53 protein-coding genes and 6 pseudogenes are annotated in these 54,093 nt (G+C 70.3%); 26 read left to right on the top strand and 33 right to left on the bottom strand.

Annotated elements, in window-relative coordinates; translation table 11 throughout:
* Positions 1 to 196 precede the first annotated feature (196 nt).
* The 4 genes from JL475_RS27525 to JL475_RS27540 all read right to left on the bottom strand — a co-directional run bounded on the left by JL475_RS27525 (position 197) and on the right by JL475_RS27540 (position 3,047).
* Positions 197 to 1,408, bottom strand: a complete 1,212-nt coding sequence (locus JL475_RS27525) for a globin domain-containing protein (protein WP_202280660.1) — start codon at positions 1,406 to 1,408, stop codon at positions 197 to 199.
* 342 nt (positions 1,409 to 1,750) lie between these two features.
* Positions 1,751 to 1,936 (bottom strand): GNAT family N-acetyltransferase, encoded by a 186-nt coding sequence (locus JL475_RS27530; RefSeq protein WP_202280661.1) that lies wholly within the window; start codon positions 1,934 to 1,936, stop codon positions 1,751 to 1,753.
* Between the two features lie 62 nt (positions 1,937 to 1,998).
* The gene (locus tag JL475_RS27535) at positions 1,999 to 2,151 is read right to left on the bottom strand and encodes a hypothetical protein (protein ID WP_202280662.1); all 153 of its coding nucleotides are present in this window, start codon (positions 2,149 to 2,151) and stop codon (positions 1,999 to 2,001) included.
* Positions 2,133 to 3,047: a LysR family transcriptional regulator gene (locus tag JL475_RS27540; protein ID WP_202280663.1), complete on the bottom strand. Its 915-nt coding sequence runs from the start codon at positions 3,045 to 3,047 to the stop codon at positions 2,133 to 2,135. Before JL475_RS27540 ends, JL475_RS27535 begins: the two co-directional genes overlap by 19 nt.
* Before the next feature lie 98 nt (positions 3,048 to 3,145).
* Between JL475_RS27540 and JL475_RS27545 the strand changes: the two genes are divergently transcribed.
* From JL475_RS27545 to JL475_RS27555, 4 genes and pseudogenes are all read left to right on the top strand, one after another.
* The gene (locus tag JL475_RS27545; RefSeq protein ID WP_202280664.1) at positions 3,146 to 3,511 is read left to right on the top strand and encodes a nuclear transport factor 2 family protein; all 366 of its coding nucleotides are present in this window, start codon (positions 3,146 to 3,148) and stop codon (positions 3,509 to 3,511) included.
* A 382-nt stretch (positions 3,512 to 3,893) separates the two neighbouring features.
* Positions 3,894 to 4,088, top strand: a pseudogene (locus JL475_RS41520) (transcriptional regulator); the annotation flags it as partial.
* 174 nt (positions 4,089 to 4,262) lie between these two features.
* Complete coding sequence (locus tag JL475_RS27550; protein WP_202280665.1) at positions 4,263 to 6,326, top strand: NPCBM/NEW2 domain-containing protein; 2,064 nt, start codon at positions 4,263 to 4,265, stop codon at positions 6,324 to 6,326.
* Between the two features lie 294 nt (positions 6,327 to 6,620).
* A complete protein-coding gene (locus tag JL475_RS27555) occupies positions 6,621 to 8,279 on the top strand; it encodes an N-6 DNA methylase (RefSeq protein WP_202280666.1) in 1,659 nt (552 codons plus the stop codon).
* Between the two features lie 147 nt (positions 8,280 to 8,426).
* Here JL475_RS27555 and JL475_RS41750 read toward each other — a convergent pair.
* Positions 8,427 to 8,825 (bottom strand): annotated as a pseudogene (locus JL475_RS41750) (DNA helicase UvrD); the annotation flags it as partial.
* 207 nt (positions 8,826 to 9,032) lie between these two features.
* Here JL475_RS41750 and JL475_RS27560 point away from each other — a divergent pair.
* Positions 9,033 to 9,629: a DUF4352 domain-containing protein gene (locus tag JL475_RS27560; RefSeq protein ID WP_202280667.1), complete on the top strand. Its 597-nt coding sequence runs from the start codon at positions 9,033 to 9,035 to the stop codon at positions 9,627 to 9,629.
* A gap of 43 nt (positions 9,630 to 9,672) precedes the next feature.
* Here the strand turns inward: JL475_RS27560 and JL475_RS27565 are convergent, their stop codons facing one another.
* The gene (locus JL475_RS27565; protein ID WP_202280668.1) at positions 9,673 to 10,893 is read right to left on the bottom strand and encodes an McrC family protein; all 1,221 of its coding nucleotides are present in this window, start codon (positions 10,891 to 10,893) and stop codon (positions 9,673 to 9,675) included.
* On the bottom strand, positions 10,890 to 12,725 hold the full coding sequence (locus tag JL475_RS27570) for a DUF4357 domain-containing protein (protein WP_202280704.1): 1,836 nt from the start codon (positions 12,723 to 12,725) through the stop codon (positions 10,890 to 10,892). The genes JL475_RS27565 and JL475_RS27570 overlap by 4 nt, the downstream gene beginning before the upstream one ends.
* A gap of 314 nt (positions 12,726 to 13,039) precedes the next feature.
* Here JL475_RS27570 and JL475_RS27575 point away from each other — a divergent pair, with 314 nt between their 5' ends.
* Together JL475_RS27575 and JL475_RS41285 are read left to right on the top strand one after the other, a co-directional pair.
* The gene (locus tag JL475_RS27575; protein ID WP_202280669.1) at positions 13,040 to 13,438 is read left to right on the top strand and encodes a hypothetical protein; all 399 of its coding nucleotides are present in this window, start codon (positions 13,040 to 13,042) and stop codon (positions 13,436 to 13,438) included.
* A gap of 422 nt (positions 13,439 to 13,860) precedes the next feature.
* A complete protein-coding gene (locus JL475_RS41285; protein WP_272932978.1) occupies positions 13,861 to 13,986 on the top strand; it encodes a hypothetical protein in 126 nt (41 codons plus the stop codon).
* Between the two features lie 43 nt (positions 13,987 to 14,029).
* Here the strand turns inward: JL475_RS41285 and JL475_RS27585 are convergent, their stop codons facing one another.
* From JL475_RS27585 to JL475_RS27605, 5 genes are all read right to left on the bottom strand, one after another.
* A complete protein-coding gene (locus JL475_RS27585) occupies positions 14,030 to 14,983 on the bottom strand; it encodes a hypothetical protein (protein ID WP_202280670.1) in 954 nt (317 codons plus the stop codon).
* Positions 14,980 to 15,780 (bottom strand): protein phosphatase 2C domain-containing protein, encoded by an 801-nt coding sequence (locus JL475_RS41290; RefSeq protein WP_307825176.1) that lies wholly within the window; start codon positions 15,778 to 15,780, stop codon positions 14,980 to 14,982. The genes JL475_RS27585 and JL475_RS41290 overlap by 4 nt, the downstream gene beginning before the upstream one ends.
* 302 nt (positions 15,781 to 16,082) lie before the next feature.
* Entirely contained in the window at positions 16,083 to 16,748 is a 666-nt protein-coding gene (locus tag JL475_RS27595; RefSeq protein WP_202280672.1) for a VWA domain-containing protein, read from the bottom strand.
* A gap of 37 nt (positions 16,749 to 16,785) precedes the next feature.
* On the bottom strand, positions 16,786 to 17,280 hold the full coding sequence (locus tag JL475_RS27600; protein WP_307825177.1) for a hypothetical protein: 495 nt from the start codon (positions 17,278 to 17,280) through the stop codon (positions 16,786 to 16,788).
* The gene (locus tag JL475_RS27605) at positions 17,277 to 18,695 is read right to left on the bottom strand and encodes a hypothetical protein (protein ID WP_307825178.1); all 1,419 of its coding nucleotides are present in this window, start codon (positions 18,693 to 18,695) and stop codon (positions 17,277 to 17,279) included. Before JL475_RS27605 ends, JL475_RS27600 begins: the two co-directional genes overlap by 4 nt.
* A 344-nt stretch (positions 18,696 to 19,039) precedes the next feature.
* Here JL475_RS27605 and JL475_RS27610 point away from each other — a divergent pair, with 344 nt between their 5' ends.
* Entirely contained in the window at positions 19,040 to 19,612 is a 573-nt protein-coding gene (locus JL475_RS27610; protein WP_202280674.1) for a tellurium resistance protein, read from the top strand.
* A 53-nt stretch (positions 19,613 to 19,665) separates the two neighbouring features.
* On the opposite strand, the gene JL475_RS27615 is transcribed toward JL475_RS27610, so the two are convergent.
* Positions 19,666 to 20,172 (bottom strand): hypothetical protein, encoded by a 507-nt coding sequence (locus tag JL475_RS27615; protein ID WP_202280675.1) that lies wholly within the window; start codon positions 20,170 to 20,172, stop codon positions 19,666 to 19,668.
* A gap of 351 nt (positions 20,173 to 20,523) precedes the next feature.
* Between JL475_RS27615 and JL475_RS27620 the strand changes: the two genes are divergently transcribed.
* Both JL475_RS27620 and JL475_RS27625 read left to right on the top strand, forming a co-directional pair.
* Positions 20,524 to 21,636 carry an ADP-ribosylglycohydrolase family protein gene (locus JL475_RS27620; protein WP_202280676.1) on the top strand — a complete coding sequence of 371 codons (1,113 nt, stop codon included), beginning with the start codon at positions 20,524 to 20,526 and terminating at the stop codon, positions 21,634 to 21,636.
* Between the two features lie 12 nt (positions 21,637 to 21,648).
* A complete protein-coding gene (locus tag JL475_RS27625; protein ID WP_202280677.1) occupies positions 21,649 to 21,795 on the top strand; it encodes a hypothetical protein in 147 nt (48 codons plus the stop codon).
* A gap of 91 nt (positions 21,796 to 21,886) precedes the next feature.
* Here the strand turns inward: JL475_RS27625 and JL475_RS27630 are convergent, their stop codons facing one another.
* The 5 genes from JL475_RS27630 to JL475_RS27650 all read right to left on the bottom strand — a co-directional run bounded on the left by JL475_RS27630 (position 21,887) and on the right by JL475_RS27650 (position 26,780).
* Entirely contained in the window at positions 21,887 to 22,285 is a 399-nt protein-coding gene (locus JL475_RS27630) for a PIN domain-containing protein (RefSeq protein ID WP_202280678.1), read from the bottom strand.
* Positions 22,282 to 22,581, bottom strand: a complete 300-nt coding sequence (locus JL475_RS27635; RefSeq protein WP_202280679.1) for a hypothetical protein — start codon at positions 22,579 to 22,581, stop codon at positions 22,282 to 22,284. Before JL475_RS27635 ends, JL475_RS27630 begins: the two co-directional genes overlap by 4 nt.
* Before the next feature lie 89 nt (positions 22,582 to 22,670).
* Positions 22,671 to 23,105 carry an ATP-binding protein gene (locus JL475_RS27640; protein WP_202280680.1) on the bottom strand — a complete coding sequence of 145 codons (435 nt, stop codon included), beginning with the start codon at positions 23,103 to 23,105 and terminating at the stop codon, positions 22,671 to 22,673.
* Between the two features lie 463 nt (positions 23,106 to 23,568).
* Positions 23,569 to 24,123 carry an SUKH-4 family immunity protein gene (locus tag JL475_RS27645; protein ID WP_202280681.1) on the bottom strand — a complete coding sequence of 185 codons (555 nt, stop codon included), beginning with the start codon at positions 24,121 to 24,123 and terminating at the stop codon, positions 23,569 to 23,571.
* Positions 24,124 to 24,431: 308 nt separating this feature from the next.
* Positions 24,432 to 26,780 carry a beta-N-acetylglucosaminidase domain-containing protein gene (locus tag JL475_RS27650; protein WP_237408459.1) on the bottom strand — a complete coding sequence of 783 codons (2,349 nt, stop codon included), beginning with the start codon at positions 26,778 to 26,780 and terminating at the stop codon, positions 24,432 to 24,434.
* A 199-nt stretch (positions 26,781 to 26,979) separates the two neighbouring features.
* Here JL475_RS27650 and JL475_RS27655 point away from each other — a divergent pair, with 199 nt between their 5' ends.
* From JL475_RS27655 to JL475_RS27690, 9 genes and pseudogenes are all read left to right on the top strand, one after another.
* The gene (locus tag JL475_RS27655) at positions 26,980 to 27,276 is read left to right on the top strand and encodes a beta-galactosidase (protein WP_237408477.1); all 297 of its coding nucleotides are present in this window, start codon (positions 26,980 to 26,982) and stop codon (positions 27,274 to 27,276) included.
* Entirely contained in the window at positions 27,273 to 28,133 is an 861-nt protein-coding gene (locus JL475_RS27660) for a helix-turn-helix transcriptional regulator (protein WP_202280683.1), read from the top strand. Before JL475_RS27655 ends, JL475_RS27660 begins: the two co-directional genes overlap by 4 nt.
* Positions 28,130 to 28,315: a DUF397 domain-containing protein gene (locus JL475_RS27665; RefSeq protein ID WP_202280684.1), complete on the top strand. Its 186-nt coding sequence runs from the start codon at positions 28,130 to 28,132 to the stop codon at positions 28,313 to 28,315. Before JL475_RS27660 ends, JL475_RS27665 begins: the two co-directional genes overlap by 4 nt.
* Before the next feature lie 415 nt (positions 28,316 to 28,730).
* Positions 28,731 to 29,495, top strand: a complete 765-nt coding sequence (locus JL475_RS40355) for a hypothetical protein (RefSeq protein ID WP_237408461.1) — start codon at positions 28,731 to 28,733, stop codon at positions 29,493 to 29,495.
* Positions 29,407 to 30,198 carry a hypothetical protein gene (locus tag JL475_RS40360; RefSeq protein WP_237408463.1) on the top strand — a complete coding sequence of 264 codons (792 nt, stop codon included), beginning with the start codon at positions 29,407 to 29,409 and terminating at the stop codon, positions 30,196 to 30,198. Before JL475_RS40355 ends, JL475_RS40360 begins: the two co-directional genes overlap by 89 nt.
* Positions 30,199 to 30,297: 99 nt before the next feature.
* The gene (locus JL475_RS27675) at positions 30,298 to 30,945 is read left to right on the top strand and encodes a hypothetical protein (protein ID WP_202280685.1); all 648 of its coding nucleotides are present in this window, start codon (positions 30,298 to 30,300) and stop codon (positions 30,943 to 30,945) included.
* Between the two features lie 454 nt (positions 30,946 to 31,399).
* A complete protein-coding gene (gene fusA / locus JL475_RS27680; protein WP_202280686.1) occupies positions 31,400 to 33,490 on the top strand; it encodes an elongation factor G in 2,091 nt (696 codons plus the stop codon).
* Between the two features lie 90 nt (positions 33,491 to 33,580).
* Positions 33,581 to 34,114 (top strand): hypothetical protein, encoded by a 534-nt coding sequence (locus JL475_RS27685; protein ID WP_202280687.1) that lies wholly within the window; start codon positions 33,581 to 33,583, stop codon positions 34,112 to 34,114.
* A 185-nt stretch (positions 34,115 to 34,299) separates the two neighbouring features.
* Positions 34,300 to 35,514 (top strand): annotated as a pseudogene (locus JL475_RS27690) (glycoside hydrolase family 10 protein); the annotation flags it as partial.
* 462 nt (positions 35,515 to 35,976) lie between these two features.
* Here the strand turns inward: JL475_RS27690 and JL475_RS27695 are convergent.
* From JL475_RS27695 to JL475_RS27715, 5 genes are all read right to left on the bottom strand, one after another.
* The gene (locus JL475_RS27695; RefSeq protein ID WP_202280688.1) at positions 35,977 to 36,768 is read right to left on the bottom strand and encodes an ABC transporter permease; all 792 of its coding nucleotides are present in this window, start codon (positions 36,766 to 36,768) and stop codon (positions 35,977 to 35,979) included.
* Positions 36,765 to 37,784, bottom strand: coding sequence for an ATP-binding cassette domain-containing protein (locus JL475_RS27700; protein WP_202280689.1), 1,020 nt, complete (start codon positions 37,782 to 37,784; stop codon positions 36,765 to 36,767). The genes JL475_RS27695 and JL475_RS27700 overlap by 4 nt, the downstream gene beginning before the upstream one ends.
* Before the next feature lie 76 nt (positions 37,785 to 37,860).
* Complete coding sequence (locus JL475_RS27705; RefSeq protein WP_202280690.1) at positions 37,861 to 38,703, bottom strand: DUF4097 family beta strand repeat-containing protein; 843 nt, start codon at positions 38,701 to 38,703, stop codon at positions 37,861 to 37,863.
* A gap of 83 nt (positions 38,704 to 38,786) precedes the next feature.
* Positions 38,787 to 39,299, bottom strand: coding sequence for a hypothetical protein (locus tag JL475_RS27710; RefSeq protein WP_202280691.1), 513 nt, complete (start codon positions 39,297 to 39,299; stop codon positions 38,787 to 38,789).
* Positions 39,300 to 39,548: 249 nt separating this feature from the next.
* Entirely contained in the window at positions 39,549 to 40,526 is a 978-nt protein-coding gene (locus JL475_RS27715; protein WP_202280692.1) for a DMT family transporter, read from the bottom strand.
* A gap of 11 nt (positions 40,527 to 40,537) precedes the next feature.
* On the opposite strand from JL475_RS27715, the pseudogene JL475_RS27720 reads away from it, so the two are divergent.
* Positions 40,538 to 41,393: pseudogene (locus tag JL475_RS27720) on the top strand (LysR family transcriptional regulator).
* A 112-nt stretch (positions 41,394 to 41,505) separates the two neighbouring features.
* Here JL475_RS27720 and JL475_RS27725 read toward each other — a convergent pair.
* From JL475_RS27725 to JL475_RS27740, 4 genes and pseudogenes are all read right to left on the bottom strand, one after another.
* Complete coding sequence (locus JL475_RS27725) at positions 41,506 to 42,093, bottom strand: pyridoxamine 5'-phosphate oxidase family protein (RefSeq protein WP_202280693.1); 588 nt, start codon at positions 42,091 to 42,093, stop codon at positions 41,506 to 41,508.
* 166 nt (positions 42,094 to 42,259) lie between these two features.
* Positions 42,260 to 42,448 (bottom strand): annotated as a pseudogene (locus JL475_RS27730) (coagulation factor 5/8 type domain-containing protein); the annotation flags it as partial.
* 59 nt (positions 42,449 to 42,507) lie between these two features.
* Positions 42,508 to 43,728, bottom strand: a complete 1,221-nt coding sequence (locus JL475_RS27735; protein WP_202280694.1) for an RNA-guided endonuclease TnpB family protein — start codon at positions 43,726 to 43,728, stop codon at positions 42,508 to 42,510.
* A 128-nt stretch (positions 43,729 to 43,856) separates the two neighbouring features.
* Positions 43,857 to 44,177, bottom strand: a pseudogene (locus tag JL475_RS27740) (coagulation factor 5/8 type domain-containing protein); the annotation flags it as partial.
* Positions 44,178 to 44,421: 244 nt separating this feature from the next.
* On the opposite strand from JL475_RS27740, the gene JL475_RS27745 reads away from it, so the two are divergent.
* Genes JL475_RS27745 through JL475_RS27760 form a run of 4 tightly spaced genes read left to right on the top strand, consistent with a single transcriptional unit; the run spans position 44,422 to position 48,987 of the window.
* Positions 44,422 to 45,738, top strand: coding sequence for a sugar ABC transporter substrate-binding protein (locus tag JL475_RS27745; protein ID WP_202280695.1), 1,317 nt, complete (start codon positions 44,422 to 44,424; stop codon positions 45,736 to 45,738).
* A gap of 14 nt (positions 45,739 to 45,752) precedes the next feature.
* Positions 45,753 to 46,742 carry a carbohydrate ABC transporter permease gene (locus JL475_RS27750; protein ID WP_202280696.1) on the top strand — a complete coding sequence of 330 codons (990 nt, stop codon included), beginning with the start codon at positions 45,753 to 45,755 and terminating at the stop codon, positions 46,740 to 46,742.
* Positions 46,743 to 46,759: 17 nt separating this feature from the next.
* A complete protein-coding gene (locus JL475_RS27755) occupies positions 46,760 to 47,599 on the top strand; it encodes a carbohydrate ABC transporter permease (RefSeq protein WP_202280708.1) in 840 nt (279 codons plus the stop codon).
* Positions 47,600 to 47,628: 29 nt separating this feature from the next.
* Complete coding sequence (locus tag JL475_RS27760) at positions 47,629 to 48,987, top strand: GH1 family beta-glucosidase (protein WP_202280697.1); 1,359 nt, start codon at positions 47,629 to 47,631, stop codon at positions 48,985 to 48,987.
* Positions 48,988 to 49,216: 229 nt separating this feature from the next.
* Here the strand turns inward: JL475_RS27760 and JL475_RS27765 are convergent, their stop codons facing one another.
* The gene (locus tag JL475_RS27765) at positions 49,217 to 49,810 is read right to left on the bottom strand and encodes a hypothetical protein (RefSeq protein WP_202280698.1); all 594 of its coding nucleotides are present in this window, start codon (positions 49,808 to 49,810) and stop codon (positions 49,217 to 49,219) included.
* Positions 49,811 to 50,268: 458 nt separating this feature from the next.
* Between JL475_RS27765 and JL475_RS27770 the strand changes: the two genes are divergently transcribed.
* Both JL475_RS27770 and JL475_RS27775 read left to right on the top strand, forming a co-directional pair.
* Entirely contained in the window at positions 50,269 to 50,667 is a 399-nt protein-coding gene (locus tag JL475_RS27770) for a hypothetical protein (protein ID WP_202280709.1), read from the top strand.
* A gap of 48 nt (positions 50,668 to 50,715) precedes the next feature.
* Complete coding sequence (locus JL475_RS27775; protein WP_202280699.1) at positions 50,716 to 51,216, top strand: hypothetical protein; 501 nt, start codon at positions 50,716 to 50,718, stop codon at positions 51,214 to 51,216.
* 34 nt (positions 51,217 to 51,250) lie between these two features.
* Here the strand turns inward: JL475_RS27775 and JL475_RS27780 are convergent, their stop codons facing one another.
* The 5 genes from JL475_RS27780 to JL475_RS41295 all read right to left on the bottom strand — a co-directional run bounded on the left by JL475_RS27780 (position 51,251) and on the right by JL475_RS41295 (position 53,980).
* Positions 51,251 to 51,709 (bottom strand): SMI1/KNR4 family protein, encoded by a 459-nt coding sequence (locus JL475_RS27780; RefSeq protein WP_237408467.1) that lies wholly within the window; start codon positions 51,707 to 51,709, stop codon positions 51,251 to 51,253.
* A 194-nt stretch (positions 51,710 to 51,903) separates the two neighbouring features.
* Positions 51,904 to 52,566 (bottom strand): maleylpyruvate isomerase family mycothiol-dependent enzyme, encoded by a 663-nt coding sequence (locus JL475_RS27785; protein ID WP_202280701.1) that lies wholly within the window; start codon positions 52,564 to 52,566, stop codon positions 51,904 to 51,906.
* Positions 52,567 to 52,922: 356 nt separating this feature from the next.
* Positions 52,923 to 53,357, bottom strand: a complete 435-nt coding sequence (locus JL475_RS27790) for a DUF5959 family protein (protein WP_202280702.1) — start codon at positions 53,355 to 53,357, stop codon at positions 52,923 to 52,925.
* Between the two features lie 7 nt (positions 53,358 to 53,364).
* A complete protein-coding gene (locus tag JL475_RS27795; protein ID WP_202280703.1) occupies positions 53,365 to 53,592 on the bottom strand; it encodes a hypothetical protein in 228 nt (75 codons plus the stop codon).
* Positions 53,593 to 53,848: 256 nt separating this feature from the next.
* Entirely contained in the window at positions 53,849 to 53,980 is a 132-nt protein-coding gene (locus tag JL475_RS41295; protein ID WP_272932979.1) for a hypothetical protein, read from the bottom strand.
* Positions 53,981 to 54,093 lie beyond the last annotated feature (113 nt).

A 54,093-nucleotide genomic window follows, 5' to 3' on the forward strand; every position in this document is an offset into this window, starting at 1 on the left:
CCGGCATCGAGTCACCATCCCGCCGCCCGGCATCATCACGCACCGCAACCGTCACGTTGCCGAGAAGACCTCAGTGCCGTACCCCTTACTCAGCCCCCTTGCTCACCGGCCTCCCAACATTCTTCCGGGCATTCCCCACCACCACACCGTGTTTGCTGTCATCGGCGGGCATACGGTCGTGCCGCCGCCCCGACGGTCAGTCCAGGTCGGCCTGCCACAGGTCGGGGCCGAAGACCTCGTACTGGATGTCGCGCGCAGCGACCCCGCGCTCGATCAGCCGGCTCCGTACGGCCTGCATGAAGGGCAGCGGCCCGCACAGGTAGTAGAGGGCGTCACCGGGGAGGTCGACGGCGGAGAGGTCTATCTGTCCCTCGAAGACGCCGGTCACCGGTTCGAGGCTGTGCGCGCCCTTCTCGTACCAGAGGTACATCCGCGCGTCCCGCAGTGCCAGCACGTCGTTGACCACTTGCCGCCGCAGCGGGAAGGACGCCTCGTCGAGGTCGGCGTGCAGCACGGTGATCGGCAGCCCGGAGTCGGCCGCGACCAGGTGCGACAGCATGCCCGCCATGGGGGAGACCCCGATGCCCGCACTGGCGAACACCACCGGCCGTCCCGAGTCGTCGAGCACCACGTCGCCGTACGGCAGCGACAGCGTCAGGTCGTCGCCCACCCCGACGGAGTCGTGCAGCAGCGCCGACATCTCGCCGTCGGGGTCACCACCCTCGCCACGCACCCGCTTCACCGAGAACTGGCGGTGCTCGCCGTCGTCGGCGCGGGTCAGGCTGTACTGGCGAGGCTGGAGCTTCCCGTCGGGCATCCGCATCCGGACGGTGACGTACTGGCCCGGCAGTGAGGTCTTCACCAGGCGGTCGTCGTTCCGCTTGACCACGAAGGTGACCACGTCGTCGGTCTCCTTGATCTTCCGCTCCACCCGCCAGTCCCGCCAGACCGTCTCCGGCCGGACCCCGCGGGCGCTGTAGAGGCCGCGCTCCTGGTTGATCAGGGCATTGGCCATCAGCCAGTACACCTCGTCCCAGGCCGCGGCCACCTCCGCGGTGACCGCACTGCCCAGGACGTCGCCGATCGCCCACATCAGGTGGTCGTGGACGACCTGGTACTGGTCCGGGCGGATGCCGAGCGAGGCGTGCTTGTGGGCGATCCGGCGCAGCAGTTGCTCCGGCACCCGCTCCGGTGTCTCCACCAGGGTCGTTGCGAACGCGGCCACCGAGCCGGCCAGGGCCTGCTGCTGGTGGCCGTGCGCCTGGTTGCCGCGGTTGAAGACGCCGTCGAGGAGCTCGGGATGCGCGGAGAACATGTGCCGGTAGAAGCGCTGGGCGATCTCACCGATGTGGTCGGCGACCGCGGGGAGTGTGGCGGTGATGACGGGGCGGGACGTGTCGGAGAGCATGTGGCTTCCCTCCGGGGTCGGCGGGGACTCCTGGCCCGCTCCAGGTACCCGCCCCCTCCTGAGCGACACGGACTGTCGGCAGCCGGACAGTCCCCACGGTCTGCGTGATCAGCGTCAGCCCCGGCGAGAAAAGAAGCGGCGCCGCATTCGGTCACCGATCTCACCCACGACGATCACCAGCACAGCACTCGCCGCGCATTCCACAAGGCTCGCTGACTGACCGGGCATCTTGCCCAAGAGCCAGAAAACAGCGGTGACAGTCGCCCACCACATGGCCCACAAGCTGATGACAGACCGTCAGCGCCGCCTCTTCACGGCATCACGATACGTCTGCCGATGTCCTCACCCGGATGGCCGGGGTCCGGGAACAGCTACTACCGGTAACCCGGCCCTCGCGAAGTGGGCGGCCATCAGCACGTTGGTCTGGTCCGTCCCGGCCACGATACGGTCCACGCCCTCGTCGGGGAGCTTGTGCGTGGCCTCGACGAGCAGGTCATGGGCGTATCCGTGGCCGCGGTGCTCGGGCACCAGGCACGGTGCCGGGGCAGTCTTCGGCTTCGTGCGGACATGGAAAGAAGAACGGCAGGAGATCACTGTCGGCTCGAACGGGTGCTCCGTTCGGCGGCCGTTCCCGGAAGCCGGCGGGCGGAGTTCACGTAGCGCGCCCCGGCGCTGGTCCAGTGGTTGCCGGCGCGGCCGGTCGTGTTGGCGGTCTGGTTGTTGATCAGCAGGTGGAGGTGCACGGGGAAGTCGCGGGGTCGGGCTCGGTGAATGCTCGCCGGCTGTGCACGAGCAGCTCACGCATCCCTGGGCTGTGCGTGTTCTTCCAGATCAGGGCGAGCAATGCGGGTGTGTCGACGTCATCGATGGTGCGGGCGGTGAGCCGGTCACGGTAGCGCGCGGCCATGGAGTCGCTGAGGACGGCGACGGCGAGCCCGCGGACGGCAAGGCCGGCAATGGCGTCCGCGGCGCCGGCTTGCAGAGTGATCGAGGGATGGAGGCTCTGTGCGGCGCACGCCTGGTCGAATACCGTGCGCAGGCCGGTGCCGGGCGGCATGCACACGATCGGGTGGGCGATCAGGTCGCGCAAGGTGACCCGCTGCTGTTTCGCCAAGGGGTGCCCGGCCGGGACTGCCGCGACGAGCCGCTCGCTGATGATGGTCAGCGCGTCCAGCCCGTCGGGGGTGGCGGTTGCGGTCCCGATGAGTGCCAGGTCGACGGCGCCGGTGCGCACCCCCTCGACGAGCCGGTCGGAGCTGTCCTCCAGCAGTGAGATCTCCACACCGGGATGTGCCTGGTGGAACGCGGCGAGGGCGTCGAACAGCGGGGTGAGGGTGCAGCCGATGACCATCCCGACGGTGAGCCGACCCCGGATCAGGTCGGTCACCTCACCCACCGCCTGGCCGACCGCTTCCGCGGCGGCGAGTGCGGCGCGGGCGTGTTCGAGTGCGGCCTTTCCCGCGACGGTGAGGGTGACGGTGCGGGCCGACCGGTCGAACAGCTCGGCACCGAGTTCCTGCTCCAGCTGACGGATCTGGGCGCTGACGCCGGACTGGCTGATGTGCACCCGCTCGGCCGCCCGGGTGAAATTCTGCTCCTCGGCGACCGCGACGAAGTATTCCAGTTGCCTCAGCTCCATGACTGTGGATTCTAGCTTCCATGAGATCCATCTGTTGGACGTCTGGTCAGTGGGCGGCCACGCTGGAAAGCGCCGAAGTCCGACGTCAGGAGGAATCCATGCCGGAGTACGAGAAGGCCATGCGGCCCGAGGACATCACCCGCTTGTTCGTCGAACGATCCAACGCCGGTGACGCGGCCGGGGTCGCCGCACTCTACGAAGAGGGCGCGGTGATGGCCTATCCGCCCGGCGACCGGACGGTGGGCCGGGAGGCGATTCGTGCGCTGTGGGAGAAGGTGCTGGCCGACCGTCCTCGTTTCGAGCCGGAACAACCGCTGCCGACGCTGATCAGCGATGGCATCGCCCTCACCTCGACTCCTCCGAAGGACGGGGCCGGTGCCCGGGCACAGGTCGTCCGGCGCCAGCCAGACGGAAGCTGGCTGCGTCTGCTCGACCAGCCCGAGTTCGTCCCGCCCGCCCGCTGACCCCCTCGCCTCCGTGAGTTCGTGAAACTGGAGGCTGTCGGGGGTGGACCCGGGGGCCGGTGCCCCCTAGTGTCAAGGAGTTGACCCGTGGGTTCGTGGTGAAGTCGCGGGGTCGGTTTCCGGGACCGTTCCATGAGAGCGCGAGCGGAGTTCGCGTAGCGGATCACGGTCTTGTCGTCGAGGCCGAGGACTTCCGCAAGGTGTGGCGGGTCGGGGTCTTCGACCGTGTCCTCTTCGAGCTGCCCGCTCATGCCCGCGCTGATCAGCAGCAGGAAGAACGCGCCGACCGTGGCGCCGAGCCGGACGTACCAGCGCCACACGGGCAGGACCCGCACCGCCACCATGGAGGGGATCGTCACGAGAAGGCTGAGCCCGGAGCTCAGTGCCCCGACCAGAGTTCCCAGGGTCAGGAGGCCGAGCAAGGCGGGGGTGGTCTTCCGCCGGGGCGGGACGGGAGTGCGAGCGGGAGCCGGATCCGTCGGACGGCCTGCGGACGTTCGGGGCGCTCGTCCAGGCGTTGCGCGAGCACGCGGGGCTGAGCCGGGCGCGGTTCGGGGAACTGGTCCGGTTCTCCAGGTAAACGGTGGAGTCAGTGGAGTTAGGCGGTGGATGCCGGACCTGTCGTTCGTGGAGCGGGTGAACGAACGCTCGTTGCCGAACTTCTTCCAACAAAGTCCAACAGCCCGTAGTCTCTTCACTCGGCAGTCGCACCAGGGAACGCTTCAGGACGCCTGACGAGGGAGACATGCAGATGGCTCACTTTCCCGGGTGGAGAACCCGGTCCGGCACTCCCGTACGCACTGCGCTCGCCACGCTCGCCGCAGGGCTGCTGTGCGCCACCGCGCTCGGCGCACCGGCGTCGGCCACAGGGGCTCCGGAGGAGTCCCGCGCCTCCCCGACGGCCCCGGCGGAGAGCGGCGAGCATCGCGAGCACCTGGCACTGACACCACCGATGGGGTTCAACAACTGGAACTCGACCCACTGCAGAGCGGAGTTCGACGAGGAGTTGGTCAAGGGCATGGCCGACCTCTTCGTGGAGAAGGGGCTCAAGGGCGCCGGGTACGAGTACATCAACCTCGATGACTGCTGGGCTCTGCCCCAGCGTGACGCCGAGGGCAAGCTCGTGCCCGACCCGGAGAGGTTCCCCCACGGCATCAAGGCCGTCGCCGACTACGTGCACGGCAAGGGCCTGAAGTTCGGCATCTACACCAGCGCGGGAACGAAGACGTGCAGCAGCATCGGCTTCCCCGGCGCACTGGGCCACGAGTACAGCGACGCCCAGCAGTTCGCCGACTGGGGTGTCGACTACCTCAAGTACGACAACTGCAACAACGAGGGCGTGGACGCGAAGCAGCGCTACACGACCATGCGCGACGCGCTGGAGGCCACCGGGCGTCCGATCCTCTACAGCCTCTGCGAGTGGGGTGAGAACAAGCCCTGGGAATGGGCCAGGGGCGTCGGGCAGTCATGGCGCACCACGGGGGACATCAGTGACGACTGGGACTCCATGCTGTCGATCATGAAGGAGAACCTGCCCCTCGACGAGTACGCGGGCCCGGGCGGCTGGAACGACCCGGACATGCTGGAGGTGGGCAACGGCGGCATGACCGACACCGAGTACCGCACCCACTTCTCGATGTGGTCGGTCATGGCCGCGCCCCTGCTCATCGGCGCGGACCTCCGGTCGGCGCCGCAGTCGGCCTTCGACATCCTCTCCAACGAGGAGGTCATCGCCGTCGACCAGGACGAGCTGGGCAAGCAGGGCAAGGTGATCAGTTCCGAGGACGGCCGCTGGGTCGTGGTCAAGGAGCTGGCCGACGGCAGTCGCGCGGTGGCCCTGTTCAACGAGAGCGACCGGCCGCAGCGGATTTCCACCACGGCGCGTACGGCCGGCCTGCCGCACGCGGCCGGCTATCGGGTGCGGGACCTGTGGGAGCACCGCTCCACCCACACGGCGGGCGAGATCTCCGCGACCGTGCCCGCACACGGAACCGTGCTGGTGCGGGTGGGCCCGGACCGCGGCTGGGCCCAGCTGCCGCCCGCCGTGGACTCCGGAGCGGGCGGCGTCGCGATCACCGAGGCGGGCGACAGCGCACGGCTCACCGCGGTGACCGCGAACCTCGGACGCCGCCCGGTGCACTCCGTTTCCATCGCGCTGACCGGCCCCGAGGGGTGGCGGACGAAGGCCGACTCCCGTCCCGGGAGCCCGCTGCTCCGTGGTGGCGCGGAGTTCCGGACCACGTGGCGGGCGACGGTTCCGGAGGGCACCGACCCCGGTACCTACGAGCTGAAGCTCACCACGACGTACCGCACGCCGTCCGGGCGGGAGGTCCGTTCCGTCTCCCCGGTCCAGGTGAAGGTGTCCGTCGCGCCGGAGGACGGCACCACCTACCTCAGCGACCTCACACCGCTGACAGCGGTCAGCGGCTGGGGGCCGGTGGAGAAGGACCGGAGCAACGGCGAGAAGGCGGCCGGTGACGGCGGGACGCTCACCATCGGCGGCCGCACCTGGGACAAGGGCCTGGGCGTGCACGCCCACAGCAGCGTCGAGTACTTCACCGCGGGGCGCTGCGAACAGGTCACGGCCCTGGTCGGTCTCGACGACGAGACGGGTGCGCGTGGCACCGTCGCCTTCGAGATCCGTGCCGACGGCGAGCGCGCGGCCGCCACCGGCCTCCTCACCAACTCCCAGGACGCGCAGCAACTCACCGCTGAGGTGAGCGGCGCCCGGACCGTCACGCTGGTCGTCACCGATGGCGGCGACGCCAACGAGTACGACCACGCCGACTGGGCGGACCTGAAGATCACCTGCTGAGAACTCCGGTGGCCGGACCCGCCGTCGGGCCCGGCCACCGTCTGCATGCCGGGATCCTGTGGCCGTGCTCCTGACCCCACGAGGGGCCATCCCGCAGCGCCCGATGTCCCGCCGACCCGAGACGCTCGACTCCGACAGCTCATGTGCGCACTCACGGACAGGCGCCGCACCCAGGTCGGAGCACGAAACCGGGCTGGAGCGCTACCGGAGCGCTGAGAGGGGATATGTCTCGTTAACGTCGTCAACGGTCGCCTTGCATTGATGCAGACAGGCGGGCTGTGTACGGTGGAGGGCATGTCACAGAACCCGGCCACTCCGACGAACCCGCTGGTGACAGGTTCCGAGATCGCCCGTATCGCGGGTGTGACCCGAGCTGCCGTGTCCAACTGGAGGCGGCGGTACGACGACTTCCCCGCTCCGGCCGGAGGCGGGGCCAACAGCCCTCTCTTCGACCTGGCCGAGGTGCAGGCGTGGCTGAACAAGCAGCACAAGGGACAGGACGTCACCGACGAGGTCCAGCTGTGGCAGGTGCTGCGCGGAGCCTACGGCGACGACATCCTCGGCGGGCTCGCGGACGTCGCTCAGGCTCTCGCCGTCCCCGGGGGCGAGGAGCCGTCCGTACTGCCGGCGCAGGCTGTCCGCCTGGCCCGCCGCATGGCGGAGGAGAGTTCCCCGGCCGACGTGGTGAACGGGCTGGCCGAGCGGTTCACGGAGTCCGTGCGGCGGGCCGGATCCGATCAGGTGACCTCGCCCCGCGTCATCCGTGCCGTCCGGCACAGCGCCGGTGACCTCGCGCCCGACGCGGTGCTGTTCGACCCGGCCTGCGGAATCGGCACCCTCCTCCTGACCACCGGGACGAACCGCGGCAGCAGGCGGTACGGCCAGGAAGTGGACACCCACAGCGCACGGTTCGCGCGTTGGAGGGCCGAGCTCGCGAAGCCGGCTCCCGTCGAGGTCAGGCAGGGTGACTCCCTGCGCGCCGACCAGTGGCCGGACCTCAAGGCCGACCTCGTCGTCTGCGACCCGCCGGTGAGCGACACCGACTGGGGGCGGGAGGACCTGCTCCTCGACCCGCGCTGGGAACTCGGCACGCCCTCCCGGGCCGAGGGCGAGCTCGCCTGGCTCCAGCACGCCTACGCGCACACCGCGCCGGGCGGCCGGGTCGTCATGGTGATGCCGGCGTCGGTCGCCTACCGCAAGGCCGGCCGCCGTATCCGCGCCGAGCTCGTCCGTCGCGGCATCCTGACCCAGGTCACCGCTCTGCCCCCGGGCACGGCTGCCGCGCACTCCCTGCCCGTACACCTGTGGCAGCTGCGGCGGCCACGGACACCGGGCGACACCGCCGCCACCGTCCGCATGGTCGACCTCACGGCCAACGACCCGGACGGGCCCCTGGAGCCGCGCCCCGAGCAGGTCACCGACGTCGCTCAGATCGACCTGCTGGACGATCTGGTGGACCTCACCCCGGGCCGCCACGTCGACGGGTCCCACCGTGACTTCGTCACCGAATACGACGCCCTGCACCGCGAGTTGGCCGAGCAGCTGCAACGCCTGGGTGAACTGCTCCCCACCCTGGCCGCCGGTGAGGGACCCGGCCCCCTCAACGGGGCCAGTGTGAGCGTCGCCGACCTCGTCAGGGCCGGACTGGTCGAGTACGTGGACCCGGAACCGGTCTCGGTCAGCGACCAGCTCGACACGGACTTCCTCCAGGGCTTCCTGCACAGCGCCGTCAACAGCCGCCGCTCCACCACCACCAGCGGCACCTTCCGGTTCGACGGCAAGGGCGCCCGCATCCCTCAGATGGACATCGCGGCGCAGCGCCGCTACGGAGCGGTCTTCGGCGCACTCAGGGAGTTCGAGGAGCGGTCGCGAAGGGTGGCCGAACTGAGCAGGCAGATCGCCGCACTGGCGCGGGACGGACTCAGCAACGGCGCCCTGGAGCCCGGCGACTGACGGGACGCGACGGCGTCGACGCCCCGGACTCACCGGGGCAGGAACGGGCTGCCCGACACACTCCACGGGACCGTAAACGCTTCCCGGGAGCTCGCGCACGCCACAGACAGCGGGCACCCCTCGGCAACAGGGGCCGGACGTCTCCGGTTGAGGCTTGTCGACGACGGTGCGCACCGCACGGAGTGCTTGGTCGTCGAGGCGGGGTTCATGCAGCACCGTGTCCGAGTGCCGGGCGAACCACAGGCAACCGGCAGCGGCGGCTGCCTTCTCCGGGTGCGGCGTCACCCGCTCGACCGCCACCACGGTGCGGACCTCGAGCGCCCTGGTCGCCGCGTTCGTTGTGTACAGCCGTTCGGCGGCCCAGGTGCAGGCGTCGTTGTGGCGGACGACAGCCAGCAGTAGGAAGACATCGCTGCCGTTGTCCGGGGTGAGGACCACCCTGTGCCGGAAGCCGATGATGCGGATGGTTCGCATCCGCGTACCGCGTGCCTTTTCGAGAGCGTCGTAGCTCCCCCGGAAGCTGTTGGCGAATGCAGGCTGCAGCACGCGTTCCCGGCCCTGAAGAGGCGGTCGTCCGGGGCCCGGTGGCGCATTGGATGCACGCTGCCCGACCACCGTCTCATCGCGTGAACACCTCTGGTGATTCTGTTGACATCGCCAACGTGTCGCACCTATGGTTCACCTGTGCAGCCCCGCCGTGATTGAGGTGCCGGGGCGTGTACGTGAACATCCGGCACTGCCCTTGGGGGGACCATGCACGCCCGTATCCGAATCGCCGCCGCCGTAGCCGCCGCCGTCGGTGCGCTCACTCTCACTGCCTGCGACACCGGCAGCACCGTCGTCGACAAGCCGAAGGACAACGCCGCAGCCCCGGCGGACAGCGGCAAGGACGCCGCGAAGGAGAAGTCGAAGGAGAAGTCCGAGGCTCCCGAGGTCGCCAAGGTCGGCGACACCCTCACCCTTGAGGGCTTCGAGGAGGGCAGCAAGCTCGACGTCACCGTCGTCAAGGTCGCCGACCCCGCCAAGTCGGCCGACGAGTTCATGGAGCCCGCCTCCGGCAAGCGGTTCGTCGGCGTCCAGTTCCAACTCGTCAACACCGGTGAGGCGGCCTACAGCGACAGCCCGTCCAACGGCGCCCAGGTCGCGGACAGCGAGGGCCAGCAGTTCGACGCCACCTTCGGGGACATCACGGCCGGGCCGTCCATGGCCTCCAGTCTGAAGCTCAAGCCCGGTGCCAAGGGCCTCGGCTGGATCGTCTTCGAGGTTCCCGAGGCGGCGAAGGTCGACACCGTGCAGTTCACCATGGACTCCGGGTTCGCCGACAAGACCGGCGAGTGGAAGCTGCGGTAACCGCAGTTACTTGCAGTTGCAGGAGTCGCCCCGGGAGGTCGCGTCAGCCATTCCGCATGCGCCGCGCGACCTCCGCGACGTCGGCGAGCAGCCCCGCCGACTCCTGGTCCAGGTCGAGGGCGTGCTGGTGGATCAGGATGCCCGCGTGGCGCACCCGGTGGACCGCGTGCGAGGCGTTGCCCTTCGCGTAGACCAGGTGTCCCTCGTCCAGGCCGAGGGCGGTGCAGTACGCCAGCATCTGGTACAGATCGGCGTCCGGGTAACCGCTCCGCTTCTCCGCCTTGTACTTCGCGTCCGCGACGGCGCACGGAGTGCCGTCCGGCCCGTACAGCACGAAGTCCGGCCGCATGCGGACGGCGGCGGCCTCGTCGAGGTGGTGGCCGTCCTGGAAGCGGGCGGTGCGGCCCGACCCGCGCAGGGCGTCGCGCAGGGCTACGGTCACGAAGTCCTCGAAGAGCTTGTTCATGTCGAACAGGAACCCGTCGATGCGCAGCCCGCCGGGCCCGTGCTCCGGTGAGGCGTCCTGCAGCACGGCCCGCGCCAGGTGCAGGGCGTGGTGGTATCGGGCGTTGAGGCGGCTCGGACGCCACTCGGGCAGGGGCCGGCCGCGCACCGGCACCGTGACGTCCGCCAACCGCGCACGCTGGTGCAGCAGCCTCCGGCGCACCTCGCGTGGCACCCCGGGCAGCCGCAACAGCCGCAACAGCCGCAACAGCCGCTCGACGGCCGCCCGCAGGATCCGGTTCTCCGCGATGTCCGTCGTGAACTCGTCGTACGTCACCTCCACCGGCAGCGTCGCCCCGAACCGGCGCCGTATCTGCTCGGCCTCCCGGACCCGCCCCCGCACGACCACCGAGGTCTCCTCCGTCACCCGGTAACCCTGCAACAGCCCCTGCCGCAGGGCCCGGTCCACCTGCCGCTCCACCGCGTGGGCGAGCGCCGGCAACAGGTCCCGGTGCTCGGCCACCTCGACCTCACCGTCCCGCCAGGCGCCGGTGGGGTCGAGGCCGTAGCCGAGCAGGAAGAAGAGACGTGCGATGGGCACCTTGGGGGCGATGCGGACCGTGAGCGGATCGTCGTGGCCCGGCACCGTGAGCGTGACGGCTCCGACCTTGCTGCCCGCCCGCAGCGACCAGCGGCCCGGGGAGTACGGGTCCGGTGCGGCGTCCACGAGGCGCAGCTCCGCGAGCGCCCGCCCCACGCCGTCCGGCAGAGCCACGCTGACCGCCGGGGCATGCTCGACGAGTTCGACGACCGGCGTCACCCCGACGACTCCCGCAGCGCCGCCAGCCCGTACCGCTTCTCGACGTCCACGCCCTCGCCGTAGTGGTGCTCCTCGAGCAACGGAAGGATCTTCGTCCGCCAGGTGCGATCTAGGCCGCCCTCCCGGTACACGCCCTTCTTCATCAGGTACGAGGGCCCGATACGGAAGTCCGGGTCGTCGATCCGCGTGTTGAGCGCGTCGAGCAGGTCCGCCGGCTCGGAGTCCTTCCCCTCCCGCTCCAGCCACCTCCGCAGCAGGCCGCTCGTCGGCTCGACGCGCGGGGACAGCTCGACGAAGGCGAAACGCCGGCGCATCGCGGCGTCCACGAGCGCGATGGACCGGTCGGCGGTGTTCATCGTCCCGATCACGAACAGGTTCGGCGGCAGCGCGAAGTCGTCCCCGGAGTACGTCAGCCGCACCGACTTGTTGCGGTACTCCAGCAGGAAGTACAGCTCGCCGAAGACCTTCGCGAGGTTGGCGCGGTTGATCTCGTCGATGATCAGGAAGTGCGGGATGTGCCGGTTGCCCTCGCGGGACGCGAGATCGGCGAGCTCGCGCAGCGGCCCGGCGGTGAGCCGGAAGGCCACCTCGCGGGTCTCCGGATCCTCCTGCGGCCGGAACCCCTCGAAGAAGTCCTCGTAGGAATAGGAGGGGTGGAACTGAACGAGCTTCACCTGCTCGGGGCCGCCGCCGAGGAACTCGGCGAGCTTGAGGGCGAGGTAGGTCTTGCCGGTGCCGGGTGGTCCGTAGAGCACGAGCTGCCGCTCGTCCCAGAGCAGATCGCGCACTTCCTCCAGCCACGCCGCGTCGTGTACGAGTAGGTCGGCGGCCAGCTCCTCCGTCGGTCGGGGCAGTTCCAGCTCCCGACGGGCCGTGAGGGCGGGGATCTCCACGCTGGGATCGCGGTCGGTGGCCTCGGCCTCGTCGATCAGGTCCTGGTCACTCAGTCCGAGGCCGTCGATGAGGTCCTTGACCACGGTGAGGTCGACCACGTCGTGCTGGGCGGAGAGGCGCTGCTGCAGTTCCTCCGGCAACTCGTCATAGGGATGCCCTTGATCCGCCCAGTCCACCGGCCGGCGCAGATTGGACCGTCCGTCCTCGGAGTCGACCTGCTCGGCGGGGCCCGAGACCTCCCCGACATGGAGTCGCCCACCGGAGATCGTGCACATCGTGTCGCCGGGCCGCATGCGGGAGAGGAACGCGTGGATTTCCTCGACCAGTTGCATCTTCTGGTTGTACGTCGCGGTGGACGCGTAGTCCTCGTCCACGGCCGTGCGCAGCCGGTCCTTGCTGACGCCCTGCTCGACGCCCTTCCTCAAATGACGGGCCGAGAGGGAAACCAGCCCCTCGGGCAGCCACAGCCGCTGCACGAGGTCGAGACCGGAGACGTTGGAACCCCGCACCAGCCAGGCCCTGCTGCGTCCCCACCAGACCTGGTCGAGGTAGTCGGCGAGCGGATGCCCGTCGGCCGACTTCCATTCCTGCCACCCGTTGGAGCTGCGTCCGACCAGGATCTCAGCGGCGGCCGACGGAGAGTTGCACTCGACGTCCCGGGTCGTCTCCAGCCAGCCCGGCCAACGGGTGGACTCGACCAGTGTCCCCGCGGCGATCAATCGCTGACGCAGCCGGTACGACGACTGCATGCGCTGCGGGAACGAGGGCACGACCTCCGTCCGGCCGGGCGACCCGGCCAGGACGACGAACTTCTGACTGCCGTTGGTGCCCTTGTCCGCGAGCAGCCGACCCCGGGCCTCGGGCCCGTCGTTGGGCAGCCGCAGCCGGAACTCCGGGTACTGCGCCGTCCCGGAGGGGGATTCGTGCTCCTCGCTCACACCTGCTCCTCGTCCGTGGAGAGCCTGGACCGTCTTCCAGGGGGACTGGGCGAGAACCTGCTTGCGCTCCGCGTCGGCACGGGCCTCGTCCTCGGCCACCGTGACCCGGTCGAAAACGGTGGCCGCCGCCCACACATCCACCCCACCGTGTATGGGGCCATCATGCCGGACATGAAGTGCGAGTCATCGGGAACAGGAGACTGCGGATACCCGAGTGACTCGGCACCATGTGGCGTGGCGACTGCTGCGGGAGCGGTGCGTGGCGTGCACACAGGGGTTGATGACGGGTTGGGTGTGCTGACCGAGGGAGAGCCGTGACGGACTGGATCTACATCCTCAATCCGAACAAGGACACGCTGGACGGGGAGCCGTCCGACAAGGAGACGATGTATCGGCTGGCGGAGGAGGAGCCGGAACTCGAACTCTGGCTCAGTCGCCGCAACCGCATGAAGCGGGGCGACCGCCTGTGGTTCTTCTTCACCGACCCGGAGTCGGCGGTCGCCGCGGTGGCCGAGGTCAATGGGGAGCCCCGGGAAAACCTGGAGGACCCCGGTGTCCCGTACCTGGTCGGGGCGGCTCTGCTCCCCGAGGCGACGAAGGCGCTGTACCGCGACCCCGTGGGCCGGGACGAACTGGGACTCGGGCAGGTGCGGTCGGTGCAGAAGGTGAAGCCGGAGGCACTGCCGGTGCTGCTGGCGCGGGCGGGTCTCTGACCGGCACGGCAGCGGCCACGCGCCCGGTGCCTCGGTAAGGCGACCGGCATGTCGTCCGCGCACCTGCTGATCATCGGAGACCGGGCCGCTCTGCGCTGGGTGGTGACCGGGCAGCGGATGGCGTTCCCGTCCGGGCGGGCCAAGGCGGCGCGGACGCTGGAGGAGGGCGACGAGATCTTCCTCTACACCACACGCGGCTGCTTCCGGAATCCGACCCGCGACCTGGGCCGGGTGATCGCCCGGGCCTCGGTCGCCACTCCCGTACGGGCCCTGGACGAACCGGTCGTCTTCGGCGACCGGTCCTTCCCGGAGGGCTGCCGCCTCGAGGTGTCCGGCCTGGCCCCCTTCCGCGACGGGCTCGTCCTGCGCGACCTGGTGCCCCGGCTGTCGGTCTTCCCGGACCGGCGACCTGGAGCGTGCGCATGCGGCGGGCGTCACTGGCGCTGCCACCGGGGGACGCGGACCTGGTGCGCACGGAACTGGAGCCGTTGCTGCGTCCGTACGACGAGGTCGCCGACGCCTACCGCTGGGAGTCGGCGCCATCCTGAGCCGGAGTACGGCTCCCACGACGTCCGGGGAGCCGGTACCCCTCTACTGCACCGGGCCCCGCAGCCTGATCGGTGTCCGGTTGCGCGCTCCGTCCAGGACCGTGTGGTCGATGGCAGGCCGGACCCGGGGCGTGGCCGCGGTGAGCGTGATGACGCCACGGTCGCTCAGCGCGGTCTGCCACTCGCCCGGCCGGGGCCGGGTACCGCGCTCGCCGGCGGCCTGCGCGAAGAGCCTCCGCACTCCGTCGCTCTGCCGGTCGTTGAGGCAGCCGGGGACGAGTTCCAGGTCCTGGCCCGGTATGACATACGGCTCCTGGGCGACGATGCGCCCCGCCACCAGAGCGGTCTTGTAGGCGTCCGTGTCCACCGTCGCGTCGGTGGAGGACGCCAGCGGGTCGTTCCAGTCCGGAGTGGCGGCCTGGTCCTGGACCGCCGCGCGTCCCACCCGGCGGAAGCCGTCGCAGTCCAGGAAGTGGACGGCGGGCTCGGGGGAGAGGGACCACAGAACGTTGGCCTGCGAGATGTCACCGATCACGAGTCCGGCGTCGTGGAACCAACCGATGGCCTCGACGCAGGCCAGCGCGAGAGCCCTGCGCTGCTCCGGGCCCGGCTGGGCAACGTCCTGCCAGGCCGCTTTGGACGGCCGGATCAGGTACTGCAGCTCGAGGAGCTTCGTTGCCCCCGTCGCGGTGCGCCACGACATGGGGGCGGGGGCCCGCCTCATGAGGAAGCCGAGCGTCCGGCCGCCCTCGACCACACGGCACAGGGGCCATGCGGCAAGGGCGTCGAGGCGGCTCCGGTCCGTCTGACCGAGGCCCTGTCGCAGCCCGACCAGGTCGGTGAGGGCGGTGCCGTTGACCTTGGACGGGTCCTTGTACTCCTTGAACAGGAGGGGGCCACCCGTGACCGCGTATACGTCACCCTGGCCGCCGCTGCCGATCCGTTCACCCAAGGCGAGCGACGACCGTGCGATGTCGGCTCCGTCTTCCGCGCTCATTTCGGCGCCTCCCACACACAGATGACGGTCCGGTCGTCGTCGTAGGACTTGGCCCTCGTCTGCGCCTGCCACAGGAAGTCGGACAGCGAAGGCACTTCAGGCCCGCCCCACGCGTTCGCGAGGCGCTGGGCGAACTCGGGGTCCTTCTGGGTGAGCGGGTTGGTGATGCCGTCGGTGCCCAGGAGGAGGACTTCGCCCGGTTCGGTGCGCAGCAGCTTGGCCTTGACGCTGCGATAGGCGTGCGGAAGAGCTTCGGTACGAGTGTCCAGGAGACTTCCGTCGTCCATCGGATTGCCCTGTTCCCACCGGCCGTCCCGCAGCACGAACAGACCGCCGTCCCCCACGCTGAACACGACACGCTCGCGGATGCGGGCGTCGGTCGGAACCAGCAGGACATGCAGGGTGGTGGCGTGCTCCTGACCTATACGCAGCTCGTTGACCGCGCCGGCGATCGCCTTGTTGGCGATCGCGCGGAGTTCACCCTCGTCCTGGGCGATCAGCGCCGCATGGATGTTCTCCGCCTCCCGGTCCAGGTGGAGAGCCGTCTGGCGAGTGACGCGGTACGAGCCGATGTGTGAGTACTTCGCGGAGCCCACTCCGTCGGCGACCGCCAGCAGCAGGAAGCCGGCCTCCGGTGGACCGACGCGCGTCACCGTCATGGCGTCCTGGCGGCAACTGCCCTCCCAGTTGTGGGAGTCACCGCGCACGGAGGCGGCCCGCACCGTCAGCCGTCCGACCTGGGCCCCGTCCAGTAGCACTGCCGGAGTGAAGGCCGCGAACTCGTCGCCGTCCCGCACGGAAGGGCACTGCAGAGGGTGGGGCGGATAGCTGGGGGGCCGTTGACCGACGTGCGCAGGCACCCCGCGCAACAGAGCGTCCCCGGATTCCGCAGGGGACGCAGGCGGCACGAGACGGTCCGTTGCCGGAGGCGCAGACTGCTCTGCGGAAGCGGCAAGCCCGAGCGTGCGCGTGTCGTGGACGACGATGTCGGTGGGCAGGCTCGCGAAGTGTTCGTCAAGACCGTCACCATGGGCGGGCCTGCCGAAACCCCTCACATCCCCATGCGCCCCGGGAGTTTCTCCGTGATGCATCGGGCCGCTCACAGCTTGTCCAGGGAAAGGCTGGTGAAGCCGGGCACCTGCTCGTCCACCTGGAGCTGGAAGCCCTCCCCGCCCTGGGCGGCCATGCTGGTCGCCGAGCTGACGATGGACCGGGTGAGGCTGGAGGCGAACTCACGCAGTGCGACGGCCGGGGTGATGGAGTCGTCCTGCTGGATGAACGCCTTGAAGTTGGCCACCTCGGTGATGGTCGCGGCGTCGGCGTCGCTGATCCCGAACGCGATGATCTTCGGCGCGTAACGGAACGCGTTCAAGTCGTCGAGCGCGCTGCGCCAGCCCTCGTCCGTGGGGATGCCGTCAGAGAGGAAGAACACCACGGGCCGGTAGACGTCGTGCCCCTCCGCCTTCAGCGCCGCGACGTCTTTCTCGATGGTGTCCTTGAGCAGCCGGAAGGCGGCACCGAAGGAGGTGACGCCGCCCGCCGACAGGGACGGCAGCTGCGTCAGCTCGCTCAGGTCGGTGAGCTGTTGCAGCACGGAGGCCTGGGTGGAGAAACCGATGAGCGCGAAGCGGGTCTTGTCCGCGACACTCGGATTGGTGCTGATCTCGTGGTGCAGGTCGGGCAACGCCGAGTTGATGGTGTCCACGCCGTCGCCGGCCATAGAGCCGGACTCGTCGCACACCAAGTAGAAGGGGAGGAGCTGCATGGGTTGGTTCTCCTGAGCTGATGAGACGGCGTGGCCGTCAACGGGTGTAGAAGTAGATCTCCAGGTCGGCCGAGCCCGAGGGGCCCCTGCTCCAGAAGTCCCGCGTCGTCGCGTCGGTGAACATGTCCGGCTGCGCCTTCCGCAGGGCCTCGTTCACCTCCTGCGCGTATGCCTGGCCGTCACCGGGCTCAGGCGCCTGGCCGAAGGTCAGTACGAAGGCGGCTTCGCGTCCTTCGTAGCGGGTGGTGGCGGCACGGAGTTGTTTCACCATCCGCGTGGTGTCGCCGACCGCTGCGGCCAGATGGATCTTCACTGGCTTGCGCGCCACCGACCGCGGTCCCGTCGGCGTCGAACTCGGTTCTGGGGACGGCGTGGCGTCGGCCGACTTCGAGGCACTGGCGCTGGCCTGCGCGGCGAGGGGATCACCGCGGTCTCCCATGGACACCAGGGCGAGCACGAGCAGCATGTCGGCGAAGAGCCACCCGGCCAGGTGGAGCGGTGTGAACCGGAAACGCCTCTTCAGTGGGCTCACCGGCCCGGTCCGATCCCGGCCCGCAGCTTCTCGGCCTGATGCAGTTCGCTCTCCGCGCGCCGTTGGGCTGCCTCGGCACCCGCGCGTGCCGTCTCCGCTTCGCTGCGTGCCGTCTCTGCTTGGCCCCGTGCAGCCTCCGTCTCGCGGAGCGCCCATTCCAGGGCGTCGGTGACCGCGACGAAGCGGTCCGTCGCATCCTGGACGGCCCGGCTACGGGCCTCGATGCCGAGCAGGGCCTCCCGCGACGCCTCGGCGGCCTCACCGGTTCGGTCGGCCACCGTGCCGAGGTCGTCGAGCAGGCGGCCGTTGACGTCCGCCACGACTTCGACGCCGGTGGTGAACCCGCGCTGGGAAGCGGCCAGCACGGTCAGCGACTCCTCGACCTGCTGCGCCGCGTCCGACAGCGCGCCGCGAACGCGGTCACCGTTGTCGCCGACCGCCGTCTCCAGCCGGTCCGCCGCACGGGCCAGAACGTCACGCATGTCGTCGCCGGCCGTCCTCAGATCTTCCAACGCCTTGTCCAGGACACCGGTCTGCCCACTGACGGCATCGGCCAGTCGGCGGCCCGCCTGTGTCAACGGGTCGTCCAAGCCCTGGACGGCGGCCTGAATGGCGGTGCCACTGTCCCGGACGGTCTCCTCGATCCGCAGTACCACCTGCTCGATCGGCCGTACGTATGCCTCCGCTTGGGCGAGGCGCTGCTCCGCCTTCTCCGCGGCCTCGCCCACCAGTTCGGCGGCTCGACTGAGCGCCTCCTGAGTGGTGATGGCCTTGGTGTGCATCCGCTGCAGCCGACCGGCCGCCGAGTTGAGCTCCGCCGCGAAGCGCTGGGGCGAGGCGAACCGGTGCTCGTTGAGCGAGAGCTGAGCACGCGTGAGGACCGGGACCAGTCGGGCCAGAGCCGCACGGGCTCGCCCGCGCGCCTGCTCCTCGCGGCGTTCCGCGCCGGTACGACGGTAGCCGTGCACGGCCGTGAGGACGAACAGCATCACCAGGGCCAGGCACCCGCCCACGGCGACGTGGCCGAAGCGGAACGTCTCGTTCAGGTGCCCGTCGAACCCGGACTGCCACAGCTGCAGGAACGGTCGGCCGGCGGCCTTGGGGTCGTCCCCGGTGAGTGCCCCGTAGGCACTCGACGCCTGCCACAGGCCGAACCACGTGAAGAGCAGAGGCAGGAAGACCAGGGCGCCCAGCACCCAGTCCAGCACCGAGTCGAGTCGTTCACCCCGACCGGTGCCCACCGGTTCGGCGATGCTCTCGGGCCGGGCGAAGTGGGTCATCAGGTCAAGATCGGCCCATGCGTCGAGGGCGTCCACATCGGGGGAGTCGAGCGCCTGTGCCAGTGCGCGCAGTTCTTCCGCGCGAGGGGCAAGCGCAGGGGCCTGCGCTGCGTTCTCGAGGTGACGTGCGGTCACCCCTTTGTCTAGTTGTGTCCCGGTTAACATTCCCCACCCTTGCCCGGCGATGCCGGGACTTTGTACAGGTCCGAGCGCGACGGGGCAGGGCGATGGCCTGCCGCGTACATCCCTGCCGCGCATGCAAAGCGACGGAGGCCTTCACATCTCCTTCACCAGTCAAGCAATAATAAACGACAAACGCATGGTGCTGACGGCGTGGCGCGGGGCAGTTGTGCGGGCCGTTGATGTATAGGGGGTGCTCATTGAGCGGCGACGGTAGGCGGCGGACGGTCATCGACCTGATCGGAGGGTCAGTCACCGGCATGGGAACGCGGTCGCGGTGGGGGTCGTCGGCACGTCCCTTGGACCTCACCAAGCAGGCACCTCGCGCCGAGATCACGGGCCGAGGCGTTCTTCAGCTGAACCTCAACTGGTCGGTCACGGCCGAGGCCGACCTCGACCTCGGCTGCCTGGTGCTCACCCGCGACGGAGCGGGCGCAGCGGTACAACCGCTCGGCGCGCAGTTCGGCGACCTCGACGCCTGGCCCTACGTCAGCCTCGACCAGGACGACCGGACCGGCGAGACCTCGGACGGCGAGACCCTCCGCATCAGCCTCGAGCACCGGCACCGGTTCGCCAAACTGCTCGCCTACGTGTACCTCTACGAAGGCGCGGCCGACTTCCGCAGCCTCGGAGGCGTCGTCACCGTCAGCGCGTCGAACGGCACCTGGCGCATCCACCTGGACGATTCCCCGGCCGGAGCCACCTCCTGTGCCATCGCCCTGCTCACCCCGGGGCAGGGCACCGCCACCCTCGACCTGCGGCGCGAGGTCCGCTGGTTCACCGCCGAGCCGTTCCTGTCGAACCAGCAACTCATCGACCGTGCCTACGGCTTCGGCTTCGACTGGGTGCCGGGCACCAAGCCGCCCCTGTAGACCTGTAGGCGGGCGCAGTCGGGAGCCGGCTCGCGGCCTTGCCGTGCCGCCCGTCAGGAGTAGGACCAGCGCCATGCGTTCGAGCTGTACCTGCACGTGATCCGGGTGCCGCCCGCGGTCGTCGTCGTGGCCCCGTGGTCACTGTTCCGGCAGTACTGCCCCGCCTGGTAGCAGTTGCCCGCGTTGGAGGTGATGGAGCAGGTCCCGGAGCCGCTGTCGCTGCTGTTGCCGGTGCTGCCGCTGGTGCCGGATCCGGCGGCGGCCCGGGCGGTCTTGGTGACGGTGACGGTCGGGCCGGGTGTGGTGACCTTCTTGGTCTTGGTGACCGTGGGGGCGGGTTCCGGCTCGGCGGTGACGGTCGCCGTCGCCGTCGCCGTGGTCGTCACGGTCGGCACGGGCTTGGCGGCCAGGGCCTGGGCGGCGTCCACCTCGCCCTGTGCGGACTGGGTGCCGCCGATCGCCCCCAGAGCGAACAGGGCGGCGCCGACGGCCCACAGTCTCTTGCGCTTGCGCAGCGGCCGTATGTCGGACGGACTCTGCGGGTGGTTCTGAGGATTCACGGTTTCTCCCGGGGACGGTGAGCGGAGGTGGGTGTACGGCAGTTGAAGGCACATGGGTGCGGCCGGGCTGGTCACGCCGTTGCGAACTGGAGCATGAAGCATGCCCGTTGATAATGTCAACAAGCTATTCTTTGCAGGCGCGTGTACGATCGTCGGTGTGGACCGTCAGGAGTGAACAGTGGTCACGGGGAGCAGGACACCGGGGAGCACATGACTCATCAGCGCGGTCTGCGGGAAAGGACGTTGTCCGCCGGACAGCCGTCCGCAGCGTCGGGAGGTGCGCCGTGCCGGTGACCCCGTCCACCGGGCCCGCTTCCGGCGGAGACCGTTTCGAGAAGAAAGCAGGCTGCCTTGGCCGACGAGAAGGGCCAGCGAAGGAAGCTCCGGAGGCTTGAGTCCCGGCTGCGGGGGATGATGCTCGGCCTTGCGCTCGGGGACACGGTGGGAACGGCTCGGGGCAAGCCGCCGACCAACGGTCCGTTGCGGGCCGGTGTCAGCACACAACTCGCCTGTTTCACCGCCGAGGGCATCATCCGCGCGATGGTGCGCATGAAGCACAAAGGAATCTGCCATCCGCCGTCGGTGGTCCTGCACGCCTACTGCCGGTGGGCGGCGCTGCAAGGCGTCGAAGCGGAGAGGATGCGGCGCCGCTGGGCCTCCGGGACCAAAGCGGAGTGGCCGGACGGCTGGCTCGCGGGTGTGCCCGTACTGGCCGAGCGACGGGGCAGCACACCGGCGACCGTGGCCGCCCTGTCCCGGATCGACGAACGCGGCGAGTGGACGGCCACTCGAAGCCGAGGCTGTCACGCCCTGACACGGGCCCTCCCGATCTCGGCGATCGGGAAGGAAGGAGCCGCACTGGCCGGCGAGACCGCGGCTCTCACACACGGTGACGCAGCAGCGCAGTCCGCCACCGTCCGGGCGACCGCGCTGCTCCATCACTGCCTGACCGACTCCCCTGAGGAAGCCCATCGTCCCGTCACCACCGACCAGCCGGTACGGGAGACCCTGCGAACAGGTATCGCCGCGCTCCCGCCACCGGGCCGCGGCGACGTCGGAGACGAGCACGACCACCTCGTGACGGTGTTCCGGCACGCCGTCGACCAGCCCGCGGACGCGGGGCTGCTCGCGCGGCTCGCACCGGACGCCACCGCCCCTTCGGCGTTGTACGGCGGCCTCTACGCCGCAGCGTCCTTCCCCGACCGAGCCGGCTTCGGAGCCGCACTGCAGTTCGCGGCGGGAGCGCCGGACGGCGACTCGGTCGCCTGTGTGACGGGTGCGCTGCTCGGTGCCGTGCACGGGATCGAGGCACTGCCCGTGGATCTGGTGAGCCGTCACGAACTGTCATGGGTGCTCGACACCTTGGCGCGTGACCTGCTGATCCAGATTCTCGACTCGCCCAGCGGAAGCGAGTACGTCAAGGGCTGGGACTTGCACTGGTGGAGCCGTTATCCCGGCTGGTGACTTCTGCTGGTCGTGGACGACGCCGCCTGCCGGATCGAGGGCGAGGAGGAGGCCCGCTGGGTCTTCGCGTATCCGGACGTCTTCCAGGTGTTCGACCGTGAGGACACGCAGCTGCGCCTGGAACCGCTGCTCCGGCAGTGCGTGGCGCTCGACGTGTGACGTCGCGCCGGATACGGAGCCCGGGGCCCCGTCCGTGCCCTGTCCGCCGTTTTCCGCCCCCGCGAGAGGGGGGAAGCAGCGGACAGGCCGGTCACAGGCTCATGACGACCACACGGTCCCCGCACAGCTTGCGCAGGTCGTCCTCGTCGGAGGTGAAGACGGTGACCGGCCCCGGCTGTCGCAGGGCGACGGCGGCCAGGGCCGCGTCGATGGCGTACTTGTGGCCGTGGAGGCCGGTTTCCTTGAGCAACTCGACGGCATCCTTGGCGATGTCCTCGGTCACCGGCTCGACGTGGATCCGGGAGAGCGCCCAGTGCCAGGCCGGAAGGGAGGTCCGCACGTCGTACGCTTCGATCAAGGTCATGGACGTGGTCATCACGCGGATGCCGGAGAGGTGGGCCGCTTTGAGGCGCCCCTTCATCGCGGTGGCCCCCCGCACGGTCTGGGACAGACCCTCGGAGTCGAGCAAGTAGGCGATGCTGTTCTTCACGCGACGTGCCGCTCCTGCCCGGCCTGCTGCTGCTCGGTGACACGCTTCGCACGAGCCCTCTCCGCATGAGCGTGCTCGATCTCCTTGCGTTCGGCTTCGGCTGCGGCCAGCTCCTCCTCGGTGACAGGGCCGTATTCCGTCTCCAGCCAGTCGACGAGTTCGCCGAGCCGGTCCTGCTCCCGCCGACGCTCTATGGCCTGCGTGACATAGCGGCTGAACCCGCCGGGGCCCACCTCTGCCCGGATGGCCTCGGCAAGCTCCTCGGGGAGCGTGACGGTGTACTTCTTGGTTGCCATACCATCGACCATACCGCTCGCGTTCCTGAGGGGAGACCCGAACGACGGCGGCCTCACCCCATCGAGTACATCGGTGAACATGACGGTGCTCAGCACGCGCACTCGGCCCACACGGTCTTGCCGCCGGGCGGATACGACTCAGTGCCCCAGCGGTCGGCCAGGGCGGTGACGATGAGCAGGCCCCGGCCCGACTCGTCGTCCGGCGGCGTGACGACGTCCGTCACGGGGGAGGGGAGCCGGTCCCCGCGAGCGTCCGTGACCGCGATGCGGAGGAGGCCGGCAGTCGGGTCGTGGGTGAGGGTGAGACGGAAGTCGCGGCCCTGAACCCGGCTGTGCAGCGCCGCGTTGGCGGCGAGCTCCGCGACGATCTGCTCCGCGCGGTCGGTGACGCCGGGTGACGTCTGCCAGGTGCGCAACTGCTCGTAGGCGAGCAGTCGGGCGAGGCGAGCCCCGCGGCGGGTGGACGACAACTGCTGCGTGAACGTCCGCACGGCGGCGGGGAGCTGGGGGGTGGTTGTGCTCATGGGACCACGGTGGCGGGTGCGCGGGGGTGCGTTCCAGCGGCGCGGTCCGTACGCTGCGTCACCGTACAGACGCGCGCTGTGGACGGTGCGAGGGATGGACGATCACGCTGGGTGCGGATCGGAGGTGGCTGGAAGCGGTGCGCGTGCCCGGCCGGACGCGCTCGTGACGAGCGTCGTCCTGCCGGGCAACACGCGACCCGTGGCGGTCGGTTGCCGGGCTCGACAGGAGAGTGCGCCGCATGCCCAGGACCGCGCAGTTGCGTACGTACAGCGTTCGTGAAGGGCTGCTCGACGAGCGGGTCGAGCGGTGGCGCAGCAGAGCTGCCGAGTACGAGCGCGTGGGCGAGGCTGCGGACGTACGGCTCGCCGCAATGGGGGCCCGGCTGTTCGTCGTGCGAAGTCGGGATCCTGGCTTTCCTTGGTCACTGTCCTTGGCGCCACCAGCGAGGCCTGGGCGGTTCGCTCACCAGACGCCTTCGATGACCTCGTCGAGGACGAGATTCCACTGGGACTGGTCGTCCTCGAAGGGGGTCGCGTCAAAGGCGTGAATGCGTGCGCGCAGGTCCTCCACTTGCTCGTCGATGTCGGCCTGGTCGTCGCGTTGGCGTTCCTCGAATTCCTTGAAGAGGTTCAGGGCGTGGACGAGGGATTCGACGTCTCGATGGAGCTGGGTGTAGGTGTTCAGAGGCTCCCCCTCGCCGAAGGCGTACACCTTTCCGGTGAGGGGGGCGAGGGCGATGACGGAGGCCGTGAAGTAGCCGAGGACGAGCCATGGGTGACATTCTTCGGGCAGGGTTCCGTCGTCAGGGGTGAACCACTCGGTCAGGAGGATCGACTCTTCCTGACCGACGCTCGCCTTGGACTTGAACGTCTCGTCGTGCGGGAGGCCGACCTGGCTGAGGAAGTCCGCGGTTCGGGTGTCGAGTTGGTTGTCGGGGGATTCGTAGCGGGGGAAGTACACGACGCCGGTCAGGCCGAAGATGTTGAGGAGTTCGGCCGGCGTGACAGCGAAGCTCATGCGGGGACCTTTGGGTGTTGCGCGGATGGAGTGAACCGCCCCGGACCTCCGGACCGGCGGGCGCCGACCTGCCGGTCGGCGGGGCGCTCCGCCGGCCCTGGAAGACCATGGTCTTCCAGGGCCGGCGTGGCGGGCCGGCGTCCGGTCGCCGAGTCATCGGTCACCTGGGCCGGACGGGCCCTTCGCTGCGGGGCGGCACGTGGCTGCGCCCCGACCGCGTGACGGTCACCGACGCGCGGCGGACCATGAGGGTGGAGCGGCCGAAGCATCACCCCGTCTGTGGCCCGAGGCGGCCCGTGCGCCGTCGGTCAGGACGTCGGTGTCCCGTAGACGCCGATCTCGTAGAGGGAGTAGCCCCAGGTCGTCTTCCGCTCGAGGCCCTGCACGCGGACGTAGCGCACGGCCTCGTCGGCGGTGAGCCGGACGACGTCGTTGCCGCAGGCGTCCGGGCGCTGCGTGGACACCGTCCGCCAGTTCACACCGTCCTGGGAGGTCTGGACGGCGTACTCCGTCGCGCAGGCGTTCTCCCAGGCGAGGGTCACCGCCGCGACCTTCGTGGGAGCGGCGAGTTCGACCTGCACCCACTCGTCGTTCGAGTAGCCCGAGGCCCAACGGGTGTCCATCCGGCCGTCGTTGACGTGCCGGGCGGTCAGCCGGTCGAGGTTCTGCTCCACGCTGGACGCGGACGCCTTCCCCTTCGGGGCCAGGTTCTCCCCGCCGCCCGCGGAGTCCCACAACCTCAGGCGCACATCGGCCTGTACGAGGAAGGCGTCGAGCACGCCGTCACCGACCTTGGGCTGGGCCTTGCCCCAGGAGTTGCGCGGCGGATCGACCCGAACGGCGCGGGCCCGCTGCTGCAGGCCGTCGGACTCGGCCAGCAGCCGGTCCGAGGTCTCCTTGTCCTCGGACTGCCGCGCCGCGAGCGCGTCGAGCATCGTCACCATCGCCCCGCCCCACAGCTCGGTGGCGTCCAGCCAGGGTGCCGCGTCGACGGTGAAGCCCTTCTCCACGGCTCCGCCGCGGATGGTGTTCGGGGCCTCCTCGATGGCGGTCGCGTAGCCGCGCAGTGCCTTGACGGCCCCGGCGCGGTCCCCTTCGTCCCACGTCTTCCAGAACTCCGCCACGCGCCCGGCGAGTTCGGGAGCCTGTGGCTGCCAGGGCGTGGCGCCGAAGGTCGGGGCCATGTGCTGGAGGTCGCCGAAAACGAGCAGGGCGTCGGTGGCCTCGCGGTCGCCGTCGGCGAGGTAGGACATGGCGCGCGGCCAGCTCTTCCGCGCGTCGTACGCCCGGTCGTTCCAGGTGAAGTCCGCGGTGCCGAAGACGGCGACCTTGCTGGCGTAGGGCTGGTTCATGGGGTTGGCGACGATGCCGGAGAGGTGGTCGGACAGGCCGGCCTCACGCTTGTCGTACGGCGCGAGCAGCAGCCGTCCGCTGGTGTTGCCGAAGTCGTTGACCGGGTAGTTGTCCCAGACGAAGACCTTGCGGCCGAAGAGCTTCGACACCTGGTCGGCCTCGTCGTTGGTGATCTTCGGCGGGACGACGTCCGTGCCGGTCCACATCACCACGACCGCCGGGTCCAGGGTGTCCCGCATGGCCTGCTTGTACGCGGTGTCGGTGAGGTCGCCGTACTCGGTGGGCACCGTCTGCAGCGGCCGGGCGCCCTCGTGGGTGGCGATGAAGTCGCGCTGTACGTCGTTGAGCAGGTCGACCTGTGCCCTGGCGGCCGCTCCGCGACCGGGTTCGCCGTAGGCCGCCCGATCGCTTTCGCAGTTCCAGCGGGTGTAACTGATGTCGTCGAGCGGAATGGAGAAGGCGCGGGTTCCCAGGTCGTACAGCGCCTGGAGCTTGGCCTCGAGGGCCTTGCGGTCGGCGGGATCGGAGTAGCAGATCGACTCCCCGGGGGACACGGCGAAGGTGAAGCGCACGTGGTTCTCCGTGGCCCGGTTCACCAGTTCGCCCAACTCGGCCAGCTTGTCCGCCGGGTAGGGCTCGCGCCACTTGCCCCGGTGGTACGGGTCGTCCTTGGGGGCGTAGACGTAGGTGTTGGCCTTGACGTCCCCGTAGAAGTCCATCTGGTCGAGGCGCTCGGCGTGTGTCCAGGGCTGGCCGTAGAAGCCCTCGATGGTGCCCCGCAGCGGCATCGACGGGAAGTCACTGACCCGCACGCCCGCCACCTTCCAGCCGTCGTCGTCGGCGCGGACGAACAGCTGGCGCAGGGTCTGCACGGCGTAGAACTGGCCCGCGGCGTCCTTGCCGCCGAGGGCGATCCCGGCCCCGCCGGACGGGGTCTTCGAGACGCGCAGGGCGTAGCCCTCGGCACGGTCCGGGACCGCCGTGTCCCCGAGCGCCGCCGCGATGTCGGGCCGGGTCGCCGGACCGAGCCGTACGGTGAGCAGGCCGGCGGCGGCCCCGGGGACCTTGCCGGGGGCGACGACGTCCACCCGGTCGGCGCCGTGCGCCTTCAACTCCCGGACGAGACGGTCCCGGGCGGCGGGGTCCGTGTCCTCACCGGCCACGACGAGCACCCTGCCGGTCACGACGGCGTCGCCACCGGCGCGGGTGAGGGACTGCGGGGTCGGCGAGACCGGCGGTACGGCACCGGCCGCGCGGGGGGCGGCATTCGGTACTGCGGCGGCCGGTAGTGCCTGGAAAGCCATAGTGCTTGCGAGTGCGAAGCACATGCTGGTCGCCGTCATCACGTTTGTGCGTCTTCCCACTGCAACTCCCCTTCGTGGTCTGGACCAACAAGTGGCCTCGTTCTGCTCAGGATGAGTGAGTGAAGGGGGAGAGGTAAGGCGTATGGGGTCTAGACCTCTCTGTGCTCCGCCTTTACTCTGGCCAACGTTCAACTCCTGCATGGGGTGCGGCGGCGCCAACTGGGGTTGGGCCGGCGCCCCCGGATCCGGCTTCACCTCATACGACTACAGCGCGGCGATAGCAGAGAACCAGTGGATCGCCCCCAAACTCGCCGCCCACGAGGAGTTCGGCTGCCTCCAGAAGGAACGCGTGACGTGCTTCTTGAACCAACCCGCCCCGTACGCTGCGTCAGCGTACGGGCACGTTCGGTGGGCTTTGCGAATTCGTTTTGGCCACTCTGGCGTTCTCGGGGAGAGGGACCTGGCGTGTGAGCACTTGGAGGTGGGCCGCGAATGACGACCGATCACGTGGAACCGGCGGCGCCGGGCGGTGAGTGCGAGCGGGAACCGGATCCGTCGGACAGTCTGCGGACGTTCGGGGCCGTCGTGCAGGCGTTGCGCGAGCATGCGGGGCTGAGCAGGGTGCAGTTCGGGGAGCTGGTCCGGTTCTCCAAGCACACGGTGGAGTCAGTGGAGTTGGGGCGGCGGATGCCGGATGCGTCGTTCGTGGAGCGGGCGGAGGAGGCGCTGGGCAACACGGGGGCGCTGCGGCACTCGGCGCGGTTTCTGACAAGGGGGGAGGCGGGGCTGGCGGCGTGGTTCCGGCAGTGGGCTCGGCTGGAGCGTACGGCGGTGAGCCTGTGTACGTATGAATGTCGGCTGATTCCAGGGCTGTTGCAGTCGGAAGGGTACGTACGGGCTCTCTGTGAGAACGAGATTCCACCCCTCTCGGACGACGTTTTGGAGACCACCGTGCAGGTGCGCATGGAGCGTCAGCAACTGCTCCGCGAACGGCCCGACACGACGTTCGACTTCGTCATCGAAGAAGCTGTGTTCATGCGCCGCTTGGGAGGAGCGCAAGTCACAGCAAAGCAGCTCGACCTCATCCTTGAGCTCGGCCTTCTGCGCAACGTCACCGTTCAGGTCATGCCTGCGAACAGCGAGCAGCATGCGTGCCTTTCGGGGCCTGTACGACTGCTGGAGATGCCGGACGGTCGCTGGCGGGCGTACTCCGAGGGCCAGGAGAACGGCCGCCTGATCGCTGGCCCGAAAGAGGTGAGCCGCATCCACATGCGCTATGCAAGACTGCGCTCGCAGGCACTTTCCCCGAAGGACTCCATGAGCCTGCTGGTGCGGATCAGAGGAGCGTTATGAACACGTCCGAACTCGGTTGGTTCAAGTCCAGCTACAGCAGCGCACAGGGCGACGACTGCGTGGAGGTCGCCGTCACTGAACAGGCCATCCATGTACGGGACTCCAAGGATGTGACGCGCCCTCACTTCACGGTCGTGCGTGAGGAATGGACGCGGTTCGTGGGGTTCGTGGCGGAGGTCTGACCGGTGCGCGCGGTGGCGTGCTCAGAAGATCTTGCAGAGCGTCAACGCGCGCATGCCGACAACGCCCAGTGACCCGAGAACGGAGTTGCGCCCACGTAGATGGTGTCCCACTGCGAGGTCCCGACCGGGCAGGTGCCGGAGCTGATGAGCAGGCCGCCGGAGAGATCGGGGCCCGTCGTACTCGCGTCCGGTTTGCCGAGGGCAGTAGGTTCGGCAGAGGGGCCAGGCTCTCCCTGGGCACCCCTGGCGCTGCGCTCGCTTTGCAGACCCTGCTCGCCCTGGGGTCCCCTGCGACCCGCGTGCCCCTTTTGGTCCCGCCGGGCCCCGTGCGCCGGTCGGGCCGGTTGCGACGAAGTAGGCGCCGGCCACCGCTCCTGCCGCGCCGGACAGGGTGACGACGGCCGCGGTGGCGGCTATGCCGATCGCGACGCGACGATGGTTCGTTCTCAAATCGCAGACCGTGGTGCCCTTCGGGGTCGGGGCCGTCTTCGACATCCAGGGCGAGTCGTTCGTGGCCGCCGGCATCGGCGACTGGCCGGCCCGGACCAAGCAGCGGATCGGCTCGCCCCGGCTCGCCGACCGGCTCGGCGTCACCGGCTTCCACGCCGCGCCCGCCACCGCCAACGACCGCTTCGACGTCGCCGACGCGCCCGGAGCACCGTACATCCGCTTCCCCTCCTGGCTGTTCTGCGGTGCCTGCCGGCGCATGAAGCGCTGGCGGATCGCCGACGAGAAGCACGGCCAGGCGCCGCGCTGCCCGTCCTGCCCCCCCCCCGCACGGACCCTGGCACCGATGCGGTTCGTGCAGATCTGCCAGGCCGGGCACCTCGGCGACGTCGACTGGTGGTTCTGGGCGCACTCGCGGTGCGACGGCGGCGAGCGGCGGCACTGTGAGGAACGCGAGAGGCTGCGGTTCCTCGTCTCGGAACGGGCCTCCGGCCTCGAAGCGCTCTCCGTCACCTGCACGGCCAAGGGGTGCGGCGCCACCCGGGACCTGCTCGACGTCCTCGGCACCCACGGCATGCGGCTCGGGACGCAACCCGTGGCAGCGTGCGAGCGAGGCCGTCGCATGCCCGCGTCCGGTGCAGATCGTGCAGCGCACGGCGGGCAACCTCTACTACCCCGTCGTGCACTCGGCGTTGGACATTCCCGAGACCAACGTCCCCGTGCATACCGATGACGCGCACGCGGCCCGGGTCCGTGAACATCATCTGTGGGTCCTGCTGTGCAGGGACCCTGCCTCGCCGCGCGCCGCCGCCTTCCGGGAGATGATCCAGGAGGACACCGGAGCCGACGACAGCCTGATGGGCACCCTCCTGGCGGAGGAGACGGGACAAACGGCCCCCGCCGTGGCCGCCTCCGCGGGGCAGCCGCCCGCCGGCCCCGCCCACCCCGACCTGAGCCGGGAGGAATGGGCCGCGTTCACGGCGCCCGCCCCGCCCGCCACCCGTGACTTCGCCCTGCGCGAGACCACGCTCGGGCTGGCGGGGGAGACGGACGAACCGTGGGCCGGGCTCGCCCGCCGCTTCGGTCGCATCGTGCTCGCCGACCGGCTCCGCGAGGTCCGGGCCCTGTCCGGCTTCACCCGGGTCTCCCCGGACGCCACCGTCGTCGCCGCCGACACGTCCCGCCGGCTGAAGTGGCTGCCCGCCGTCGAGGTCTTCGGCGAGGGCGTCTTCCTCACCCTGGACCGTGACGCGCTCCGGGAATGGGAGCAGGACGTGGAGGTTCGCCGACGGGTCGCAGGGATGCGGGCCCACCTCGACCGCGTTCCCGGCGAGGAGCGCTCTCGCTCCGCACAGGCTGCCGTGACCCGCGCGGCCTCACGCCGGTCAGGGTCACCGGGTCGTGCGCACAGCACGGGACCGCTGGGTAGCGGCTGATCCCGTACGGGTGACGCGGGTGTGTTCCCTGTCGTCAGTCCGGGCGCAGCCCTACACTCAGGGTTGATAGTTCCAACTCCCTTGTCAGTCAGGGGATTCGTGCCCGAGAGTACCTCTGCCGGAGCCGCGCAGGGTGCCGTCGGCGACGCGCGGCTGCTCGCGCTGCGTGCCGAGGTCGAGAAGCTCATCACCGAGGCCCGGATCGGCGCACGGCGGGCGCAGCGCCGGGCCAAGCTCTGGCACGCGGCCTGTCTCAGCCTGGGTTTCCCCGCGGCGGTCCTCGCCGGCGTCTCGGGCGCGGCGGGTCTGGCCTCTGTCGAAGCGCGGGTGCCCGCGGCCGTCCTGGCCCTTCTGGCCGCGGGGTTCTCGGCCGGGTCGACCTTCCTGCGGGCGGACGCCCGCCACATGACGAACCTCCGCAGACGCTATGCCTGGCAGGAACTGGAGACGCGCGCCCGGCTCGTCCTGGCCTACGACGCCTACGAGGGCCCCGAGTATCTGTACACCGCCCTCCTGGGCCTGCACGAACTGCGCGTCGCCGTTCCGTCCAGCGCTCTGATCCTGGCCGAGCAGCAGGCGCCGGTGGGCGTCCCGGCGCCGGCACTTCCGCTGTCTGCGGTCCAGCCGCCGACGGCCACGGCACCGACGGTTCAGCAGGTGACCATCCCGTCCCCCGCGGCCCAGCCGCCCGCGATACCCCAGGCCCCGCCCGACCCGTTGCCGGAGTCGACCGACCCGGTCGGCTGACGCGTACCCGTCCTGGCCCCGAAGCCCGTGCCGATCCGACCGGCCCCATCCGGCCGACCGCTTTGGCGGCCTCGTGCGTTGCCGGAAAAGCCGTGGCCTCGTTCTCCCGTCCTTCCCTACACTCGACAACCGGCAAGCGCGGCCCCCTCGTCATGGGGTCGCGTATCCGTGACCATCGAGGGGAGTCCGGCCGTGCGTGTCCGCGCCGCTGCTGTCGCTCCCCGTTCCCGGTCCTCCTGGTCCTCCTCGCGGTCCATGGTGATCCTGGTGTCTTCGTCCGTCCGGTGCCCGCTGCGCGGCCGGCGCCGGATGTCGTGACGAGACGACACAGCTGACGGTTCAGGTCCTGGACGCGTTTGCGTCCGAGGCGTTCGCCTGCCTGCCTGTCCGCACACCGTTCGTCTCGTCCGGGAATCGCGCTGCCCTGTCACAGAGCACCGAAAGGCCACGGGCCATGCGCAACCCCCTGCACACCGCCCCCCTCGCCACCGTCCGCAACCTCGGCGTCCTCGCCCATGTCGACGCCGGCAAGACCACCGTCACCGAGCGGATCCTGTACGCCACCGGCACCACGCACAAACGGGGCGAGGTGCACGACGGCACCACCGTCACCGACTTCGACCCGCAGGAGCGCGACCGGGGCATCACGATCTTCGCCGCCGCCGTCAGCTGCACCTGGGACGGTCACCGCATCAACCTGATCGACACCCCGGGGCACGTCGACTTCACCGACGAGGTCGAGCGCTCGCTGCGCGTACTCGACGGCGCGGTCGCGGTGTTCGACGCGGTCGCCGGCGTGGAACCGCAGAGCGAGTCGGTGTGGCGGCAGGCCGACCGGCTCGGCGTGCCGCGCATCGCGTTCGTCAACAAGATGGACCGGGCCGGCGCCGAGCTGGACGCCGCCGTCGCCTCGATCCGCGAGCGGCTGCACCCCTCGCCCCTGGTGGTCCAGTTGCCGATCGGCGCCGAGGACGCCTTCACCGGTGTCGTCGACCTGATCCGCATGCGGGCGCTGACCTGGACCGACGACGGTACGACGGCCCACGAGGGCCCCGTGCCGGACGACTCGCGGGAGGAGGCCCGCCATCGGCGCCGGACGCTGGAGGAGGCCGTCGCCGAACTGCACCCGGGCGCGCTGGAGGAGTTCTGCGACACGGGCGCGCTCAGCACCCGCACGCTCACCTGTGCCCTGCGCGACCTCACCCGCAGCGGCGAGGGCGTCGTCGTGCTGTGCGGCTCGGCCTACCGCAACCGGGGCGTCGAACCGCTGCTGGACGCCGTCCTCGCCTACCTGCCGTCCCCGCTCGACGTGCCGCCCGTGCGCGGGACGCGCGAGGACGGCACCGGTGAGCAGGACCGTGCTGCCGACCCCGAGGCGCCGTTCGCCGCCCTCGCGTTCAAGGTGAACGCCGCGTCCACCGGACGACTGACCTATCTGCGCCTGTACTCGGGAACGATCGAGAGGGGAGACACCGTGTGGGACGCGACCGCCCGCCGCACCGAGCGCATCGGCCGCATCCTGCGGGTCCGGGCCGACCGGCACGCCCCGCTGGACCGGGCGGTCGCCGGGGACATCGTCGCCGTGGTCGGGCTGAAGTCCGCCCGCGCCGGATCGACCCTGTGCGCGCCCTCCGCCCCGCTGGTCCTGGAGCCTCCGGGTGTCGCCGAGCCCGTCGTGTCCGTGGCGCTCGAGGCACTCCGGGGCACCGACACCGGACGGCTGGCGTCGGCACTCGCACGGCTCGTCGAGGAGGACCCCTCGCTGGCGGTGCGGACCGACCCGGAGACCGGTCAGACGGTGCTGTCCGGCATGGGGGAGCTGCATCTGGAGGTCGCGGTGGAGAAGATCCGGCGCGATCACGGGACGGCTGTCACCGTGGGCCGCCCCCGGGTCAGCTACCGGGAGACCGTCGGCCGAGGGGTGTCCGGGTTCGTCTTCCGGCACGTCAAACAGGACGGCGGGGCGGGCCAGTTCGCCCATGTCGTGCTCGACGTCGAGCCGTTGGGCACCCCGGGCACTCCGGGTACCGGTTTCGAGTTCCGTTCGGCCGTCGTCGGCGGGCGCGTGCCGCAGGAGTACGTCCGTGCGGTCGAGGCCGGCTGCCGGGACGCCCTGACCGAGGGGCCGTCGGGCGGTCATCCGGTGACCGGGCTGCGCGTCACGCTCACCGACGGGGCGACCCATGTGAAGGACTCCTCGGACACCGCCTTCCGCACCGCCGGCCGGCTCGGTCTGCGGGAGGCCCTGCGGGCCTGCGCGATGGTGCTGCTGGAACCGGTGGTGGAGGCCACCGTCACCGTGCCCGAGGAGACGGTGGGCGGGGTGCTCGGTGATCTGGCCGCGCGCCGCGGCCGGGTGACCGGCTCGGCCACCCGGCCGGGCGGCACCGTCGTCACCGCGACGGTTCCGCTGGCCGAACTGTTCGGCTACGCGACCCGCCTGCGCAGCCGCACCCGGGGCCGCGGCACCTTCACCACCCGGCCCACCGGCTACGCACCGGCACCGACTCCGGCTGCGAGCGCACCTCGGGCGCCCGCACGGTAGCCGGGCGGCGGCCCCTCTCGCATCTACGCGCGGGAGGGGCCGTCCCGCGCACCGAGGGCAGCGGAACGGTCGCTGTGTCATGCTGCGGGCATGGAGCGGACGTTCAAGGCGCACGGCGGTCTCGCGGCGGCGTCGGGCACCGTGCTGTTGGTGCCGGCCACGCTCACGTGGCTGCCGGGCCCTCTGCCGCCGACCTGGTCAGGACGGCTGATGGTGGCGATGCTCGTGCTGCTCCTCCCGGTCTTCACATCCGCTCTGGTGCGCTTCATCCGGGCCCGTGCGTCCGGGCGGTCGGTGTGGAAGGCCTTTCGGTGTCTTCCGGGCAAGGTGCGGCTGGCACTCGGGGCATTGACCGTGTGGGGTGGCGTGCTGCTGATCCTCGGCACGGCAGGAACGGGCGGCGCGCAGTCCGCCGGGATGAGGGACGGTGGGGACTTCTCCTGGGGCACGCTGTCGGACGGGCCCGGCATGACCGTGCTCTCTCGGAGCCAGTACCACATCGCTCTCGAGAACGATCAGCGCAGTATGCTCGCGATCTCCGGCCTGCTCTTCGTCGGGGCGGCCTTTTTCGCCCTGACAGCCGGGGAGTTGCGTCGAGCGGACCGCGAATCCTCGCCCTCGTGACGCGTGCGACCTCCAACCATTTGGTGACCATTTGACCCGGTGGTTGACCTGGGCATGACGGACTGGGCAGGGTGAGCCGGTCTGCCTTCCGCCTCTCCTCAGGAGCCGTTGTGACCGACACCCCCAACTCCGGCACGGCCGCACGCCGTCCTGCCCGCCGTACACTGCTGCGCACCGCCGGACTGATGGCCGGTCTCACCGTGGCCGGTCTCCCCACCCCTGCTGGTGCAGCCGCCCGCACCGAGACCGAACCGGCCCTGCTGCCGACCGCCGAGGACGGCACGGTGTCCGGGGCCGGAGCCCGTGAACTGCGTGGCGAGTGGATCGCCACCGTCGCCAACATCGACTGGCCCTCACGCCCCGGCCTGAGCCCGGCCGAACAGCAGAGGGAGTTCGTCGCGCTGCTCGACCACGCCAGATCGACCGGACTCAACGCGGTGTTCGCCCAGGTCCGCCCGACGGCCGACGCGTTCTGGCCCTCCCGGTTCGAGCCGTGGTCGCAGTACCTGACCGGAACCCAGGGGCAGGACCCCGGTTACGACCCCCTGGGCTTCATGGTCGAGGCCGCGCACGCTCGCGGGCTGGCCCTGCACGCGTGGTTCAATCCGTACCGCGTCTCGCAGCAGTCCGACGTCACCAAGCTCGTGCCCGGCCATCCGGCGCGACTGCACCCGGAATGGATCGTCACCTACGGCGGTCGGCTGTACTACAACCCCGGTATCCCGGCCGTCCGCGCCTTCGTCGAGGACGCCATCATGGACGCGGTGGAGCGCTACGAGATCGACGGCGTCCACTTCGACGACTACTTCTACCCCTACCCGGTGGGCGGCCAGGACTTCCCCGACGACGACGCCTTCGCCGCGTACGGCGCGGACTTCACGGACCGGGCCGCCTGGCGCCGGCACAACGTGGACCTGCTGGTGCGGGAGACGCACGAGCGGGTGCGCGAGATCCGGCCCGAGGCGGCGTTCGGCGTCAGCCCCTTCGGCATCTGGCGCAACGCCTCCAGCGACCCGCGGGGCTCGGCCACCGGCGGCACCCAGTCCTACGACGCGCTGAACGCCGACACCCTGGGCTGGGTACGCAACGGCTGGCTGGACTACATCGCCCCGCAGCTCTACTGGAACATCGGTCTCCCGGTGGCCGACTACGCCGTCCTCGCTCCGTGGTGGGCGGACGCGGTGCGCGGCACCGACGTGCAGCTGTGGATCGGCCAGGCCGTGTACAAGGTGGGCGACCCCGCCCAACCGGCCGCCTGGCAGGATCCGGCCGAGCTCTCCCGGCACCTGACGATGAACGAGGGACTGCCGGAGATCAACGGCGAGATCCTGTTCAGCGCCACGGACGTGACCGCCGATCCGATCGGCGCGATCAGCAGGATGACCGACGACCACTGGCAGCGGCCCGCACTGCCTCCCGTCCTGCCGAGGCTCGCCCGCGGCCCCGCGCCCCTGCCCCCGCTCGTGTCGGCGACCCGGACGGCCGGCGGCGGGATCCGGGTCGAGGTGCGCTCCCGCGGCAACCACGTCCCCGCGCTGTACGCGGTCCGGCTGCGCGGCGCCACCGGTAGCGACGAGCTCGTGGCGGTGCTCCCGGGCGCCCGCAGCACCGAGTGGGCGGGGCCGGCGGCACCGGAGGGATCGGCGTACGCGGTCACCTCGGTGGACCGCGCCAACCGCGAAAGCGCCCCCATCACCGCACGGCCGCGCACACACTGACGTCGCATCCGGTTCGTCCCTCCTGGCTCCACCCGGCCGGCGGAGCCAGGAGGCGTGGAACCCGCGGCAGCCACCGCGCCGCCGCCGGCAGCGCTCCGTGTACCGCGAGACGTGACCGGCCACCGGCCCGCGCTGTCCCGGTGGCTACTCGGGGTCGCGGTCGAACTTCGAGGTCGACCAGAAGTAGCCGAGCACCGCGAGACCCAGGCACCAGACGACCGCGAGCCACCCGTGGTGGCCGATCTCGCTGCCGAGCAGCAGACCCCGGAGGGTCTCGATGGCGGGCGTGAACGGCTGGTACTCGGCGATCGGCCGGAACCAGCCGGGCATGGCGTCGACCGGGACGAAGGCGCTGGACAGGAGCGGCAGCAGGATCATCGGCATCGCGTTGTTGCCGGCGGCCTCGGCGTTCGGGCTGATCAGGCCCATGCCGACCGCGATCCAGGTGAGCGCCGTGGCGAAGAGCACCAGCAGTCCGAACGCCGCCAGCCACTCCAGGACGCCGGCATCCGTGGACCGGAAGCCGATGGCCACGGCGACGGCCCCCACGAGGACCACACTCGTGATCGACTGCAGCACGCTGCCGACGACGTGTCCGACGAGCACCGCACCGCGGTGGATCGCCATCGTGCGGAAGCGGGCGATGATGCCCTCGGTCATGTCGTCGGCGACGGAGACCGCGGTCCCGATCACCGTGCTGCCGATGGTCATCAGCAGCAGGCCCGGGACGATGTACGCGATGTACTCGGAGCGGTCCGGGCCTCCGCCGCCGATGCCCGCGCTCATCACGTCGCCGAAGACGTAGACGAAGAGCAACAGCAGCATGACCGGCGTGAGCAGCAGGTTCAGTGTGAGGGACGGATAGCGCCGGGCGTGCAGGAGGTTGCGGCGCAGCATGGTGGACGAGTCGCGTACGGCGAGGGAGAGGGAGCTCATCGGACATCCTCCTTGGACTGGCTGGATTGGCTGGCCCGGCCGGGCCGGTCGGGCCGACTCGGCACGGTGGAGCCGGTCAGGGCGAAGAACACGTCGTCGAGGTCGGGGGTGTGCACGGTCAGCTCGTCCGCCTCGATGCCGGCCGAGTCCAGCCGGTCGAGGAGGGAGCGCAGCTCGCGCTGGCTGCCGTCGCCGGGGATCCGCAGCACCAGCGCCTCGTCGTCCCGTGCGGCCCGGGGCAGGGCGAGAGCGGCGTTCCGGTACGCGGAGGGGTCGGAGAAGCGGAGCCGGACGTGCCCGCCGGGGATCATCCGCTTCAGCTCCTCGGCGGTGCCTTCGGCGGCGATCCTGCCGTCGTTCAGCACCGCGATGCGGTCGGCGAGTTCGTCGGCCTCCTCCAGGTACTGGGTGGTGAGGAAGACGGTGACGCCGTCGGAGACGAGTTCGCGGACGATCTGCCACATGGTGTGGCGGCTGCGCGGGTCGAGGCCGGTGGTCGGCTCGTCGAGGAAGATGATCCGCGGGTCGCCGACGAGAGTCATGGCGATGTCGAGGCGGCGCTTCATGCCGCCGGAGTAGCCCTGGGCGGGCTTCCGTGCGGCGTCGACGAGGTCGAACCGTTCCAGCAACTCGGCGGTGACCCGCCGCCCCTCGCGCCTGGACAGGTGGTGCAGGTCCGCCATGAGAAGCATGTTCTCCTCACCGGTGATCAGCCCGTCGACGGCGGAGAACTGCCCGGTGACGCCGATCGCGGCACGCACCCCGTCCGGCGACGTGGCGATGTCGTGGCCCGCGACCTGGGCCTGCCCGCCGTCGGCGGCGACGAGCGTGGACAGGATCTTCACGACGGTGGTCTTGCCGGCGCCGTTCGGCCCGAGCAGCGCGAACACGGACCCGGCCGGGATGCGCAGATCGATGCCGTCGAGGACGGTCCTGTCGCCGTACGACTTGCGCAGACCGACGGCGGAGACGGCGGTCGGCGACGGGGGACCGTCACCCTTTCTGGATGTGGGCATGACAAAAGAAGGCATGGGCCCTCCCGTTCGATGGCTGAAGTGGCGGGGTGTGGGTCGAGGCCGGCTCTTCCGGGGGTCAGGCCTTGGCTCGGCGGATGTCGATGTTGCCGTACCGGGTACGGGCGCGGACCTTGACGGTGCCCTCGGTCTCCTCCGGGGCCTCGGACGCGGTGAGCGTGTTGCGCACCTGGCCGGAGTCCGAGCTGACGTCGAGCCAGGCAGCCGTGCCCTCGCGGACGCCGACCTCGATGGCACCGTAGGAGGTCTCCAACTGGACAGTGCCGCAGGCCACTTCACCCACGCGCAGGGTGCCGTGGGCGGTGGTGGCGGTGACCGAGTCCTCGGCGCGCCGGATCTCGATGTCGCCGTTGGCGCCGCTCACCCGCAACTCACCGGTCGCGACGCCGACGGTCGTGGTGCCGTGCGAGTTCTTCAGGACGGCGGGGCCGTCGACGAGACCGACGCGCAGGCTGCCGGAGCTGGTGGTGATCTCGGCCGTGCCCTGGACCCGGTCCACGGTGATCGAGCCGTGCGACGCGGTCAGCTTCAGCGGACCGGTCGCGTCGAGGCGGACGTCGCCGGACGAGGTCTTCACACGGACCTCACCGAGTCGGTCCTCACCGAGCACCTGGACCCAGGAACCGGTCATGTCGACGTGCGAGCCGGTGGGCAGTTCGACCGTCACGTCGACGGTGCCGGTGCGGCCGAACAGGTTGGATTTGGGCGTCCTGACGGTCAGGACGTCGTTCGCGTACGTGACCTCGGTCTGGGCGGCCGTCCGCACGTCCAGCTCCTTCTTCGGGTCGCGGGGACGCACCTCGACGTCGGTGCCGGGGCGGTCGCCCGCGGTGAACCGGATGGAACCGGCGTCCACGTGCGCGGTGACCGAGATCGGTTCGGGAGTGTCGAAAGAAGGCATGGCTGTCCCGTCCTCTTGAGTCTTCAGGACGTCCCCGCTGGTGGGACGTGGTTGTGGGTGAAGTGGTACGGGCGGGGGTGCGGCTAGCGCACCCAGCCCGTGAAGCTCTGTCCGATGGTCTGGGCCCTCTCCGTCCGCCGCGGTCGTGTACCGCCGTCGACCGCGGCCGACACGGCCCGTACCAGCCACGCGTTGACCGACAGGCCCTCGCGGCTCGCGGCCTCCTCGACGTGTGCCTTGAGGTGGGCCGGCAGGCGCAGGTTGACGCGGGCGGTGCCGCCCTCGTCGCCTTCGGCGGGCGCCTGCGCCCTGAGCGGTCCGACGGGTGCGGCCGGCTCCACGGGGCCGCCGACGGGCGGCGGCGTCACCACGAAGTCGGGGTCCAGCCCGCGCAGCCGTACGTCGACCGAACCGGGGGCGAGCTCGCGGGTGATCTCGTCCATCGCGGCGGAGAGCACATTGAGCAGGGTCAGACGGGCCGCCGACTCCAGCGGAGCGGTGAGCCGTTCGGCCAGCTCGCGGGCATCTTCCCCGCCGGCCTCGGCGGCCACCGCGAGTTCACGGCGGAGGGTGTCGACATACGGGGTGAGGTCCATGGCGCTATGGTGGCACCATTTAGGCGCCATGCGCAAGCCGACAGGCGACACCTCCGATTTGACGTCCAACTCGCTCGTCTGACCTGCGAAAACGAGCTGATGTCCATCCGGGTGATGGTGGCGCCGCACGTTCTCGCGCACTCCTGGTGCTGCAGAGTGGCACCTGTTGGCACCTGTTGGCACCTGTTGGCGCCTGATGATGCCAGAGGGTGCCAGGTCGTACCCCGGACCTCGTCGGCGGCACGCCGCTCAGCCGCGTCGCGCGAGGATGCTGAGGGTGTTGGCGGCCACGACGGCACCGATGCTCGCCCATTCCATCGGGCCCAGGTCCTGGTCCAGGCCGATCCAGCCGAGGAGGGCGGCGAGGAGCGGGTTGACGCTCATGAAGAGCCCGAACGCCTGGGCGGGTACGCGGCGCAGGGTGAACAGGTCGGCGAGGTAGGGCACCGCCGAGGAGAGCACACCGGCCGCAACGGCACAGCCGACGGCCGAGGCGGTCGGCGGCCGGTGCAGGACGAGGAGGACGCCGACCGGCAGGAACATCAGCGCGGAGATCCCGGCCGCCGCGGCGGAGCCCTGCACACCCGGGATGCGGCGGCCGACGGTGCGGTTGAGGAGGATGTACGACGCCCAGCAGCACGCGGCCAGCAGTCCCAGGCCCATCCCCACGTAGTCGGTCGAGGGCTGGGGGTGCATCAGGGTGACGACGCCGGCCGCGGCGATCACCGCGCAGCAGGCGTCGACGCGCCGGCGGGCGGCGGCGAGGGCGATCATGAGCGGGCCGAGGAACTCCAGCGTGACCGCCAGGCCGAGGCCGATACGGTCGATGGCGGTGTAGAGGGACAGGTTCATGGTCCCGAACACCACGGCGAGCCCCAGCACCGGCCACCACTGCGCCCGGGTGAAGTCCCGCAGACGAGGGCGGCCGAGGGCGAGCAGGACGATCGCGGCGACGTACTGGCGGACCGCGACGACGCCCACCGGCCCGAGGACGGGGAAGGCGAGGGAACCGATCGCGGCGCCGACCTGGTTCGACAGGCCACTGCCGGCCATCGTGACCACGCCGGCCAACCGGCTCCCGGACGGCACCGGGGCCGAGGGACCCGTGCACGGAGCAGAGGAAGCGGACGGAGCAGAAGGTACGGAAACCGCGTCGGATGCACTTCGCATGACGCGATGGTGTGACCCGGTGACGCTTGCGCAAAATGCGTCCACGGCGGGATCCATACCCTTGGGTCATGGATGTGGAGCTGCGGCAGTTGCGCTGCCTTGTCGCCATCGTCGACGAGGGCACCTTCACCGACGCCGCCATCGCTCTGGGCGTCTCCCAGGCGGCGGTGTCCCGGACCCCTGGCCTCGCTCGAACGCGACCTCGGCGTGAGGCTGCTCAGGCGCACCTCACGCGAGGTGACACCGACCGCGGCCGGGCTGCGGGTGGTCGCCCGGGCCAGACGGGTGCTCGGAGAGGTGAACGACCTGGTACGGGAGGCCACTTCGGGCCACAGCATCCTGCGGATCGGCTATGCCTGGTCGGCGGTCGGCCGCCACACGCCCGCGTTCCAGCGCCGCTGGGCCCAGACGCACCCCGGTACGGATCTGCGCCTGGTGCGCGTCAGCTCCGCGACCGCCGGCCTGGCGGAGGGCGCCTGCGACCTCTCCGTCGTCCGCAATCCCCTGGACGACCGCCGCTTCGACGGGGTCGTCATCGGTCTGGAGCGGCGCCTGTGCGCCCTGCCCGCCGAGGACCCCCTGGCCGCACGCCGGTCGCTGCGCCTCGCCGACCTCAGCGGGCGCGTCCTGCTGATCGACCCGCGGACCGGCACCACCACACCCGAGTTGTGGCAGCCCGGCTCCCGCCCGGCGACGGAGGAGACCCATGACGTCGACGACTGGCTGACCGCGATCTCCAGTGGGCGCTGTGGCGGCATGACGGCGGAGTCCACCGCGCACCAGTATCCCCGGCCCGGCATCGCCTACCGGCCGGTCCGCGACGCCGAGCCCGTCGCCGTACGCCTCACATGGTGGCGAGACGACCCGCATCCCGCGACCCAGGCGGCGATCGAACTGCTCACCGCCCTCTACCGGGGCGACTGACGCACTCGTCCCGCGCGGCCACGACACCACATCGGGGCTCAGCCTTCCGAGCGAGATCCTCGGATGCCCCCTCTCGCCCTCCCGCGTCCACACTGCCGAGAGGAGGAGACCGTCATGCGGTCCGGCTGGGCCCGCCCGGTTGCTGGAACACCCACCGGGTGTGGCTGTACACCCCGTCGTCCCGGCCGAAGCCGTACGCGGTGGCCGGGGCCACCGCGAACACCACCGCCTCCCCCTTCCGGAACGCGTCTCCGAGCCCGTGGAAGGTGCCCTCGGGTGAGGTGATGTGCGGTCCGTACTTGGCCTCGTACGCCGCGATCACCTCCTCCAGCAGTGCCGGATCGGCAACCGGCTTCGCCTCGCCCTCGACCACCAGGTCGAGTCCCTCGGTGAGCGAGTTCGCACCGGTGGTCAGCGCGCAGTGCGCGTGGTGTGCGAGGTTCCTGGCCTTCTGCTCGTCCCGACCGGTGGAGAAGTACAGCACGCCGTCGTGCCAGGCGGCGATCACAGGCGTGACGTGCGGCCTGCCGTCGGGCCGCACCGTGGACACCCAGAAGATCTCGGCTGCCTCCAGTCGCCGCCGGGCGTCGGCCCACTCGGTGGCGGTGACGTCCGCGGCGCCCGGGCGGGGATTGAGCGCGGAGCTGTAGCGGGGGTCGAGCTCGGTCGTGGGCTGCTGTGCGGGGTCCGTCATGGGCATGGCGGATCTCCTTTCTTTCCCCCCATAACGACGCACGGCCCGCGCCGGAATCATCGGTACGCCCGTTCGTGTCCGTGGCGAGCCGGTCGCTGCGTCCACGACCGACGCCGTCGCGGTGCGCGCTCCGACCACCGGCCCTGTTCGGAGCGCGCACCGCGTACCGGGATCAGGGGTAGGCCACCACCTTCGACGGCACGGTGTCAGTCCCCGACGTCGGCGAACCCGTGTCGTTGATGACGCACTCGTACTGCCCGTGGCCGCTGAGCGACACGACCAGCAGGTGGTGGAAGCGGACCCCCGGACGGTTCGGGGCGGCGAAGCCGTGGTGCTGCACGATCGACGGGTTCACGTTGTATTGACTTGCCCCCGGGCTGAGGCCCAAGGATTCTGGCCTTCTTTTCCGCTGCTGTGCCGCTAGGCGGCACGGGCTGCGGGTCGGATTCCGTGGCTTCCTGCTTCGTCGCGCGGTGCCGGACCAGGGTCCGGGCTTACCTGCGCTCCACAGGCTGTCACCGCCAGTCCGGCGGCCTTGATGTTGATGGCAGCGTTGTGGTCCCGGTCGTGGACCGTGCCGCAGGCGGTACAGGTCCATTCCCGCACGTGCAGGGGTTTGGGCCCGTCGCGGTGGCCGCAGGCGGAGCACACCTGGCTGGTGGGCTCGAACCGGCCGACCTTCACAAGGACCCGTCCGTACCGGGCGGCCTTGTACTCCAGCAGGTGCACGAACCGGGACCAGCCCGCGTCGTGCACGCTTCTGGCCAGCCGGGTGCGCGCCAGTCCGCTCACCGCCAGGTCCTCCACGGCGACCGTTTGGTTTTCACGGATCACCTTCGTGGAGAGCTGGTGGTGGAAGTCGCGGCGGGCGTCGGCCACCTTCGCGTGGGCACGGGCCACCTTCCGGCGGGCTTTCTCTCGGTTCTTGGATCCCTTCTGTTTGCGGGACAGCTCCCGCTGGGCCTTCTTGAGTTTCTTCTCCGCGCGGCGCAAAAACCGCGGGGAGTCGATCTTCGTGCCGTCGGACAGCACGGCGAAGTGCGTCAGCCCGAGGTCGATGCCCACGGCCTGGTCGCTCGCGAGCATCCGTTTCGCGTCGGCGGCCGGGTCGGTGTCGATGACGAAGGAGGCGAAGTACCGGCCCGCTGCGTCCTTGACCACGGTGACACTGGACGGCACGCACGGCAGGGGTCGGGACCATCTGACCCGCACCTCGCCGATCTTCGGCAGGTTCAGCCGTCCGGCAGGGGTGATCTTCCAGCGGGCGTTCGTGGTGAACCGGACCGTCTGCCGGGCGTCCTTGCGCGACCTGAAGCGCGGCGCGCCCAGCTTCGGACCCCTGCGCTCGCCGGTGCGGGAGGCGAAGAAGTTGCGGTAGGCGGCCTCCACGTCCCGCAGCGCCTGCTGCAGCACCACCGCGGAGACTTCGCCCAGCCAGGACCGTTCCCGGGTCTGCTTCGCCTCGGTGATCAGCGTCCTGGACAGCAGCCCGGCGGTGGGAAAGGGCTGACCGGCTGCCCGGGCCCGCTCCCGGGCCGCGATGGCGTCGTTGTACACCACCCGCGCGCAGCCGAACGCCCGGGCCAGCGCACTGCGCTGACCGGGCGTCGGGTCGAGGCGGAAGGCATACCGAAGGTGCACGATCCGGACGTTAGCACCGGCCACCGGCAGTGCGGGGCGGATCGGACGAATTCCGGCTCCGCCGGAACGATCCGGCGACGCTCCACGTCGCACCCGCCGGATTTGCTTCACCAGCGGCGTGAACCCCGGTAGCGACCCGGGCCGAACTGGTCCGATTCCTGCCGGGCGAACACCTCGTCCAGCTTCGCCTGGATGCCCGCCGTGGACGGGTCGAAGACGATCACGTTCGGACCGAGGTCGCCGCCGGCCCGCAGCCGGCGCGGCTTCCCGGGCTTCGCCGCGACGGAAGGGGCGGCCGGCGCGGCGGGGGCGGTCGGTGCGGCGGAGGCCGTGGTGGTCAGCGCCGCCAGTACGGGGGCGGCGGCCGCGGCTCCGAGGACGGCCCGGCGTCGGACGGCGACACGGGGGTTGTCGGAGGACGGCTGGGCGGAGGGGGAGTCGGAGATCATGGGGGCTCTCCTGGTTCAGGAAGTGAACGGTGTGGGGGAGTTGGGAGCGCTTTTCCGCCGCTGATGGTTCATCCGTGGAACAGATGCGTCAAGAGGCGCGGCGAGAGTCGGGGGACTCCGTCGAAACCCTTGACGTGTCGCCTTCAGAGGGTTTAACTCACGTCCTAAATTAAGCTGTGAGTCGCTGACTCCGCCCTCCTTCTCCACTCCCTGCCCGCACCCCCGGAAAGGCACATCAGGAGCCATGCGCAGCATCCGAGCCGCGGCCACCGGCGCCGTCGTCCTGTCCCTCGCACTCGCCGCCTCGGCCTGCGGAGGCGGTTCGAGCACGGGCGGCGGGTCCGGCGACTCGCCCGGGGAGCTCACTTACTGGGCCTCCAACCAGGGCGCCAGCGTCGAGATCGACAAGAAGGTGCTCCAGCCCGAGCTGGACAAGTTCGAGAAGCAGACCGGCATCAAGGTCAAGCTCGAGGTCGTGCCCTGGTCCGACCTGCTCAACCGGATCCTCACCGCGACCACCTCCGGCCAGGGCCCGGACGTGCTCAACATCGGCAACACCTGGTCCGCCTCGCTCCAGGCGACGGGCGCGCTGCTGCCGTGGGACGCGAAGAACTTCGAAAAGATCGGCGGCAAGGACCGCTTCGTCGACTCCGCCCTCGGCTCCACCGGCACCGCGGGCCAGGACCCGGCCGCCGTCCCGCTGTACTCGATGGCGTACGCCCTCTACTACAACAAGCGGATGCTCGCCGACGCGGGCGTCGACGCCCCGCCCGCCACCTGGGACGAGCTGGTCGCCGCCGGCAAGAAGGTGTCCAAGGACGGCAAGTGGGGGATCGGCACGGAGGGTTCGAACCCCTCCGAGAACATCCACCACGCCTTCGTCCTCGCCAAGCAGCACGGCGCCGACTTCTTCACCGCCGACGGCGAGCCCGACTTCACCAACGGCGGTGCGGTCACCGCGGTCAAGCAGTACGTCGACCTGATGGCCAAGGACAGGATCATCGCCCCGGGCAACGCCGAGTACGCCCAGAACCAGTCCGTGAGCGACTTCGCCAAGGGCAGGACGGCGATGCTGCTGTGGCAGTCCGCCTCTGCCAACCTCACGTCCCAGGACATGAGCGAGGACGACTACGGCATCGCGCCGGTGCCCGTGCGGTCCGGCACCCCGGGCGCGGGCAAACAGGTCAACTCGATGGTCGCCGGCATCAACCTGGCCGTCTTCAAGAACAGCGACAACCTCGACGGCGCCACCGAGTTCGTGAAGTTCATGACGAGCGACGCCGAGCAGAAGATCCTCAACACGGCCTACAGCTCCATCCCGCCGGTCAGGGCCGCCCAGGAGGGCCCGGCCTTCAACTCCCCGGCCAACGCCGTCCTGAAGGACACCCTCGCCAACAGCGCCGTGGCGCTGCCGCAGGTCCCCGACGAGTCCCAGTTCGAGACCGCCGTCGGAACGGCGATCAAGGACCTGTTCGCCGACGCCGCCGGCGGCCGCGAGGTGACCACCGCATCGGTGAAGGCCGCACTCACCAAGGCCCAGCAGCAGATGCCCGAGAAGTGAGCCCCGACACCGCCATGACCGCCACTGCCCCCACCGCGGAGGCCGCCGCGCGGAAGACGTCCCCCGGTGCGGCGCGCGGCCCCCGCCGCCGCCCCGGGCGGATCCGCCGCATCGGACTGCCGTACCTGCTCCTGCTGCCCGCGCTGCTCCTCGAACTCCTGGTCCACCTGGTGCCGATGGTGATCGGCATCGTCATGAGCTTCAAGGAGCTCACCCAGTTCCACATCCGCGACTGGGGCACCGCCCCCTGGGCCGCCCTCGACAACTACAAGGTGTCGGTGGACTTCGACGCTCCCGTCGGCGCGGCCCTGCTCCACTCCTTCTTCGTCACCGTCGCCTTCACCGTGCTGTCGGTCGGCCTGTGCTGGCTCGTCGGCACCGCCGCCGCGATCTACCTGCAGGACACCTTCCGCGGCCGCGGCCTGCTGCGCGCCCTGTTCCTGGTGCCGTACGCCCTGCCGGTCTACGCGGCCGTCATCACCTGGGTGTTCATGTTCCAGCACGACAACGGCCTGGTGAACCACGTCCTGCACGACCAGCTCGGCCTCACCGACAAGCCGTCCTTCTGGCTGATCGGCGACAACAGCTTCTTCGCGCTGCTGACGGTGTCCGTGTGGAAGGGCTGGCCGTTCGCCTTCCTGATCGTCATGGCCGGCCTGCAGAACATCCCCCGCGAGCTGTACGAGGCCGCCGCGCTGGACGGCGCCGGGATGATCCAACAGGTCCGCCGCATCACCCTGCCGTCGCTGCGTCCCGTCAACCAGGTCCTGGTGCTGGTCCTGTTCCTGTGGACGTTCAACGACTTCAACACCCCGTTCGTCCTGTTCGGCAAGGCCGCCCCCGAGGCCGCGGACCTCATCTCGGTCCACATCTACCAGGCGTCCTTCGTCACCTGGAACTTCGGCACCGGCTCCGCCATGTCCGTCCTGCTCCTGCTGTTCCTGCTCGTCGTGACGGGCGGGTACCTCGTGCTCACCTCGCGCGGACGGAGGACCGCCCCATGAGCCCGCCCCGGTCCCCGATGGCCCCGCCCCGCTCGTTCCTGTGGTCCCGGCGGGTCTTCCTCACCCTGCTCACCGGCTTCGTGCTGATCCCGGTGTACGTCATGATCTCCAGCTCGCTGAAGCCGCTCGCGGACGTCACCGGCACGTTCCGCTGGCTGCCGAGCGAGGTGACGATCCGCCCGTACATCGACATCTGGTCCACCGTCCCGCTCGCCCGGTACTTCGTGAACTCGCTGATCGTGGCGGGCGCGGCGACCGTCTGCTCGGTGGTGATCGCGGTCTTCTCCGCCTACGCGGTGAGCCGCCACAGCTTCCGCGGCAAGCGCGTCTTCACGGTGACCGTGCTGTCGACGCAGATGTTCCCCGGCATCCTCTTCCTCCTCCCGCTGTTCCTCATCTACGTCAACATCGGCAACGCCACGGGCATCGCCCTGTTCGGCTCGCACGGCGGCCTGATCCTGACGTATCTGACGTTCTCCCTCCCGTTCTCCATCTGGATGCTGATCGGCTACTTCGACTCGGTCCCGCGGGACCTGGACGAGGCCGCGCTGGTCGACGGCTGCGGTCCGCTCGGCGCGCTCTTCCGGGTCGTCGTGCCGGCCGCGATCCCCGGCATCGTCGCGGTCGCCGTCTACGCCTTCATGACGGCCTGGGGCGAAGTGCTGTTCGCGTCGGTGATGACCGACGACACCACCCGCACCCTCGCCGTGGGACTCCAGGGCTACCCCACCCTCAACGACGTCTACTGGAACCAGATCATGGCGGCCTCGCTCGTGGTGAGCGTCCCCGTGGTCGCGGGCTTCCTGCTGCTGCAGCGCTACCTCGTCGCCGGCCTGACGGCAGGAGCCGTCAAGTGACCGGCTTCCCCGTACCCGAAAGGACTTCCGTGACCATCGACTACGCCGCCCTCCCCGACGACTTCCTGTGGGGCACGGCCACCTCGGCCTACCAGATCGAGGGAGCCGTGACGGAGGACGGCCGCTCGCCGTCGATCTGGGACACCTTCGCGCGCACCCCCGGCGCCATCGACAACGGCGACCACGGCGACACCGCCTGCGACCACTACCACCGCTGGCGCGAGGACATCGACCTGATGCGCCGCCTCGGCACCAACGCCTACCGCCTGTCCCTCGCCTGGCCCCGCATCGTCCCCGGCGGCGACGGCCCGGTCAACGCCGAGGGCCTCGACTTCTACGACCGGTTGACCGACGGCCTGCTCGAGGCGGGCATCACCCCGTCCGTCACCCTCTACCACTGGGACCTGCCGCAGGCCCTCCAGGACCGCGGCGGCTGGCCGGAGCGCGACACCGCCGAGCACTTCGCCGCGTACGCGTCGGTGGTCGCCGAACGCCTCGGCGACCGCGTGCACCACTGGGCCACCCTCAACGAGCCGCTGTGCTCGGCCTGGATCGGCCACCTGGAAGGCAGGATGGCACCGGGCCTGACCGACCTGACGGCGGCGGTCCGCGCCTCCTACCACCTGCTGCTGGGCCATGGTCTCGCGACGCGGGCGATCCGCGCCGCCGCCCCGAACGCCCAGGTGGGCATCGTCAACAACCTCTCCACGATCCACGCCGCCACCGACAGCCCCGAGGACCGGGCGGCCGCCGCCCGCATGGACGGCCACACCAACCGCTGGTGGCTGGACCCCGTGCACGGCTACGGCTTCCCGGCCGACATGCGCGAGGTCTACGGAGTCGAACTCCCGGAGCGTCCCGGGGACCTGGCGACCATCGCGGCCCCGCTCGACTGGCTCGGCCTCAACTACTACTTCCCCCAGGTGGTGGCGGCCGACCCCGACGGCCCGGCACCGCGGGCGGCCTTCGTGCGCCGCTCCGACGTCCCGCGCACCGGAATGGACTGGGAGATCGACGCGAGCGGCATCGAGACGCTGCTGCTGCGCCTGACGAACGACTACGGCGCACGCAAGCTCTACGTCACCGAGAACGGCTCCGCCTTCCCGGACGTGGTCCGCCCCGACGGCACGATCGACGACCCGGAACGCCAGGACTACCTGGAACAGCACCTGGCCGCCTGCGCGTCCGCCGCCCGCAAGGGCGCCCCGCTCGCCGGCTACTTCGCCTGGTCCCTGCTGGACAACTTCGAGTGGGCGTACGGCTACGACAAGCGCTTCGGCCTCGTCCACGTCGACTACGCCACCCAGACCCGCACCGTCAAGGGCTCCGGCCACCGGTACGCGGACATCATCCGCGGCCACGGGGGCCGGGTGCGGCGCGCGGCCTAGCGACACCCGCCGCGGCCCCGGTGGGCACGGACGCGTAACCGCGTGACCACCGGGGCCCCCGCATCCACGGCTCATGCCATGCGCGCGCCATTCACGTACGCGCCGTTCACGTAACACCGTCCATGCCAGTGCACGTCAGCAAGGGAGCCGGCGCCGCACCCCTACCCTCCCCGAAGGAAAGCCGTATGCCGTGTTCTCGCGGGTGCCGCCGGGGCGGCTGTGCGCCGGGTCAGTTGGCCAGCGGCGTGCGCTCGGCGTGGGCGACCTTCACGGACGCGATGTCGGACAGTTCGCGGTTGTCCTCGAGAGTGCTGTACTCGCTGAACTCGCCCTTGTCGGACTCGGTCCTGCCGGGCTTCAGGTGGGTCGCGCCGACGTAGGTCTGGCCGACGAAGTCTCCGTCGTCGTCGAAGGCGTTGACGATGACGGAGTAGTTGGCGGGCCCGTCCCCCTTGTTGGTGATCTCGTAGGCGAACTCGTAGGTCTCGTCGGGGTCCGTGTCGCAGTCGTTGTACGAGTAGATGTCGGTGTCGTCGCAGTACTCGCTGTCGCTGTCGTCGACGACGAATTCGCCGTCCGAGACTTCGACGTGCTCCAACGGGTCGCCGCCTCCGCCCTCGTCGTCCTTGCCCAGCGCCCACCAGGCGACGCCGCCGCCGGCCAGCAGGAGGGCGAGGACGGCGACGACCGCCGGAACGCGCCGTCCCGCCCGGGCCCGGCGATCGGTGGTCGTCACCGGCGCCGGGGGAGCGGGGGGCGGCGCGGCGGGATATGGGGGAGTGGGAACCGGCTCCGGTCTGTCGGGCGTGCTGTTGTCGGTCATACGGCGACAACTCCTTGTCGGGAGGCGCGCGCTGTGGGACAGGTGCGAGTGAGCTGTCGATCGGGCCGTACGTGGGGCCGGGCACAGCCCAGGTGCCGATGCCCCTTCACCGGACCTGTGCCGCGTGCATGCGAAGCTCGGCCCGGTCGGCGACGGAGGTGCGGAGCGGCACCGGCGGTCGTGGAGGTGGAGAACTTCTTGGAACTGAACATACCGGCGGTGGTCAACCCGAGGAATACGTCGATGACTTGAGGGCGAACAGCGGTCGACCGCCCACACATCCCCTACCGTGCGCGGGGCCACCATGCTGGACACGGAAGCGCGGGTTGTCGGGAACAGGAGGCTGCGGATGTCGGAGTGACTTGGCACCATGTGGCCTGACGATCGCTGTATGAGCGGTGCGTGGCGTGCATGCAAGGTCCGGTGGAGGGCCGTGTGTGCTGACCGAGGGGGAAGCCGTGACGGACTGGATCTACATCCTCGATCCGAACAGGGACACGCTGGACGGGGAGCCGTCCGACAAGGAGACGATACGTCGGCTGGCGGAGGAGGAGCCCGGACTCGAACTCTGGCTCAGCCGCCGCAACCGCATGAAGCGGGGCGACCGCCTGTGGTTCTTCTTCACCCAGCCGGAGTCGGCGGTCGCCGCGGTGGCCGAGGTCGACGAGGAGCCCTGGAACGACCCGGACGCCCCCGACATCCCGTACCTGGTCGGGGCGGCTCTGCTCCCCGAGGCGACGAAGGCGCTGTACCGCGACCCCGTGGGCCGGGACGAACTGGGACTCGGGCAGGTGCGGTCGGTGCAGAAGGTGAAGCCGGAGGCACTGCCGGTGCTGCTGGCGCGGGCGGGTCTCTGACCGGCACGGCAGCGGCCACGCGCCCGGTGCCTCGGTAAGGCGACCGGCATGTCGTCCGCGCACCTGCTGATCATCGGAGACCGGGCCGCTCTGCGCTGGGTGGCGACCCAGCAGCGGATGGCGTTCCCGTCCGGGCGGGCCAAGGCGGCGCGGACGCTGGAGGAGGGCGACGAGATCTTCCTCTACACCACACGCGGCTGCTTCCGGAATCCGACCCGCGACCTGGGCCGGGTGATCGCCCGGGCCTCGGTCACCACCCCCGTACGGGCCCTGGACGAGCCGCTCGTCTTCGGCGACCGGTCCTTCACGGAGGGCTGCCGCCTCGAGGTGTCCGGCCTGGCCCCCTTCCGCGACGGGCTCGTCCTGCGCGACCTGGTGCCCCGGCTGTCGGTCTTCCCGGACCCGGCGACCTGGAGCGTGCGCATGCGGCGGGCGTCACTGGAACTGCCACCGGGGGACGCGGACCTGGTGCGCACGGAACTGGATCCCCTGCTGCGCCCGTACAACGAGGTCGCCGACGCCTACCACTGGGAACCGGCGCCACCCTGAGCCGGGGTACGGCACCCCACTGGCGGAGCCGCTTTCACCGTGTGGACGGCAGAAGGCTGCGGTTCAACCATTGGGTGTACCAGTCCGAAAAGTCCGGCCCCGGGCTCAGGGCGTGGCCGCAGCCGAGGTCGTCCGTCCAGACCTGTCCGCGGGCGGGGCCGGTGACCACCAGGCGGTAGAAGGAACCGCAGCCGATCTCGGCGAGGGCGAGCGAGCCGGTGAACCAGCAGGCTGAGAAGTCCTCCTCACCGGGGGCGTGCTCTTCGCAGACCGGGTGCTCCTGCGAGGGCACGAAGGAGCCTGTGTGTGGAAAGGGAACGGACAGCAGGCCCAGGTCCTCCTGCCGGCCCAGCCACCTCTCGCTGCCGAACTCGTACAGGCCGTAGGCCGGACCGGCGCCCCCGACGCCCACCGTGGTGAGGAACGAGCGGTAGGAAGCCGGGAGTTCGAAGTGATGCTCCCGCTCGAAGCCGACCACGGTGACTTCCGGCACGGGCGGAGCCAACACCCACCGATGCCTGCGTGCACCGTGGTCCCGGCACTCGGGATCGGCCTCGGCCCTCACTCGGACTCGTTCACGCACGTCGTCGACATCCCACACGACCCGGACCCTACCTGCCACCGCCGCGGTCGGACGAGGCTGTTGCACGGGGCCCGTACGACGGCATCAAACGGAGCGGCCATCCGTCACGTTCCGCATCGCCTGCGGAGGAGCTCAACACCGTCGCCTTCGAGGTCGTCGCAGTACGTCGCGCGCCCGGTCATGGCCATTACCAGGGCCAAGCTGGTGCCGGACACGAGCGGCCCGGAGCCGGTCGCGAAGGGGCCGTCGACGGCGAGGAGTTTCAGGCCGCCGATGCGTCCCTTGGCAACGACCACGAGATCCGATCCCCGGTAGTACTCGGCCACCTGTGTGACCGTGTCGATCGGATAGTCACGGTGGATGCCCAGCGGGCGCCGGATGTCTTCCGCGTGCACGATCGTCTCGCCCAGCATGGCCACGGCAGGCAGGGGAGGCTTGGTCGTACTCGGGACGACGTACCGGAATCGCTCAAGGGTCTCGGTCGGGGTCGCCCCCAACTGCTCGGCCAGCCGCATGGCCACCTGCTTGTCGAAGTCGAACCGGCAGCGGATCACACCCGCCAGCCAGCGCACAGCGTTGAGCCGGGCTCCCGCGGTCAGGTGTGCCAGCACCTCGCGCACCGTCAATCCGCTGCACAGCGACGGTGACGCCCACTGCTCGTCGGACAGGTCCGCGAGATCGGCCGCCAGCGCCGCTCGCTCAGTACGGATCAGGGGCCAGAGCCCGGCCCTCTGGCTGCGGTCAGGTGCCAGTTCCGGATCAGTCATTCGGGAGAGTCTCCTGTCGCGGGTAGCGCTCTGCATCGCCCCCTGACCGGAGCAGGTGGGTACCCGGCGGGGGCATTCGAAGAGGAGACTCCTGCCCTCGAGCAAAATCATCGCCCGCGAGTGAACTTTCCTCGGGGGGAACCGAACCGGATCTCGTTGTCGGTGACGGCCTGCGCGGGCACCAGGACGGTGCGGATGACGATGCGGTGATCGCGACGTGCAGGGTCCTGGTGATTCCCGGGCCGCGTCGGCCGCTGTCGTCGACACGCTGGACACGCGGGCCCGAGAGGTGGACCGCTGGATGGCCCGCTGACCCGATACGCCTGGGGTCGCCCCTTACCGCCCCCCGGGCCTTCTCACCGCTCCAGCTGGAATCGGTTCCTGACAGCCGCAAGCAGTTGACGGTGACCGTCCCAATCGGGCTGGGTCGCGATGGGCACGGTGATACGGACCTGCGAGCTGGTGACGTCGCAAACGCTCACCTCCGTGCACCCGCTCCCGGTCTCCTCCGTGGGGTCGATCGTGATCCGCGGGGAGCGTCCGCTCTCCAGCCAGGTGGCCTTCCTTCCGGCCACGACAGAGTTCAGAACCTCGGCCCAGCTGTCGAGGTCGTACGCGTTGAGACACAGCTCGACGCGACCACTGACGAATCCGGTGCTGACCACGATCTCAGCGTGAAGGACGTCGTACTGGTCGGTGCCGGAGAAGCTCATTCCTCCCATGACGCGCAGGGAGATGCTCTGCTCCTCGTCCGAGAGGTGAATCAGCTCGAGGGGGCTGGGATCGGGCACGTCGGTACTACCTCTTGAGGAAATGAGGCCCGAGGGGCCTGTGCGCCGTGAGGACGTCACCCGCTCCGGCGCCTTTGCCCCGGGCGATCACGACGTCCTCTCCTCGGCGGGAAATCAGATTCCCGCTGTCGGTCGAGGAATGGTACACCGCGTCCGGGTTCTTCAGGACCTCCGGCACGCGTTCGTCGCTGAACGCGTGCCGGGAGGCCGCGTGGTAGCCGCCGTCCTTCCGCATCCGGTTTCCCTGTGCCCGCTCGATGACCTCGTCCGCGGTCTTGACGGCCTTCTCCCTGGCTTGCTGGGCCTTCCTCCTTCGTGTACTCGGGCATCAGGCCCGTAGATGCTGCTGGTGCGGGACCAGGCGGTGGCGCCCCGGAAGGTGCTCCGGGTGCGCCAGGCGATGTCACCCGACTCGTCGACCAGTTAGGTCGGTGTGCCGATCAGATCGGTGGCGACGGCGAAGAAACTGCGGTTGATACCACGGTTGTCGCCTACTGGCTTCGGCCGGTTTCGGAGCGACGGAACCCGGCCCGGACCGCGCGCACGGCGGTCTGGAGTTCGGCATCATCGAGATCGCCCGGTTCCGCGAATTCGGGATCGACCGAGTAGTCCTCGAGAGTCATGAACACCTGGTCGAAGAGGGCGCCAAGTGCCCCCTGAACCTCGATCCACCGCGTGAATTCTGCTCACGGGCGTCGGGCGGCTCCTGGTGGTTTCTTCGGGACGCGGGCAGCGG

Origin of the sequence: Streptomyces sp. M2CJ-2 (assembly GCF_016757295.1) — a bacterium.
GTDB lineage: Bacteria > Actinomycetota > Actinomycetes > Streptomycetales > Streptomycetaceae > Streptomyces.

Coding starts and splice junctions, on each gene's coding strand:
- JL475_RS27525 (WP_202280660.1), bottom strand. CDS start 1,408: ATGCTCTCCGACACGTCCCGCCCCGTCATCACCGCCACACTCCCCGCG.
- JL475_RS27540 (WP_202280663.1), bottom strand. CDS start 3,047: ATGGAGCTGAGGCAACTGGAATACTTCGTCGCGGTCGCCGAGGAGCAG.
- JL475_RS27545 (WP_202280664.1), top strand. CDS start 3,146: ATGCCGGAGTACGAGAAGGCCATGCGGCCCGAGGACATCACCCGCTTG.
- JL475_RS27550 (WP_202280665.1), top strand. CDS start 4,263: ATGGCTCACTTTCCCGGGTGGAGAACCCGGTCCGGCACTCCCGTACGC.
- JL475_RS27555 (WP_202280666.1), top strand. CDS start 6,621: ATGTCACAGAACCCGGCCACTCCGACGAACCCGCTGGTGACAGGTTCC.
- JL475_RS27560 (WP_202280667.1), top strand. CDS start 9,033: ATGCACGCCCGTATCCGAATCGCCGCCGCCGTAGCCGCCGCCGTCGGT.
- JL475_RS41285 (WP_272932978.1), top strand. CDS start 13,861: ATGCGGCGGGCGTCACTGGCGCTGCCACCGGGGGACGCGGACCTGGTG.
- JL475_RS27585 (WP_202280670.1), bottom strand. CDS start 14,983: ATGAGCGCGGAAGACGGAGCCGACATCGCACGGTCGTCGCTCGCCTTG.
- JL475_RS27595 (WP_202280672.1), bottom strand. CDS start 16,748: ATGCAGCTCCTCCCCTTCTACTTGGTGTGCGACGAGTCCGGCTCTATG.
- JL475_RS27635 (WP_202280679.1), bottom strand. CDS start 22,581: ATGGCAACCAAGAAGTACACCGTCACGCTCCCCGAGGAGCTTGCCGAG.
- JL475_RS27640 (WP_202280680.1), bottom strand. CDS start 23,105: ATGAGCACAACCACCCCCCAGCTCCCCGCCGCCGTGCGGACGTTCACG.
- JL475_RS27645 (WP_202280681.1), bottom strand. CDS start 24,123: ATGAGCTTCGCTGTCACGCCGGCCGAACTCCTCAACATCTTCGGCCTG.
- JL475_RS27650 (WP_237408459.1), bottom strand. CDS start 26,780: ATGGCTTTCCAGGCACTACCGGCCGCCGCAGTACCGAATGCCGCCCCC.
- JL475_RS27655 (WP_237408477.1), top strand. CDS start 26,980: ATGGGGTGCGGCGGCGCCAACTGGGGTTGGGCCGGCGCCCCCGGATCC.
- JL475_RS27660 (WP_202280683.1), top strand. CDS start 27,273: ATGACGACCGATCACGTGGAACCGGCGGCGCCGGGCGGTGAGTGCGAG.
- JL475_RS27665 (WP_202280684.1), top strand. CDS start 28,130: ATGAACACGTCCGAACTCGGTTGGTTCAAGTCCAGCTACAGCAGCGCA.
- JL475_RS40355 (WP_237408461.1), top strand. CDS start 28,731: ATGCCGATCGCGACGCGACGATGGTTCGTTCTCAAATCGCAGACCGTG.
- fusA (WP_202280686.1), top strand. CDS start 31,400: ATGCGCAACCCCCTGCACACCGCCCCCCTCGCCACCGTCCGCAACCTC.
- JL475_RS27685 (WP_202280687.1), top strand. CDS start 33,581: ATGGAGCGGACGTTCAAGGCGCACGGCGGTCTCGCGGCGGCGTCGGGC.
- JL475_RS27695 (WP_202280688.1), bottom strand. CDS start 36,768: ATGAGCTCCCTCTCCCTCGCCGTACGCGACTCGTCCACCATGCTGCGC.
- JL475_RS27700 (WP_202280689.1), bottom strand. CDS start 37,784: ATGCCCACATCCAGAAAGGGTGACGGTCCCCCGTCGCCGACCGCCGTC.
- JL475_RS27705 (WP_202280690.1), bottom strand. CDS start 38,703: ATGCCTTCTTTCGACACTCCCGAACCGATCTCGGTCACCGCGCACGTG.
- JL475_RS27710 (WP_202280691.1), bottom strand. CDS start 39,299: ATGGACCTCACCCCGTATGTCGACACCCTCCGCCGTGAACTCGCGGTG.
- JL475_RS27715 (WP_202280692.1), bottom strand. CDS start 40,526: ATGGATCCCGCCGTGGACGCATTTTGCGCAAGCGTCACCGGGTCACAC.
- JL475_RS27725 (WP_202280693.1), bottom strand. CDS start 42,093: ATGCCCATGACGGACCCCGCACAGCAGCCCACGACCGAGCTCGACCCC.
- JL475_RS27745 (WP_202280695.1), top strand. CDS start 44,422: ATGCGCAGCATCCGAGCCGCGGCCACCGGCGCCGTCGTCCTGTCCCTC.
- JL475_RS27750 (WP_202280696.1), top strand. CDS start 45,753: ATGACCGCCACTGCCCCCACCGCGGAGGCCGCCGCGCGGAAGACGTCC.
- JL475_RS27755 (WP_202280708.1), top strand. CDS start 46,760: ATGGCCCCGCCCCGCTCGTTCCTGTGGTCCCGGCGGGTCTTCCTCACC.
- JL475_RS27765 (WP_202280698.1), bottom strand. CDS start 49,810: ATGACCGACAACAGCACGCCCGACAGACCGGAGCCGGTTCCCACTCCC.
- JL475_RS27775 (WP_202280699.1), top strand. CDS start 50,716: ATGTCGTCCGCGCACCTGCTGATCATCGGAGACCGGGCCGCTCTGCGC.
- JL475_RS27785 (WP_202280701.1), bottom strand. CDS start 52,566: ATGACTGATCCGGAACTGGCACCTGACCGCAGCCAGAGGGCCGGGCTC.
- JL475_RS27795 (WP_202280703.1), bottom strand. CDS start 53,592: ATGCGGAAGGACGGCGGCTACCACGCGGCCTCCCGGCACGCGTTCAGC.
- JL475_RS41295 (WP_272932979.1), bottom strand. CDS start 53,980: ATGACTCTCGAGGACTACTCGGTCGATCCCGAATTCGCGGAACCGGGC.